This window comes from Trinickia sp. (assembly GCF_051953955.1).
GTDB lineage: Bacteria > Pseudomonadota > Gammaproteobacteria > Burkholderiales > Burkholderiaceae > Trinickia.
The window spans coordinates 1-55598 of the sequence record NZ_JBQCIF010000061.1 but is presented as its reverse complement, the minus strand read 5'-3'; the positions used below and the strand labels follow the sequence as shown (position 1 = coordinate 55598).

Genomic DNA, 55598 nt, shown 5'->3' with positions numbered 1-55598 from the left:
GACCGCGCTCATGCCGAACTCGCGCACGCCGTAGTTGATGTGGTTGCCCCACTCGATGCCATGCTCGCCCGCGCGCACGGGCTTGCTCGCCTTCCAGTTCGTGAGGTTCGAGCCCGTCAAGTCGGCCGAGCCGCCGAGCAGCTCGGGCAACGCGGCGGCGAGGCCTTCGATCGCCTGCTGCGACGCCTTGCGCGTGGCGACCGTCTCGGCCCGCTCGTTGGCGCCGGCGATGATCGCCCGCGCCTTGGCGGCCCAATCGGCCGGCAGCTTGCCGCTTGCGCGGCGCTCGAATTCGGCCGCTTCTTGCGGATATTTCGCGCGATACTGCGCAAAGCCGTCGTTCCATTGCGCTTCGCGCTGCGCACCCGCGGCCTTCGCGTCCCAAGCCGCATAGACCTCTTGCGGGATGACGAACGGCTCCCACTTCCAGCCGATCGCCTCGCGCGTGGCCGCGATTTCCTTGTCGCCGAGCGGTGCGCCGTGCGCGTCATGGCCGCCCGCCTTCGTCGGGGCGCCCTTGCCGATCACGGTCTTGCAGCAGATCAGCGTGGGCTTGTCGGCGCGCTTGGCGGCGGCGATCGCCGCATCCACCGCCTCCACGTCATGCCCGTCGACGTGACGGATGACGTTCCAGCCGTAAGCCTCGAAACGCTTCGGCGTATCGTCGGCGAACCAGTACTCGACGTGGCCGTCGATCGAGATGCCGTTGTCGTCGTACAGCGCGATCAGCTTGTTCAGCTTGAGCGTGCCCGCGAGCGAGCAGGCCTCGTGCGAAATGCCTTCCATCAGGCAGCCGTCGCCGAGAAACACGTAGGTGTGGTGATCGACGATCTTGGCGTCGGCCTTGTTGAACTCGGCCGCGAGCAGCGATTCGGCGAGCGCCATGCCCACCGCATTGGCGAGACCTTGGCCGAGCGGGCCGGTGGTCGTTTCCACGCCCGGCGTGATGCCGTATTCGGGGTGGCCCGGCGTTTTCGAGTGCAGTTGACGGAAGTTCTTGAGCTCGGCGAGCGGCAGGTCATAGCCGGTCAGGTGCAACAGCGAATAGAGCAGCATCGAGCCATGGCCGTTCGACAGCACGAAACGGTCGCGGTCGGCCCAATGCGGATCGGCCGGGTTGTGCTTGAGATGGCGCGACCACAGCGCGACGGCGATTTCGGCCATGCCCATCGGCATGCCCGGATGGCCTGAGTTCGCTTGTTGCACGGCATCCATCGCGAGCGCGCGAATCGCATTCGCCATGAGAGCGGTGGGAGCGGGAGACGAGGTCGTCATGTCGAGTCCGGAGAACGAGTCGAGAAAGCGTGGCGCGCGGCGGCCCGCTGCTCGTATTCGACCGCCGCCCGAGCGGGCGGGGCACCCGCCGCGGCGCAAGGCGGGAGGAGCAAGCGGACAGGCTGCAAAGCATGACATTCTAGCAGATGGCGCCCCGCGCCTCGCCGGCGCGCGCCGGACAAGGCGGTTCGGCGGACACCGCGGAAGTCCTATAATGAGCGGATAGCGACCTGCTTCGCGTCCGCCCGCCACGCTCAAGTGTTCTCACGCGTCGACCCCGCGCTGCTGTTTCATCCGTCGCCCGGCGCCGCTTACGGCTTTCCCGGTGCGCGCCGGGTCGCGCATGCCGATTCGCCGCATCAACGCATCGAGGTATGGGACACGCCGCAGCTAGGCCGCCTATTTACGCTCGATGGCCGGCCGATGACGTCGGAAGGCGACGAGTTCATCTATCACGAATGCATGGTGCACCCGGCCGCGCTCGCCCATCCGTCGCCACGCAAGGCGCTCGTGCTCGGCGGCGGCGACGGCGGCGCGGCCCGGCAACTGCTCGCTCATCCGAGCATCGAGCGGATCGTCGTCGCGGAGCTCGATGCCGCCGTCGTCAGCATGGCGCGCGATCATTTGTCCGCCGTTCACCAAGGCGCGCTCGACGACGCGCGCGTCCAGATCGTCATCGGCGACGCAGCAGCATTCGTCGCCACGACGGCCGAACGGTTCGATCTCGTCATCTTCGATCTGACCCCACCCGACTCCCCCGCCGCCGAACTCTATTCCGCGGCCTTCCATGCGCGCCTGAAGACGGTCCTCGCACCGCGCGCCATGCTGTCGATGCATCTCGGCTCCGCGCAGTTCCACCTCGAACGAGCAGCGGCGCTCGCGCGCGGGCTGCGCGCAAGCTTTGCGATGGTCGACGTCATGTCCGCGTTCGTCCCGCTGTACGGATCGCTTTGGCTGATGGCGCTCGCCAGCGACACGCTCGACGCCGCTTCGCTGTTCAAGCACGACATCGAAGAGCGGCTTGCGGCGCGCGGCATCGACGCGTTGCGCTACTATGACGCCGCGCTGCATCCGGCGCTGTTCGCGCTGCCGCGCAACGTCCGCGCGCAATTGCGTTAGCCGGCCGGCGCCGCCGCGCGCGGTGAACCGGGCGGCTCCGAACGCCACCGCAGCATCGCGCTTACCGCCCAACGTTTCTCGAACGCCGCTCTTATGCCTCGCTTTTTCGTCGACTCGCCCCTCGAGCCCGGCGCCGTCGTCGCCCTACCGGACGAAGTCGCTCGCCACGTCCAAGTGCTTCGCCTCGCCGCCGGCGACGCGCTGACGCTGTTCAACGGCCGCGGCGGACAGCACGGCGCGCGGCTCGTCGACATCGGGCGCCGCAGCGCGCTGGTCGAGATCGGCGCGTTCGCGCCCGTAGATGTGGAGCCGCCGTATCGGATCACGCTCGCGCAAGGCATCGCGGGCGGCGACAAAATGGATTGGCTCATCGAAAAAGCCGTCGAACTCGGCGTGGCACGCATCGCTCCGCTCGTCACGGCCCGCGGCGTCGTGCGCCTTTCGGGGGAGCGTGCCGGCCGCCGCCAGGCTCACTGGCAGGGGATCGTGCGCGCGGCCTGCGAGCAGTGCGGACGCAACCGGCTGGCCGCCGTGGAGCCCGCATGCGACCTGTCGAAATGGCTCGAAGCTTTACCCGCCGCTGGCGATGCAGGCGCACCGAGGCTCATGCTCTCGCCACGCGCGGGCATCGGATTCGCATCGCTACCGGAATCGCCGCCGAGCGGCGAGGTGACGCTGCTGATCGGACCGGAAGGCGGGCTCTCGCCCGAGGAGGAAGACGCCGCGGTGGCCCATGGGTTCACGGCGCTCTCGCTGGGGCCGCGGGTCTTGCGCACGGAGACGGCCGGCATCGCCGTGCTGGCCGCGCTCGCCGCGCGCTGGGGAGGATGGTGAATCAGGCGAACGAATAGAAGACGCGGAATGCCACTTTGCGCTCGGCCCAGAATTCGGCAGCCTCGCGGAAGACGTCGAGCAGCGTCTCGCGCCCTTCCTTGTCGAACTTCTGCGCAATCGGCAGCCCTTCGAGCACGATGACGAAGCCAGGCTGAGCGCCGGCCTTATGCACGAGATCGGTGAGGCAATCGTACAGTGCGTCGTAGTTCTTGCCGAAATGCTTCGGGAACAAGAACGACGTGGCGATCGTTTCCAGCACTTCCTGCTTCGACGCAGCCTGACCGCAATATGCGTAGAGAAAGTGCTGCTCGAGCCGCTGGGCTTCGTCGGCGAGGTCCTGCACGCGAAACGCCCGTATCGATTGGACGATGTTCGGTCGCACGGTCGCGAAAAGGCTCATAGGCTCCTCGCTCGGTGAATGCCGGGATGGTGCCGCGTCGCCCTCGGCGCTCTGACCGCGCTCGGCCATGCGCATTTGCATGACGCGCTGAAAAAGATTGCCGTCGCCGGCCGCGAACATATCCGTCGCGACTGCGGTGTCGTGCGCGTAGACGTTGTCGCTCATGCCGTTCATCCCAATGTCATTCAACAATGCGTTTAAAACTGTTGTAGTGGTCGTCTGAATAGAAACAGTTGTCGATCCGCCTTGGCGGGCCGCCGCAAACGATGCGGCGCGCGCCGCGGTTTCTCGCTCGCGGCGTGGGGACCGTGTACTCATGGTAGTAGCCGCGCCGGTGCGGCGGCAGCAGCCGCTCGAAATTGCCGAATACGACGCCGTCCTTCGCATACGGATAGGGGCCGCCGGCTGCTATCGAGTTCAAGGTCGCCACCGCCTCGGGCGGCAACTGCGCCCGCCCGATCGCGCCCGAAACGCCGGCCGACGGGGGCGACGCTTCTCGCGCCACGGCCACCGAAGCTGCCATAGGGCCGCCCTGCCAGCCGATGCCGGTCCATCCGGCCGCGGCCACGAAGGCGGCGAGCGCACCGTGGCGAAGCCACTTACCCGCTCGTTCGCGTGTTCCCGCGCGTGTCATCGGCCAGGTTTCCTGCTGCTAGATCGAAAGTGAACGACCACGAAAAGTGTAAGGGTATCGCTAACGGCCTTCAGACGCAATCTTTGTCTGGAAAATGAAAGGTTTAGCGTCGTTTTGGGGACCTTCAGCGGACCTCCGGCGGACCTTCCGATGGTCCTATTTATCGCGTATAAGCGAAAAATTTAGCGCAAGGAAGATAATATCTGCCTCGACGGTGCCCGATGCGGCGAGTCTTTGCCTCCTCGCCGTTGCTTCGAGCAGTCGGAAATCGTCGTTTCACGCACTTGGGGCGGCAGCCTCTCTCTTCGCCCCCGGCGTGCCCGCAACGGGCACGCCGTTTTTTTTTGGCTGCGTCAGGGCCCCGCGTGCGTAGCCGTATCAGCGCATATCAGCGCGAGGCCGCGCTGACGTCGGCCACGAGCAGGGCCGCCATGTTGACGATGCGGCGCACCGTGGCCGATTCGGTCAGCACGTGCACAGGCTTGGCGGCGCCGAGCAGGATCGGGCCGATCGCGATGTTGTTGCCGGCCGCCGTCTTCAGCAGGTTGTACGCGATGTTTGCCGCATCGATGTTCGGCAGCACGAGCAGGTTCGCTTCGCCTTCGAGCGTCGATTCCGGCAGCACCTCGCGGCGCAGCGCCGGATCGAGCGCGACGTCGCCGTGCATTTCGCCGTCGACTTGCAGTTCGGGCGCACGCTGCTTGATGAGTTCGAGCGTGTCGCGCATCTTTTGCGCGGACGGCGCATTGCTCGTGCCGAAATTCGAGTGCGAGACGAGCGCGACTTTGGGCTCGATGCCGAAGCGGCGCACTTCCTCGGCGGCCATGATCGTGATCTCGGCCAACTCCGCCGGTGTCGGATCGACGTTCACGTGCGTATCGACGAGAAAGATTTGGCGGCCCGGCAAGACGAGGCCGTTCATGGCGCCGAACACCGTGCAGCCTTCACGCTTGCCGATCACCTGATTGATGAAGTGCAGATGGCGATGCGGCGTCGAAATCGTGCCGCAGATCATGCCGTCGGCTTCGCCCTTGTTCACGAGCATCGAACCGATCAGCGTCGTGCGCCGGCGCATTTCCACCTTCGCCAGTTGCTGGCTGATGCCCTTGCGCGCCATCAGGTGGTAATACTCCTGCCAGAACTCGCGATAGCGCTCGTCGTGCTCGGTGTTGACGATCGTGAAATCGACGCCAGGAGTCAGCCGCAGCCCGTAGCGCTCGATGCGGTGTTCGATCACGGCCGGGCGGCCGATCAGGATAGGCGTGGCGAGCTTTTCGTCGACGACGATCTGCACCGCACGCAGCACGCGCTCCTCCTCGCCTTCGGCGAAGACGATGCGCTTCTTGCCGGCCTCGACGCTGCGCGCCTGCTGGAAGATCGGCTTCATCGTCGTGCCGCTGTGATAGACGAACTGCTGCAGGTGCTGCTTATAGGCTTCCATGTCCTCGATCGGACGTGTCGCCACGCCCGAATCCATCGCGGCTTGCGCGACGGCCGGCGCGATCTTGACGATCAGACGCGGATCGAACGGCTTGGGAATCAGGTACTCGGGCCCGAACGACAAATCCTGAATGCCGTAAGCCGTCGCGACGATGTCGCTCTGCTCCTGCCGTGCGAGCTCGGCGATCGCATTGACGGCCGCGATTTCCATCTCGCGCGTGACCGTGGTTGCCCCGGCGTCGAGCGCGCCGCGGAAAATGAACGGGAAGCACAGGACGTTGTTGACCTGGTTCGGATAATCGGTGCGGCCCGTCGCGAGCACGGCGTCCGGCCGCACTTCGAGCGCGGCTTCCGGCAGGATCTCGGGCGTCGGGTTCGCGAGCGCGAGGATGAGCGGCTTGTCGGCCATCGTCTTGACCATCTCGGGCTTGAGCACGCCACCCGCCGACAGGCCGAGGAAAATATCGGCCCCTTCGATGACCTCGGCCAGCGTGCGTGCCGACGTTTCGCGTGCGAAGCGCTCCTTGTCCGGGTCCATCAGCTCGGTGCGGCCCTTGTAGACGACGCCCGCCAAGTCGGTCACGAGGATGTTCTCGAGCGTCAGGCCGAGATCGACGAGCAAGTCCAGGCATGCGAGCGCGGCCGCGCCGGCGCCCGAAGCGACGAGCTTGACCTTCGCGATGTCCTTGCCGACGACCTTCAGGCCGTTCGTCACGGCGGCGGCGACGACGATGGCGGTGCCGTGCTGGTCGTCGTGAAAGACGGGAATCTTCATGCGCTTGCGGCACTCGCGCTCGACGATGAAGCAGTCCGGCGCCTTGATGTCTTCGAGGTTGATCCCGCCGAACGTGGGCTCGAGCGCGGCGATGACGTCGACGAGCTTATGCGGATCGGACTCGTTCAGTTCGATGTCGAAGACATCGATGCCGGCGAATTTCTTGAACAGCACGGCCTTGCCTTCCATCACGGGCTTCGACGCGAGCGGGCCGATGTTGCCGAGGCCGAGCACCGCCGTGCCGTTCGTGACGACGCCGACCAAATTGCTGCGCGCGGTGAAGCGCGCCGCATTGAGCGGATTCTCGACGATTTCCTCACAGGCGAAGGCGACGCCGGGCGAATACGCCAGCGCGAGATCGCGCTGGTTGATCATCTGCTTCGTCGGCGCGATGGCGATCTTGCCGGGCGAGGGAAATTCGTGATAATCGAGCGCGGCTTCGCGCAGCTTCGCCTTGGCGGCAGCGGGATTCGTAGACATGAGATGGGTGAGTCCAGTCTGTTTGCTTGTTACGCGGATTAGAATAAGAGTTCGACGCATTGTAGCGCCATTCGCCGCCCGTCCCGACTGCCTGGTCCGTCCGGGCCGGGCGCGCCCGACGCTCGAACGCCGCTGTAACCTACACGTTGACCCGCATCTTTATGTCCCTTTCCGAGTTCGCGCTGATCGAGCGCATCTTCGCGCAGCGCGCACGCCGGGGCCCGCGCAAGGCCGCGCTCGGCATCGGCGACGACTGCGCGCTGATCGCACCGGAGCCCGGCGAACTGTTGGCCGTTTCGACGGACATGCTCGTCGAAGGCCGCCATTTTCTGCCCACCGTCGATCCGCACGCGCTCGGCCACAAAACGCTGGCCGTCAATTTGTCGGACCTCGCCGCGATGGGCGCGAAGCCGCGCGCCTTCACGCTTTCGCTCGCGCTCGAATCCCCGAACGAAGCCTGGCTCGATGCGTTCGCCGAGGGCCTGTTCGCGCTCGCGGAGCGCTTCGATTGCGAGTTGATCGGCGGCGACACGACGCGCGGGCCACTGAACCTTTGCGTCACGATCTTCGGCGACGTGCCGGCGAACGCCGCGCTGCGCCGCGACGGCGCGCGAGACGGCGACGATGTCTGGGTGTCGGGCACACTCGGCGACGCGCGCGCGGGGCTCGGCCTCTTGCGCGGCGAATGGCCGCCGAATCTGTTCGACGAGCGCGAGCTCGTCTCGCTGAAGGGCGCGCTCGAACGGCCCGAGCCGCGCATCGCGCTCGGGCTCGCGCTGCGCGCGATCGCGCATTCGGCGCTGGACGTCTCGGACGGCTTGGCGGGCGACTTGCGGCACATCCTCGAACGCTCGCGCGTGCACGCCGCGATCGACGTCGACGCCGTCCCGCGCTCGAGCGCCGTGCGCAAGCTGCCGCTCGAAGCCCAGCGGCAGTGCACGCTTGCCGGCGGCGACGACTACGAGCTGATCTTCACTGCGCCCGCGCGCGCGCGCGAAGCGATCGCGGACGCGGGCGCCCGCGCGAACGTCGCCGTCACGCGGATCGGTACAATAAAGCCTCTGCGGCATGCGACCGACGAGCCGGCAATTGCCTGGCACGACGCTTCGCAGGCACCGCTCTTACTGACGCCGCACGGCTTCGACCATTTCGATGCAAACTGATCCGACGCTTCCCGGCGGCCCGCCGCCTTCCCCGCCCCCCACGGCGCATGCGCGGCCGTCGAAGAAGCGCCGCGCCAGCGCGCGCTTCATGCTCTCGAATCCGATCCATTGGCTTTCGCTGGGCTTCGGCAGCGGGCTCTCGCCGATCATGCCGGGCACGGTGGGCACGCTGTTCGCATGGGCCTCGTTCGCGGCGCTCGACGGCCGCCTGACCGTCGCCGCGTGGGCGGTGCTGATCGTCGTCGGCTTTTTCGCCGGCATCTATCTGACCGGCTTCACCGCGCGCAAGATGGGCACGGACGATCCCTCCCCCGTCGTCTGGGACGAAATCGTCGCGTTCTGGCTCGTGCTGCTGTTCGTCACCCCGGTGACGTTCACGGGCCAGCTCTGGGCATTCCTGGTGTTCCGCTTCTTCGACATGGTCAAGCCGCCGCCGATCCGCTACTTCGATCGCCGCGTCAAAGGCGGCTTCGGCATCATGCTCGACGATCTCGTCGCGGCGTTTTTCACGCTGCTCGTGATCGCCCTCTGGCATATGACCATCTGACCATCTGACCATCTGACCATCTGACTATCGACCTCCCGACCTTCCGAACCGCGACGCCGCGCCTCATCGTTCACCGAGATCATCGCAATGGCCACTGATTCCGTCGTTCATCAACTCGCCGTGCGCGCGGGCAACAAGCTGCGCGAGATGCACCTCTTTCTCGCCACCGCCGAGTCGTGCACGGGCGGCATGGTCGCCAGCGCGGTCACGGACATTTCGGGCAGCAGCGGATGGTTCGAGCGCGGCTTCGTCACCTATTCGAATCAGGCGAAGACGGAAATGATCGGCGTGCCGGCCGATCTCATCGACAAGCATGGCGCCGTCAGCGAACAGGTCGCGCGGGCAATGGCGGAAGGGGCTTTGCGCAACAGCCGCGCGCAGGTATCGCTTGCGATCACGGGCGTCGCCGGCCCCGGCGGCGGGACCGAAACGAAGCCCGTGGGCATGGTCTGCTTCGCCTGGAGCAATCGCCTGGCGACGTCGGCCGAAACGCACGTGTTCAAGGGCGATCGCGAACAGATTCGCGTTCAAGCGGCCGCGCATGCGCTGCGCGGGCTGCTCGAGCACATCGAGAAAAGCGAGCACTGAAGCCGCGCGCGCCCGAGCGCCGGCCCGGGCTCGGGCTCGGCTTGCGGGAAACCGTCAAAGGTAGGCGTTGATCTTGTCGCGCGTGTCCTGCGCCGCGCGCGCAGCAGCCTGGGCGAAGTCCTCGCCCTTCCCCGCGTAGAGGATCGCACGCGACGAGTTGATCATCATCCCCGCCCCCGCGCGCGTGCGTCCGGCGCGCACCGTTGCCTCGACGTCGCCGCCTTGAGCGCCGATCCCGGGAATCAGAAGCGGCATGTCGCCGACGATGCCGCGCACGAGTTCGATCTCTTTCGGGAACGTCGCGCCGACCACCAAGCCGAGTTGCCCGCTCGCGTTCCACTTCTCGGCGGCCAGCGAGGCGACGACTTGGTACAGCGGACGGCCGCCCGTTTCGAGAAACTGCAAGTCGGAGCCGCCGGGGTTGGAGGTGCGGCACAGCACGATCACGCCCTTGCCTTCATGCGCGAGGTACGGCTCGATCGAATCGAAACCCATGTACGGATTGACGGTCACGGCATCGGCGCGATAGCGCTCGAACGCTTCGCGCGCATACTGCTCGGCGGTGCTGCCGATGTCGCCGCGCTTGGCGTCGAGAACGACGGGCAGCCCCGGATGCTTGTCGTGGATGTGCCCGATCAGCGCTTCGAGTTGGTCCTCGGCGCGGTGCGCGGCGAAGTAGGCGATCTGCGGCTTGAACGCGCTCGCGAACGGAGCCGTCGCATCGACGATGTCGCGGCAGAAATCGAAAATCTTGTCGGGGCGGTTCGCAAACGCGCCCGGGAAACGCGACGGCTCGGGATCGAGGCCGACGGTGAGCAAAGAGCCCGTGCGTTGCCAGGCTTCGCTCAGCGAGCGGACGAACGAATAGGAAGTGGACATGGCTGGATCGAAATGCGCGCCGGTGGCGGGAAGGGCCGTATTCTACCTGGCCTGCCTGGCGGCTCTCCGCCCACGGCCGATGCGGACACCGCCGTGCCCCCTAACGGCCGACCGGCAGGACCGTGAAGCGGAACTCGCGCGCGAGCGACTCGTCCGGCGCCAGCACCGTCATACCGTGCTCGCACGCGCCGCCCGGCAGATTCACCGCGTTGATCGGATGATCGACGGGCTCGAAGCAAAAGAAATCCTCGCCCGGCGGCGTATAGAGCACGTAGTAGTCGGTATCGGCCTCGATCGTCAGCGACAAGCGCTTGCGCGGCCATACGACCGATGCCCGGCCGCTCCATTGCGTGAACGCATGATTGACGAGCGCCGCGGGCAGCGGATAAGCCACGCCGAAGGTCCAGGCCGGCGGCACCGGTACGTGGCGCCGCGGAAGCCAATCGGGCCCGGACAGCCATAGCCCGCTCGCCGCGGCCGACAGCCGCGTGTCCTCGTCGCGCATGAGGAACGGATGCAAGCCGAGCCCGAACGGCATCGGCTCGCGCCCCGCATTTTCGACCGACAACGTCACCGAAAGCGTCGCCTGCTCGAGCGCATATCGAAGCGTTGCGCGATAGGCGTAGGGCTTGGCCCGCTCGCGCTCGAGCGCGAGCGTCGCATGCGTGTCGCCGCGCTCGACGACGTGCCAGCCGCGCAGCCAGCCGTCGCCGTGGATCGGCAGCGGCTCGCCGCGCCGATTACGCGGCACGGCGAACTCGCGCCCCTCGAATTGGAAGCGTGCACCGCCGATTCGATTGGAAAACGGCACGAGCGGATAGCATGCCAACGCGTTGGGATCCGTATCGAGCCGCGCGCCCGCGCAGGCGCGGAAAATCGGCGTCGGCGCACCGCCGTCGCCATGCCACTCGAAGCGCGTCATGGCGCCGCCGAGCGCCGGCGCGAGATCGATACGCAATAGGTCGTTGGCGAGCGCCAACTCGGTGCTTTGACTCGCACCGCCCGCCCCGCGGGCGATCGCGGACGTGCCAGGACCCGGCCGAACCGGCTGCACGATCGCTGCCAGTTTCGCCGTGCGCGCTCGCGCGCGCGTGCCGGGGGCCTCGGACGCGCGCGCGCCCCTCGTGGCGATGACATCGGTATTCGCTGCGCTCATGATCCGCTCCATCGAGAGGCGCCGGGCCGGACATGGCCGGCGCGGCAGTATGCGAAGGGGTCTATCGCCGCCTTTGACCATCGATGACGGCTTCGGTTTAACCGATTTGCCCCGGGCTTATCGCCACTGTCCGCCGAACACCGGCTCCGGCAGCCCGCGTCGAGCGCTCGGCGCCACGAAGATCGCGCCCGCACCCGCTTGCGCGGCGAGCGACGCGGGATCGAGCTCGGCCCGCGCCGTCGTCACATAAAGCGTGCCGAGATGCGGCCCGCCGAGCGCAACGCAACTGGGCTGGCTCGTCGGCACGCCCACGCGCTCGGTTTCGACGCCGTCCGGCCCGTAGCGCACGACCCGGCCGCCGCCCCACTGCGCGTTCCAAAGGCCGCCCTCGGCATCGACCGTCGAGCCGTCCGGCACGCCATCGGCATCTCGCAGCCGCGCAAACACGCGAACGTTGCCGATCGCGCCATCGGCGCCATAGTCGCAAGCGAGGATCTCGCGCTTGGGCGAATCGCAGAAATACATCGTCGCGCCGTCGGGGCTGAAGCCGATGCTGTTCGAAATCGCGGGCGCCGGCAACGGCAGCTTCTCGAGCGACAGATCCCGATTGAGCCGATAAAAGCCGCCGATCGCACGCAGATCGGCCCCTTCGTGCTTGGTGCCGAACACGAATCGCCCCTGCCGGTCGCAGCGACCGTCGTTCAGGCGCGTGTCGAGCTCCGGCTCGACTTCCACGATCCGGCGCATCTCGTGCGTCGTCAAATCGAAAAACGCCAGATGCGTGGCGAGGCCGAGCAGCAGATGGTGCGGGTCGGCGCATAACGCAAACGTGGCGAGCCGCTCGGGCATGGACCAATTCACGTGCTCGCCCGTGCTTGGATCGTAGCGGTGCAAGCGCGCGCCTTCGATGTCCGTCCAATAAAAGCGCCGCGTGCGCGCACACCAAGTCGCGCCCTCGCCGAGCGTGCAGCTCGCGTGCACGGCGAGCGACGCCCGAAAGCCGCCAGAGCTCATGCCCAGCCTCCGTCCACGATGAATTCTTGCGCCGTCACCATGCGGCTGTCGTCGGCCGCCAAAAACAGTGCCATCCGCGCCAGATCCTCGGGCATCAGTTCGCCGTCGAGGCACTGCCCTTCCTTCAGCGCGCGCTTGCCGGCTTCGTCGAGCCATAGCCGCCGCTGCTTCTCGGTCAAGACCCAACCGGGCACGAGCGTATTGACGCGAATGCCGAACGGGCCGAGATCGCGGGCCAGCGCATGCGTGAGGCCTTGGATCGCCGCTTTCGACGTCAGATAGACCGGCATGCCGCCTTGCTTGAGCATCCAGCTGATCGAGCCCAGATTGATGATCGAGCCGCCGCCCGCGCGCTTCATGTCTTCGACGACGGCCTGCGCCGCAAAGAACTGGTGCCGCAAATTGACGGCGATGCCGGCATCGAACGAAGCGGGCGTCACGTCGGCGAGCGCATGACGCACGTCGTTCGCGGCGTTGTTGACGAGCACGGTGATGGGGCCGAGCGCGCTTTGGGCATCGGCGATCGCGCCGCGCAGCGCGTCGACGTCGGTGACGTCGCAGGCGAGAAATAGCGGCTTGTGGCGTGCATCGCCCAGCGCGTCGGCCAGCGCTTGGCCCGAGCTCGCATCGATGTCGCAAAACGCGACGCGCGCGCCTTGCCGCACGAAGTGCTCGACGAACGAAGCGCCGATGCCCGTCGCGCCGCCCGTGATGAGCACGGTGCGGTCGGCAAGGCTAGGGTAGCGCGCGTAAGGCCCCAGTTGCGGGTGGTCGGGAAGCGCCATCGAAAAGTTCTCCGTTAGGCCCGGGGCTCTCGGCTCGCGACTCGAGCGCGGCCCCGGCAATCCATGATCGTTGATCGTTCAATCGCGCGAGCCGCGGTTCTTGAGCTGATCGAGCAACACGGCCGCAAGCAGGATCGCGCCGCGCACGAGGTATTGGTAGAAGGCGTCGATGTTCATGAGATTCATGACGTTCTCGACCGTGCCCATGATGAGCACGCCGATGACGACGCCTGAAATCGTCGCGCGGCCGCCGAGCAGCGACACGCCGCCGAGCACGCACGCCGAGATCACGTTCAGCTCGAAGCCCTCCGCCGCGTTCGGCTGCCCCGACGTGATGCGCGAGGCCAGGATGACACCGGCCAGGGCGGTCACCGCCCCCTGAATCAGGAAGATCATGACGCGCGTGCGCTCGACGTTGATCCCCGCCAGGCGTGAGGCCTCGGGGTTGCCGCCGATCGCGAGCGTATTGCGGCCGTAGACGGTTTGATTGAGCAGCACGCCGAAACCGATGAAGCAAACGAGCGTGACCCAGATCGGCAGCGATACGCCGAGCAACGTCAAACCGCCCAGCGCGATGAACGTGTCCGACGACACGCCCACGGCTTGCCCATGCGAGACGATGAAGCCCAGGCCGCGCACGATCTCCATGGTCGCGAGCGTCGTGATCAGCGCGTTGATGCGCAGATAGGCGATGACGGCGCCGTTGACCCAGCCGATCGCCGCACCGGCCGCGACCGCGGCGACGATCGCGATGAACGTATTGCCCGTTGCATTGAGCACCATCGCGCAGAGCACGCCCGCGAAGGCGACCGTCGAGCCCACCGACAAGTCGAAGTCGCGCGAGGCCAGGCAGAACATCATCGTGCAAGCGACCATGCCGATCTGCGAAACCGACAGCGCCAAGCCGAGCATGTTGTCGATCGAGAAGAAGTGATCGACCGTCAGCGACGTCGTCACGAACATGACGGCGAAGATCAGAATGAGGCTGTATTCGGTGACTTGCTGCCACCACTTTTGCCGATCGTTCGGCTGGGGGATCAACGCCTCGGCCGCGCGCTTGGCGCCCGCCTCGACGAGGTTTTCTCTTGCTTGCATGTCGTGACTCCTTCACCGTCGTTCGCGACGGATTTTCGTTGCATCCGTTCCGTTTTGCGCACGGCGTGCCGGCCGTGCGGTGTGCCTCATGCCGCCTTACGCCGCCTCGCGCGCCGCCCGCCCGCCTTGCGGCAGCGCCAATTCGAGCAACGCCGGCTCGCTCGCTTCGCTGCGTGCGAGCTCGCCCGAGATTCGCCCCTCGCGCATGACGACGATTCGATCGGAGACGCCGAGCACCTCGGGCAACTCCGACGACACCATCACCACCGCGCAGCCGCGCTCGGCCAATTCGTAGATGACGTTGTAGATTTCGTGCTTCGCACCGACGTCGATGCCGCGCGTCGGCTCGTCAAGAATGACGATTCTCAGATCGGGTTCGGCGAGCCAGCGCGACAAGATCGCTTTTTGCTGATTGCCGCCCGAGAGCAGACGAATCTTCTGCCGCCTGCTCGGCGTCTTGATCTTGAGCAGCTTGATGAAGCGATCGGCCGTCTCGGCCTCTTTCTTGCGATTGATGAACAATCCCGCGCGCAGATCGTGCCGGCGGCAGCTGATGTTGATGTTCTCGGACACGGACGCCATCGCGACGATGCCCTCTTCCTTGCGGTCTTCGGGGCACAGCACGATGCCCTGGCGGATCGCATGCGTCGGGCTTTTCACGTCGGCCGGCACGCCGTCGAGCGTGAGGCGCCCGCCGCTGCGCTTCTCGGCGCCATACACGAGCCGCATCAATTCGCTGCGCCCCGCGCCGACGAGCCCGAAGAACCCGACGATCTCGCCGGCCCGCACGCTGAAGCTCGCGGGCGCGGCCAGGCCATGGCCTTCGACGGCATCGACGGCCAGCCGCACGTCGCCTTGCCGGCGCGGCCGATAGCCGTAGATATCCGAGATTTCGCGGCCCACCATCTCTTTCACGATCGTTTCGCGCTTGACCTCGGCGAGCGACGGATGCGAAGCCACCTTGCGTCCGTCGCGGAAGATCGTACATGCGGTGCACAGCTCGTAGATCTCGTCCATCCGGTGCGAGATGTAGATGAGCGCGCGGCCGTCGGCCTGCAGCTCGCGCACGAGCTTGAACAGCACCTCGGTCTCGCGATGCGAAAGCGAGCTCGTCGGCTCGTCGAGCGCGATGACGCGCGCGTTGCGCAGCAGCGCCTTGCAGATTTCGACCATCTGCCGCTGCGCGATCGAGAGCCGCCCGAGCTTCGCGTTGGGATCGAGATCGACGCCCATTTGCGCCAGCCGCTCGCGCACGAAGCGCTTGGCGCCGCGTTTGTCCACCCAGCCGAGCGCATTCGGCAGTCGGCCGAGCAGCAGATTCTCCGTCACGGTCAGGTCCGGAACGTACTGCAGTTCCTGGTGAATCACCGCGACGCCGGCCGCGATCGAAGCCGCCGCGCTCGAAAAGCGCACCTCCTGCCCGTCCATCATGATGTGGCCCGAATCGGGCTGGTACTCGCCGCCGAGAATTTTGAGCAGCGTCGACTTCCCCGCGCCGTTTTCGCCCATGAGCCCATGCACCTGGCCGGACTCCACCTCGAACGACACGCCGTCGAGCGCCCTCACGCCCGGAAACACCTTGCCGATATTGTCAAATCGCAACGTTGCTGACATCTCACCTGTCCTCGCACTGAAGGTCGTCCAGGCCGACACGCACGCCGCGCTCGAAAGCTCGGCGTGCGCCCGGCCCGGGAAGCCGCGCCGATTACTTCGCGGCGAGCCCCATCTCTTCACGCACCTTGGCGACGTTGTCGCGCGTGGCGAGCATCCCCGTCGTCAGCGTCAGCAGCGGCGGCTGCGTGCCCGTCGTGATCCACTTGTACATATCTTCCGACGTCTCTTCGCCGTGGCGCTTCGGGCTGATGATGACCGTGCCGAAGAAGCCCGTTGCCGCCGGCTTCTTGAATTCATTCAGTGCAGAATCCGAGCCGCCGATACCGATGCCGATCATGTTGTCGGCCTTGAAGCCACGGCTTTCTGCTGCGCGCACCGCGCCCAGCACGGCTTCGTCGTTCAGGCCGTACGCCACCCAGTGCTTGAACTTGGGGTTCTTCGTGATGGCGATGTTGGCCGCGTTGAACGCGTTTTCCGTGTCGGTCTTCGCTTGCGGCGCGGCGATCACGTTCGCCTTCGGGAAGCCCATCGCCTCGAGCACGTCGGTCGCACCCTTCGTACGATCATGCGCCGTCGGCAGCTCCTCGTAGGTCACGTCGATCGCGCCGACGTCTTTCATATCCCAGCCGCGCTTCTTGATCTCGTCCATGATGCCTTTGCCCACTTGCTGGCCGATGTTATAGGCCGAGATGCCCATGTGCGGCACGCTCGTGATCGGCTTGCCGGTGCCGTCCACGAGGCGGTCGTCGACCGTCATCATCTTCAGGCCGTCGGCCTTCGCCTTCGCGACGATGCCCGGCCCGAGCTTCACGTCGGGCGTGCAGATGATGAAACCTTGCGCCTGTTGCGCGTGCAGGTTGTCGATTGCACTCATCACCTTTTCGCCGGAGGTCGCACCGATTTTCACGAGCGTGAAGCCGTCCTTCTTCGCGGCCGCTTCGGCGAACTTCCATTCGTCCTGGAACCAGGGCTCCTCGGGTTGCTTCACGAGGAAGCCGATCTTGACTTGATCGGCAGCCTGCGCGGCCGGTACGTTCGCAACGATCGACGTCACCGCGGCTGCGGCCAGCGTGAGGAAAAGTTTGCGCTTCATGAGGTGTGTCTCCTGTCTGATTGAGCGTTCGGCCGCGTTATCTATGTCGGATGACTCACGCGGCCAGTGCGCCATCCGGTTTGCACATCGCCATGCGGGGACGCCGCGTGGCAAGGGAATCCATCAATCGTTCATGCCGACGAGGTCAATCGTGGTACAGCGCCGTGCGCCCCCCGTCGATCGTGATGCAAGTGGCATTGATGAACGGCGCCTCGTCCGATGCGAGAAACACCGCGGTCATCGCCACTTCCCGCGGCTGCGCGATCCGCTTCATGGGCTGCAAGGCCAGCGTCGCCTGGCGGGCCGCCTCGGGATCGGGCTGCGCGTTCCACCAATCGTGCGTGAGCTGCGTCTCCACGTAGCCCGGCGCGATCGCATTGACGCGGATCTGCTTCGGCGCGTACTCGATTCCGAGCGCGCGCGTGAGGCCCAGCACGCCGTGCTTCGCGACCGGGTACGGGAAGCACCCGGGAATGATCTGGAAGGCATGCGTCGATGCGATGTTGACGATGCTGCCGCCGCCACGTTCGACCATGCTCGGCAACACGGCCTTGCAACCGTTCCAGACACCGTCGAGATCGACGGCGAAGCAGCGCCGCCAGTCGTCGTCGTTCATCGTGAGCGGATCGCAAAACACGTTGATACCGGCGTTGTTCACGAGCACGTCGACGGGACCGAACGCGTGCTCGGCCGCATCGCGCGCATCGCACAGCGAAGCGGACCGGGTCACGTCCGTCCGCACCGCGAGCACGCGCGCGCCGGGCGTCGTCGCCTCGATCCGCTCGCGCACGCGCTCGGCGGCAGCGAGATCGAGCTCCGCGAGCACGGTAGCCGCCCCTTCGCGCGCGAATGCCTGCGCGATGGCTTCGCCGATTCCGCGGCCGGCGCCCGTGACGAGCGCGACCTTGCCGGCGAGGCGGCTCACTGCGAGCCCTCCTTCTTGACGTTGGTCCACGCGCGGATGAACGCGTGGGCATGCTCGCGCGTCGTGGCAACGTCCTGCCCGGCGCGGTACAACGCCGAACCGAGGCCGAAGCCGTTGGCCCCGGCGGCAACGAACGTATGCATGTTCTCGGGTGTCACGCCGCCCACGGGCACGAGCGGCACGCGCTTCGCAATCACGGCGCGCCATGCCTTGACGACCGGCGTGCCCAATTGCTCCGCGGGAAACATCTTCAGCACGTCGGCGCCGCTCGCGAGCGCGGCAAACGCTTCCGTCGGCGTCGCCACGCCGGGCGCGCATGCCAGCCCCTGCGCCTTCGCGGCGCTGATGATGCCGGTATCGCCGTGCGGCATGACGATCAACTCGCCGCCCGCGCGGGCGACGTCGTCGACGAACTCGGTTCGCAGCACGGTGCCCGCCCCGACGATGACCTCAGCGGGAAGCGCCTTGCGCAGCGCCGCGATGCTCGCGAGCGGATCGGGCGAATTGAGCGGCACCTCGACGATGCGAAATCCCGCTTCATGAAGCGCTTGTCCATGCCCCACGACCTCGCCCGGCGTCACGCCGCGCAGGATCGCGATCAGCGGACAGGCTTCGAACGCGGCCATGAAGCGCACGTGGGGTTGGTAGGGCTTTGGAAGATCGAATTCGGTTTGCATGGCATACGGCCCAATTCATTGAGAATCGCCGACGATCGGTCGGCCAACTAACGCGCTTGCGGGCGTGTCAACGCGCAGGCGCGGGCGTCGCCACGCGGCGCTCCAAGAGCCCGGCTTGCGTGGCAATGCGCCAAAGTCCATTTTCGGCGGCGGCCTCGACAACGTTCGCCCGCACGCAGCCGAACTCGGCCAACGCGAGCCGATAGCGCTCGCACAACGCGGCGCTGCCGATCAGACGCGGCGCTTCGGTCGCCAACTGCGCGCCGCGCGCTTCGAGCAGTGCGGCGAGTCCAGCGAGCTCGTGCCCGATCAGCAAGCCCGATAAATAGTCGGCCTGCTGATCGGCCGGCAGCGAGCCGGTCAGGCCCAGCGTCCGCGTGCTGAAAATCGTCGCAAGCAGCCCGGCCCGATGCGCGTGCTTAGCCACCGTCACGCCGCGCAGGAACGCCTGCGTGTCCGGCGCGGCCGGCTCGGTCATCGTTCGCCCGAGGATGGTGTGATCGCGCAGCGCGGCATAAAGCTCGCCGGTCATGAACGTATGAAACGATTCGATGCGCTCGCCCTGCACCACGGCCCACTTCGCGTGCGTGCCGGGCAAGCCGACCAGTGTCCGGGCGCTGCCGGCAATCGCATCGCTCGCCAAGGCGCCGACGATTTGCGTCTCCTCGCCGCGCATGACGTTCGGCAGCTCGCTGCGCTCGATGACGCCCGGCACGATATGCATGCAAACGCCGCGGGCCGTCGTGACGCGCACGATTCCCGCCACCAGCGCACCCGCATCGGCGGGCGTCTCGACATACGGCGCTTCGCGCCAGCCTTGCGCGCTGCCGACCATGCCGGCGGCGATCACGGGCAAGTCCGGCGCCAATGCCAGCCAATCGCCGCATGCCGCCTCGAACGCAGCGTCGAAGCCGCCGGCCTGCGGCAAGCGCATGATCCCGTCGCTCGAAGCGCGCGAGTCGACGACTTGGCCATTCGCATCGAATAGATACGCGCGCATGGCCGTGGTACCCCAGTCGAGCCCGATCAACACCGGTCGGACGGTCATAGCTTGAACTGCGCTCATCGTTTGATTCGTCGCGCACCAGGCGCGACCCAGCCAAGTTCTTCGGAGATCGCGCGCGCTTCGCGCTGCACGATCGGCACCAGTTCATCCATGCGTTCGAGCGACATATAGGGAATCGTGCTCGCCACGGAGACCGCGGCGATGATCGTGCCCGACGCGTCGCGAATCGGCGCGGCCACGCAGCGGATCGACGGCTCGTTTTCCTCGAGATCGAACGCGTACCCGCCCGCCGCGTAGCGGACCATTTTCTGCAGAAACATGGGCTTGTCGGGCCGAGCGTCGTGATCGAAACGCACGCTTTCGAGCGCGCGCCGCGCCGAGTCGAACAGCACGCCCCACGTTTGCGGCGACAAGTCGAGCATCAAGGCCTTGCCGATGCCCGTCGACGCGAGCGGCATGCGATGGCCGATCCGCGAGCGCATCTCGAGCCCGCGCGTGCCGGCTAGTTTGTCGATGTAAAGGGCGTCGTCGCCGTCGCGCACGGCAAGGTGGATCGTATCGAGCGTGGCTTCCGACAGGCGCTCGAGATGCGGACGCGCCACCGCCGTCAGCGGCATCTGCTCGAGCGAGATCGTGCCGAGCTCGATGAGCTTCGGCCCAAGCTGATAGCCGTTCTGGCCATGGCGCAGATAACGCGCCTGCACGAGGCTGCTCACGAGGCGATGCGTCGTGCTGCGTGTCGTGCCGAGCGCAGCGGCGAATGCACGCATGTCGCGCGCGCCGTTCGCGCACGCCTCGATGATGGCGAGCCCGCGCAACAGCGTTTGCGTGCCGGCCTGCGATTCGGCGATGTCGAGCGGAGACCCCGTGAGCTGCACGGGTTCCGGCGAGCCGGCACTCCGGCTACCGAGCGCCGGCTCGGATGCATCGCCTATCGTGGCGGGATGGATCTGGTTGTCGTCTTGGGCAGTCATCGGGCGCGCCTCCATGCGGGTGAGATGCTTTGCTCTCGAATCGCTTCGTCTCTCGCTTTTTTTGATCCCGCGGCCGTCTCGACCGCTCGCGACGCATTGTAGGCACGCCCGGAGCAATGCTCCAACATTTGGATGACCTGCTCATATATTGAGATTTGACAAATTCGGCAGGGGTTCAGCGCGACCCCGACCGACACCATGGCAAGATGCGCCGTGAGCTTGGGCATACACCGGAACCGGAAAGGAGCGATCAATGAAACCCATCATCAATCTGGCCGACGTCGAACTGTCCCCACTACCGGCGGGCGTCGCGCCGCCCGAATCGATGGCGGACCGCTACGCGCCGCGAATGGGCGCGGTCGGGGCCCGCATCGGCGCGCAGAAGCTCGGTTACAACGTGACTGCGATTGCACCGGGCAAGCGCGCGTTTCCGTTTCATAACCATCGGGTCAACGAAGAGATGTTTTTCGTGCTGGAGGGCGAGGGAGAGGTACGCATCGGCGAGGCCGTCTATCCGATCCGCGCGGGCGACGTCATCGCGTGCCCGGCCGGCGGGCCCGAAGCGGCCCATCAAATCGCGAATACGGGCGAGGCCGAGCTGAAATATCTGGCCGTGAGCACGAAAATGCTGCCGGAAATCGCGGAGTACCCCGACTCCGGGAAGTTCGGCATTCTCGCGGAATTCCCTGGCGAGCCCGGCGAACGGCCAAGGGGCTTCAGGTTCGTTTCGCGCGAAAGCGAGAGCACGTCGTATTGGGAGGACAATTGACGGGCGCGACGGGAAGGCCGCCGCCGTCCGAAATGCGTTCCGCGCTCAATGCGGCAATTCAGCCGCCCCCATGCGGCGGGCAATGACCCCGGCGCGCTGCGAAAGGTATGCGGACGAGCGGTGTTGATCGAAGTACCGCGGATTGGGCAACATGACGGCGAGCCGGGCGGATTGCCACGCCGTCAATTGCGAGGCGGCGCACCGGTAGTAGTACCGGGCGGCGGCCTGCGCCCCATAGACGCCGTTGCCCCACTCGACCGAATTCAGATAGATCTCGAAGATGCGTTCCTTATCGAGCAGCGTTTCGAGCATCCAAGTGATGATGAGCTCTTGACCCTTGCGCAAGTAGCTCTTCTGGCGCGAAAGAAAGAGATTGCGTGCAAGTTGCTGCGAAATCGTCGAGCCGCCTGCAACGATCTTTCCTCGCTTCTTGTTCTTCTCCCATGCCTGGAGGATCGCGTCCGTCTCGTAGCCGTTGTTGTTGACGAAGTTCGCATCCTCCGACGCGATGATCGCGCGCTTCAGATTGCGCGAGATGCGATCGTACGGCACCCATTGATGCTGGATCCCGAGGTCGGGACGATCTTGCGCGAGCCGCCACGCGTCAGCGCGCATGAACGCCGTGGAGCTCGGGTCGACGACCGCCCAGACGGCGATTTGCGCGAAATAATAGGCTTGCGTCGCGACCCAAGCGAACGCGCAGACAGCCACGGCATACGCTATCCAACCGCCGATGCCGGCCCCCGTTTTCTTTGCCGTTCTAGCCATCGATGTGCCTCAACGGGCCTCGACCATGGGCACGCACGCCGTCCGCGATGCAGGCAACGCCGACGCCAACCAGAACCACGAGCCAGAGTGCGCCATGTCCACCCTTCTCACCCTTTCCGCCTAGGCCGATGCGCTCATCTTCGACCGCAGCTCGCCGAGCACCGCAGCGCTCGCCGGCCGCACGCCACGCCAAACCCAAAACGATTCGGCGGCTTGCTCGACGAGCATCCCGAGCCCGTCGGACACCCTCGCCCCGAATGCCTGCGCATGCCGCATGAATACGGTCGGCTGCGCGCCGTACATCATGTCGTAGGCGAGCGTGCCCGGGCCGAACGCGCTCGCATCGCATTCCGGCACCTCCGCCGTCAGCGAGCCGGCCGTCGCGTTGACGATCACGTCGTACGGCATCGGCTCGATCGCGGCGGGCGAGCCACCCGATAGCGTGCAGCCGGCCTCGCTCGCCGCTTGCGCAAATTGCGCGATGAGCGCTTGCGCTCTTTCGGCGGTCCGATTGACGATCGTAAGCCGGCTCGGGCCGCGTTCGAGCATCGGCAGAACCACGCCGCGCGCAGCCCCGCCCGCGCCGAGCAGCAAGACCCGCGCACCGTTCAGCGCCACCTGCAAGTTCGTTTCGATGTCGCTGACGAGCCCCACGCCGTCGGTGTTGTCGCCGTAGATGCCGTCGGCATCGAATCGCAGCGTGTTGACGGCACCGGCCGCGGCCGCACGCGGCGAGAGCCGATCGGCCAGCGCATGAGCCTCGAGCTTGAACGGCACCGTGACGTTGAGCCCTAGCCCGCCCTGTGCGACGAAGGCCCGCACCGTATCGGCGAAGCCGTCGATCGGCGCGAGCAAGCGCCGATATTCCAGGCGCTCTCCCGTCTGCACCGCGAAACGCGCATGGATGATCGGCGACTTGCTGTGCGCGATCGGATTGCCGATGACCGCATAGAGATCCATGCCGGCCTGCGGCGGCGCGATCGATGGAACGCCTGGCGCGCCGTGCTCTGCGCCGGCGCTCATTCGGCCACCTGCGCGGGGCGCGTCGTGCTGCCCTTGGCATCGAGCCGAGGGCCGCCTTCGTCGGTGGCGCCGGCCGCATCGCCGGCATCCGCCGCATCCGCCGATGTGTCCGGCTCGGAGCCTGGTGCCTCGCCGCCGGCTTCTCCCTCCGCTTCGGCCCGCGCCTCTTCCTCGGTTTGCGCCGACGGATCGGCCGCGTCGATCACTTCGGCCTCCTCCTCTTCGTCCTCGGCAGCCACCGCCGCGCCCGGCGCATCGAGCACGCGAATCGGTCGCACGGACGCTTCGATGGTCAATTCGTCGACCGACATCACTTCGAGCAAGATCCGCGTGCCGCGCGCATGCACGCCGAGCCCTGGCACGTGCAGCAGCAGCGGCACTTCCTCGAGCCGCACGAGATCGCCCTTCACGACCGACGCCACGACTTCCTTCTTCTGCTCCTGCGTGAGCCAGCGCAAGCACCAGAAGTACTCCATGCGGCGCTGATGGTCGGCATAGGCCGTGTAGGTGTCGTCGAAGCCTTGCACGACGGCGAACAGATCGGCGTCCTTGGGCTTGAACGGCGCGACGAGCTTCGCCGCCACGCCGTGCTGCACGCAGGCGAGCAACTGCCATTGATTGACGAGGTCGGTGTAGCGGCGCAGCGGCGAAGTGCTCCAAGCGTATTGCGCGACGCCGAGTCCCTCGTGCGGCGCGGCCGTGGTCTGCATGCGCGTGCGCTTCGGCCCGGCCGCGGCGAACGTGCGCTGCGTGCGATAGATGCCAGGCACACCGTGATCGTGGAGTAGCGCGCCCCATGTCGAGTTCGCGAGGATCGCGAGCTCGGCGACGATCAGATCGAGCGGCGAGCCCCGCCGGCGCGGCGTGATCGTCACGTGCTCGCCGTCGACGTAGAAGTTGTAATCCGTGTTCCCCGGCACCTCTCGCCGCAGGCCGTAGCCGGCCCGCGCGGCCTGGCGCTTTTCGAACAACGCCTGAGCCAGCGGCCACAAGACGGCAATCTCTTCCTTGTGCGGATAGTCGCCGCTACCGGCGGCGAGCGCCTCTTCAGTCACACAGGCATCGAGCGTGTTGTGACGCAGGTTGCTCTTCACGTAGACGAGCTCGGCGCGCGTTTCCGTGGCGACGATCTCCTGCGTGGCGCGGTCGACGATGATGTAGAGCGACAACGCGGGACGAAGGCCGCCTTCCGCGAGCGTGAAGACTTGAACGACCTCGTCGGGCAGCATGGTGATCTTGTCGCCGGGCATGTAGACCGTCGACAGGCGCGCGCGCGCAATCGCGTCGACGGCATCGCCGCGTGCGATGCCGAGCGCCGGCGCGGCGATGTGCACGCCCACGCGGACGCGATCCTCGGCCAGCAACTCGACGGAGAACGCATCGTCGATTTCGGTCGTCGTGATGTCGTCGATCGAAAACGCTTGCGCATGCGCCGTCGGCAGATCGTCGGGCACGGGCCCCGGCGTCACGGGCGGAAAGCCGGTGCCGTGCGGGAAATGTTCCGACAAAAACCGCGCCTCATGCAGCGCGCGCGCCGACGCGATCCCGCCGCACTCGAGCATGAGCCGGGCTGGGGAAATGCCGCGGGCCGCGGCCGCGCCTTCGAGCGCCTTGTACTCGATCGCGTTCTTGTCGGGCTTCGTGAGCAGCGTGAGCGCCTTGCCGCGGAACGCTTCGGGCAGCCGGCCGGCTTTCAGCTCCTCTTCGTATTGCGCTTGCACGAGCGCTTGCTGACGCTTGCGCTCGAGCGCGGCCAGCGCCATTTTCAACTGATCCTCGGGCGCACGCTGATACTGCCCGCGGCCCTTGCGGCGAAAATAGACCGGCGCGCCCTGCATGCGCAGCACGAGCGCCGCGCGTTCGACGGGGCCCGATTGCGCGCCGAAGTATTCGCCGGCGAGCGCAGCGAACGCGAACTCCTCGGCGGGCGCGCATTCCCACAAAAAATCGAGGTCGATCTGCTGCGCGGCCGCGTCGGCCTCTTGCAGCAGCTCGGCTGCGCTCGGCTTATCGAACTCGATCAGCACGTCCTTGGCGCGCACCTTCGCGCGCCGGCCGCCCGGCAATTCGACCTGCAGTGCATCGCCTTGGCGGGACAGCACGCTACCCGCCTTCAAACCGCCCGATTCCTCAAAAAAAACGTTCACTCGACACTCTCGTTACGAATTGGCCCTCGCAGCAAGCCTCGCGCGCAAACCGCGCACCCGCTGCGGATCGATTGTTGTTCAGTTCGGTCGCGCGGCGTGCGCTACGCGAGCTCGGCCGGGGCGATACCGCAAAATGCGAGCACGTCGTCGACGTAGTCGACGAACTCGCTGATCGCATGGTCGCTGCCGACGATCAGTCTCGTCTCGACGCCAGCGTAATGCATGACCATCTCGCGGTAGTCAAGCACCTCGTCGCCCGTGGCGGCGATCAAATAATAGCGTTCCGGCCGCGTGATCGAATCGACGCCGAGCGCGCGCAGTTCATCGAGATGATGCGGCTCGACGACGATGCTGCCGCCGCCATGCCAAAGCGGCTGCTCGCCCAAATAGGCCGACAGATCGCGTTGCGGCAGAACCGCCGGATTGAGCAGCACCGCGCGCCAGCCGTGCTTCTCGGCAAGATGCGTGGCGAAATAGCCGCCGAGCGAGCTGCCGATCACGGTCACTCGATCCGCCGCGCAACCCGCCACTTGCGCCTCGGCCACGGCAACCGCCTCGTGCGGCGAAACCGGCAGCATCGGGCAACGCCAATCGCTCGCGCGCCCGAGTTCTGCCATGCGTGCCGCGAGCAGGCGGGCCTTGAACGATTTCGGCGACGACCGAAAGCCGTGCAGATAGAGAATCACACGGCGCCTCTCGCGCTCGAGCCGAGCGCTGCGAGCAATTTCTGATGGACGCCGCCGAATCCCCCGTTGCTCATGACGAGCACGTGGTCGCCCGGCCGTGCCGCCCGCACGACCGCGGCGACGAGCGCCTCGAGATCGTCGAAGGCTCGAGCCTTCTCGCCGAGCGGCGCGAGCGTCTCGTTCAGGTCCCAGCCGAGCGCATCGCGCCCCGTCGGCGCGCCGTAGCCGAAGACGAGATCGGCCCCGGCAAGGCTCGCCGGCAGCTGGGCCTTCATGACGCCGAGCTTCATCGTGTTCGAGCGAGGCTCGAGCACGGCCAAGATGCGCGTGCGCTCGCTGCCGACGCGCGCGCGCAAACCCGCGATGGTCGTCTCGATCGCCGTCGGGTGATGGGCGAAATCGTCGTAGACGGTGACCCCATCGACGCTACCGCGCACTTCCATGCGCCGCTTGACGTTGCGAAACCCGCCGAGCGAGCGCACGGCCTGGGCCGGCGGCACGCCGACGTGGCGCGCCGCGGCGATCGCCGCCAACGCGTTGAGCCGATTGTGCTCGCCCTGTACCTGCCAGTTCACGACGCCGGCTCGCTCGCCGCGCCAATAGACGGCGTAACGCTCGTCGATCGGCTCGCCGTCGGCCGCGGGCAGCGCGCTCCACCCGCCCTCGACGCCGAAGCGTTCCACCTCGCTCCAGACGCCGCGTGCGAGCACCCGTTCGAGCGCCGCCTCGCGCCCATTGACGATGAGACGCCCAACGCCGGGCACCGTGCGCACAAGATGATGAAATTGCGTTTCGATGGCGGCGAGATCGGGGAAGATATCGGCGTGATCGAACTCCAAATTGTTCAAGATCGCGGTGCGCGGCCGATAGTGGACGAATTTCGAGCGCTTATCGAAGAACGCGGTGTCGTATTCGTCGGCCTCGATGACGAAAAAGCTCGAATCGGTGAGCCGCGCCGAGACGCCGAAGTTCAACGGCACGCCGCCGATCAGGAACCCGGGATCGAGCCCGGCGTCCTCGAGCAGCCAGGCGAGCATCGAACTCGTCGTCGTCTTGCCGTGCGTGCCGGCCACCGCCAGCACCCATTTGCCCGCGAGCACGTGCTCGCCGAGCCACTGTGGCCCCGAGACATACGGCAGCCCCCGGTCGAGAATGGCTTCCATCAGCGGATTGCCGCGCGAAACGACGTTACCGACGACGAATAGATCCGGCTTCAGATCGAGCTGCTCGGCGCCATAGCCTTCGATGAGCGTGATGCCTTGGGCCTCGAGCTGCGTGCTCATCGGCGGATAGACGCCGGCGTCGCAGCCCGTCACGGTATGTCCCGCGCCGCGCGCGAGAACCGCGAGACCGCCCATGAATGTGCCGCAGATGCCGAGGATGTGGATATGCATAAAAACTGTCTGCTCGTGCCGCGCTTGCCGCGAGTGCATGGTGGGACGCGAACGCCGGGCGGGCGAGCCGCGTGAGGCTCGCTATTGTACCCGACGCGCCCTCGCCGCCCGGGCGCTCGGGGCAAGACTGAGCGATCTAGTATGATTGCCGGATGGTGCGCAAATCTATTGTCGATCCGCAGCGAGTGCGGGAAGAAATCGCGATTGCGGCGGCCCGCCTCATCGCCGAGGAGGGGCTCGACTACGCGAACGCCAAGCGCAAGGCCGCGCGGCAGGTGGTCGGGCAAACGCGCGTCGCCGGCGAATGGCTTCCCGACAACGATCAGATCGAGGAAGAAATCCGCGAGTATCAGTTGCTGTTCCAATCCGATACGCAACCGGCGGTGCTGCGCCGGCTGCGAGAAATCGCACTGGACTGGATGAGGCGCCTCGCGCCGTTCAACCCTTATTTGACGGGGGCGGTGCTGAACGGGACGGCCGGCGAGCATTCCGACATCCATCTGCAACTGTTTTGCGACAACCCGAAGGAAGTCGCCATTTATCTGCTCAATGCGAACGTCCAGTACGAGGTGTCCGAGACTCGCCACTTCGGCGGGCGCGGCGAGGTGGAAACGCTGAGCTTCCTTTGGCGCGCGTCGCGCGACGAGGAACTGGTCGGCATTCACATTGCGTTGTACGACACCGACGACCTGCGTGGCGCGGTGCGGGCCGATGCGCGCGGCCGCGCGGCAAGGGCAAACGCCGAGGGCGTCCGGGCACTGCTGGCCGCGGACGACGCGGCGCCGTTCGCGAACTGAGCGCATGTGTTGTGTGTCCCTACTATCTATCCCGAGCTAGATGAACACGAAAGTTACTCTCGCCTTTGCCGCCGTCGCGCTCGTCGCGGCTGCCGTCGGTGTCGGTGCCCGCCAGTGGCTGTTCGGGGATGCGAGCAGCGCAGGCACCTCGCCACAGCAGCCGCAGGCTCAATCGCAGGCGCTCGCGGCTGCCGCGCCCGCGAGCGGCGCCGTCGCGCAACTGCTCTCGGCGCCGTTGCAAGACGTGGCAGGCAAGCACCAAACGCTGGCGCCTTACAAGGGCCGCGTTCTCGTCGTCAACTTCTGGGCGTCGTGGTGCGGACCCTGCGTGGCCGAGATGCCCGAACTCGTTCGGCTCCACGATCAATATGCCAAGAAGGGGATCGAATTCATCGGCATCGGGGTCGACTCGTCGCAGAACGTGCAGAACTTCTTGAAGAAGATCCCCGTCGATTACCCCATTTTGGTCAGCGGATTCGGCGGCGCCGATTTGGCGCGCAGCCTCGGCAATACCGCCGGCGCCCTACCCTTCACGGTGGTAATTGACGCTAACGGCGCCGTACGGTCGACAAAATTAGGACAAGTCACGCCAGCCGAACTGAGCAAGACGCTGGATGCCCTCTGAGGCCAAAAAACCGGTTCGCCGCAGATGCATGCGGTTCATAGTTAGATCGGCCATGATTGCCGGCAGTTATGAGCAGCAGCACCGTGCAATCGGCAAAAAATACCTTCCGACGAACTGACATTTTCATCCGCTGCTAGACAAGTTTCGATAAACGGCGCTAAAGTGCGCGCAATTTAGCGGAAACAGAAGCGAACCATGAGACGATTGCTGGTACTGCACGGCCCCAACCTCAACCTGCTAGGTACGCGGGAACCCGAGGTCTACGGCCGCGTCACGCTCGGCGAAATCGATCAAGCCCTCGTGGCCCGCGCGCAAGAAGCGGGCTTCGAGTTGGCAACGTTCCAAAGCAACCACGAAGGCCAACTCGTCGACCGCGTGCAGGCAGCCCGTACGGAAGCGGTCGAGTTCGTCGTGATCAATCCCGCGGCCTATACGCACACGAGCGTGGCCTTGCGCGACGCGCTGGCGGGCGTCGGCATCCCATTCGTCGAGATTCACCTGTCGAACGTGCATCGCCGGGAGCCGTTCAGGCATCACTCGTACTTTTCCGATCTGGCCGAAGGTGTCATCTGCGGGCTCGGTTGGAAGGGGTATCTGTACGCACTCGAGTTCGCGCTCGAGCGGCTCGCGCAGCCAGGCGCACGCAGCTGATTTCAGAACACCAAATCGGCGCCGGCACGAGCCGGTGCCTCACGCATTGAACAAGGGGATTCCCTATGGATCTACGTAAGCTGAAAACTTTGATCGACCTCGTTTCCGAATCGGGCATCTCCGAGCTCGAAGTGACCGAAGGCGAAGGCAAAGTCCGCATCGTCAAGAATGCGCCGCCGGTTTACGTACAGCCGTCCGCTTCCTATGCGCCGTCGTTCGCCGCCCCCGCGCCGGCCGCCGGTGCGGCAGCGCTCGATACGGCGCCCTCTGCCGTCGCCAGCGCACCGGCCAGCGCCCCACAAGGGCATGCGGTCACGTCGCCGATGGTCGGCACCTTCTACCGCGCGCCGTCCCCGGGCGCCGACCCGTTCGTCCAAGTGGGCGATACGGTCAAGGAAGGCCAAACGCTGTGCATCATCGAAGCGATGAAGCTGCTCAACGAAATCGAGTCCGACAAGGAAGGTGTCGTGAAGGAGATCCTCGCAGAGAACGGTCAAGCCGTCGAATACGGCCAGCCGCTATTCGTCATCGGCTGATCGCAAAGCGGGCCCGGGCCAGTGCGTGCCCGGGTGTACGCCGTTTCGCTCGAATGCCGTGCGCCGCCACCGTTCGCGGCACCACGACGCACGAGCCCCTTTATGCGTCGGACCCAAGCCATGTTTGAAAAAATTCTCATTGCCAATCGCGGCGAAATTGCGTTGCGCATCCAGCGCGCATGCCGCGAACTCGGCGTCAAGACGGTCGTCGCCTACTCGACTGCCGATAAAGACGCCAAGTACGTGAAGCTCGCCGACGAGGCCGTCTGCATCGGACCGGCGCCGTCGCCGCAGAGCTACCTGAACATGCCCGCGCTGATCAGCGCGGCGGAAGTGACCGATGCCGAAGCGATTCACCCCGGCTACGGCTTTCTGTCGGAGAACGCCGATTTCGCCGAGCGCGTCGAGCAGTCGGGATTCGCCTTCATCGGCCCGCGCCCCGAGACGATCCGTCTGATGGGCGACAAGGTGTCGGCCAAGCAAACGATGATCAAGACCGGCGTGCCGTGCGTGCCGGGCTCGGAAGGCGCCCTGCCGGAAGATCCGAAGGAGATCATCAAGATCGCGCGCGCGATCGGCTACCCCGTCATCATCAAGGCCGCGGGCGGCGGCGGCGGCCGCGGCATGCGCGTCGTCCATACCGAGGCGGCGCTCGTGAACGCCGTCAACATGACGCGCGAGGAAGCTGGGCGCGCATTCGGCAACCCGCAGGTCTACATGGAGAAGTTCCTCGAAAACCCGCGCCACATCGAAATTCAGGTGCTCGCGGATTCGTTCAAGAACGCACTGTGGCTCGGCGAGCGCGACTGCTCGATGCAGCGCCGCCATCAAAAGGTGATCGAGGAAGCGCCCGCGCCCGGCATCGCGCGCCGTCTGATCGAGCGCATCGGCGACCGCTGCGCCGATGCCTGCAAGAAGATGGGCTATCTCGGCGCCGGCACGTTCGAGTTCCTCTATGAGAACGGCGAGTTCTACTTCATCGAAATGAACACGCGCGTGCAGGTCGAGCACCCGGTCACGGAGCTGATCACGGGCGTCGACATCGTGCAAGAGCAAATCCGCATCGCCGCCGGCGAAAAGCTCATGCTGCGCCAGCGCGACATCGTGTTCCGCGGTCACGCGATCGAGTGCCGGATCAACGCCGAGGACCCGTTCCGCTTCACGCCGTCGCCGGGACGCATCACGTCGTGGCACACGCCGGGCGGCCCGGGCATCCGCGTCGATTCGCACGCGTACAACGGCTACTTCGTTCCGCCGAACTACGATTCGATGATCGGCAAGCTGATCGCCTACGGCGCGACGCGCGAGCAAGCGATCCGCCGCATGCGCATTGCATTGTCGGAAATGGTCGTGGAAGGCATTCTGACGAACATCCCGCTGCATCGTGAGCTGATGCTCGACGGCGGATTCGTCGAAGGCGGCACGAGCATTCACTACCTCGAACACCGGCTCGCGGAAAAGCAGCAAGCCGCACCGGAAGAAGCGTGATGAGCCTGTCGCCACGCTCCCTTGGCTCGCTCGCTGCTAGGATGAGTCCACGATGAGCTACCGCGAATTGATCGTCGAGCTCGACCGGACGCGCGCGGAAGCGTTGTCCGACGCGCTGCTCGACCTCGGCGCGCTATCGGTATCGGTGGAAGACGCCGATGCCGATACGCCCGACGAGCAACCGCTATTCGGCGAGCCCGGCCTCACGCCCGACCGGACGGCGTGGCAGCATTCGCGCGTCGTCGCGTTGCTCACGCCCGAGCAAGACCCGGCCGTGCTCGCGGCCGCCGCGGCCAATGCGATCGGTCTGACGGACACGCCGCCCTTCACCGTGCGCGAAGTGCCAGAGCAGGACTGGGTGCGCCTCACGCAATCCCAGTTCGAACCGATCGCGATCGGCAAACGCATTTGGGTCGTGCCGTCTTGGCACGATGCGCCCGACCCGCAGGCGCTGATTCTCGAACTCGATCCGGGCCTCGCTTTCGGCACGGGCAGCCACCCCACCACCCGGCTGTGCATGGAGTGGCTCGAGGAATCGGTGACTCCCGGGCAATCGGTGCTCGACTACGGCTGCGGCTCGGGCATCCTGGCGATTCTCGCCAATAAGTGCGGCGCGGCGCCTGTCGTCGGTGTCGACATCGACCCTCAAGCCGTCGAATCGGCCCGGCTGAATAGTGAGCGCAATCGAGCCATCGTTGCCTACTCGCTGCCCGACGATTGCCCCGCTGGACAATTCGACATCGTCGTTGCGAATATTTTGTCGAACCCGCTCAAATTGATGGCATCGATGCTGAGCGCGAAGGTGAAAACCGGCGGACGCATCGCGCTGTCGGGCGTGCTTGCGCGGCAAGCCGAAGAAGTTGCGGCCGCTTATCAGCCGTGGATCGACATCGGTGTATGGCGCGAGCACGAAGGCTGGGTCTGCCTAACCGGCGTGAAGCGCACCGCCGCCCCCGATGGCCATTGAGGCGCGGCCGAACTCGCGGCGGGAAACCGATAGAATAGCGCCTATCGATCGACGCACCGGCTCGCCCCGGTTCTCCCGCCCACCATGGTTCTAGCCACTCGCTGTCCTCACTGCGAAACGGTTTTCCGCGTGCAGGAAGCCCTGCTCGCGGTGTCCGGCGGGTTCGCCCGCTGCGGACACTGCCACGAAGTTTTCAATGCACGGAGCAATCAGCTCGACCCGCATGCGGGCGCGCAGCCCACTGCGCCGGAACCCGAATCGGCACCGCTCCCCCCGGTAACCGAGCACGAGAGCAGACGCGATGACGAACACGCGTCCGCGCGTGACGCCGAGGCCGAAGCGCAAGCCGAGCGCGAAGCCCGAGAGCGCGCCGAAGCCGAAGCCGAAGCCGAAGCCGAAGCCGAAGCTCAAGCTCGCGCTGAAGCCGAAGCTCAAGCTCGTGCGGAAGCCGAAGCTCAAGCTCGTGCGGAAGCCGAAGCTCAAGCTCGCGCGGAAGCCGAAGCCCAAGCTCGCGCGGAAGCCGAAGCCCAAGCTCGCGCGGAAGCCGAAGCTCAAGCTCGCGCGGAAGCCGAAGCTCAGGCTCGTGCGGAAGCCGAAGCTCGGGCTCGTGCGGAAGCCGAGGCTCAAGCTCGTGCGGAAGCCGAAGCTCAAGCTCGCGCGGAAGCCGAAGCTCAGGCTCGTGCGGAAGCCGAAGCTCGGGCCGAGCAGGAAGCCCAGGAACGGGCCGACGCGCTCGCTCCTCGCTCCGAAGCCGTACCTGAAACCGAGCACGAAGTTCGAGAGCACGGCGAAAACGGGGCGCACGCATCCCATTTCGTCGAAGAAGCTCCGCCCCCCGCCCCGGACGTACTCCACGACGAGCCGAAGCCATCGGAGCCGATCGAACCCGCCCCAGACGAACAGGCAGAGCCGCCTGCCCATCCGGCTTGGGCTCGGTCGAGCGAACCGCTGTGGCACGACGACGAGCCTCATTTCAACGGCCGTGCCCCGGCCGAAACGGAAGCGGAAACGGAAGTCGAGGCGGCAGGCGAAGTCAACGCCGATGCCGACGGCGAGCCGCACATCGAGCCGCAACTTCGCGCCAGCCTAGGCGCCCAAGCTCAAGCAGAGGAACAAGCCGCAGCCGAACCTCGCTTCGGCCAAGCGCAGGCCAGCGCCCACGCCGGGGCGGTTCCGCCGCTCTTCGCGGAGCCGCCCGAGTCCGATGATGCCGAACGCCACTTCGCGATGACACGCGAGGCGCGCGCCAAATCGCCCGGCCGGGCGATCGGGTACCTGCTGGGCGGCATCGTCGCCCTCGTGCTGATCGCCGCGCTGATCGCGCAACTTGCGTGGTGGCAGCGCGAAGCGGTCATGGTCTACTGGCCCGATTCGCAACCGCTGTTCGCGCGCGTCTGCGAGCAGTTCGGTTGCCGGCTCTCACCGCCGCGCGACATCGACGGGCTGCAGGTCGAAGCGTCCGATCTGCGTCAAGTCGACGGCCCGCACCGCCTCGAGTTGCGCGTGCCGCTGCGCAATCGCTACGGCATCGCGCTTGCCTATCCGGCGATCGAGCTGACGCTGTTCGACGACAAGAACAACGTCGCGATCCGTCGCATCCTGTGGCCGCAAGATTACGTGCCGCCCGGCACGGCGATCGCGGCCGGCCTGCCCGCGCATGCGACGCAAACGATGATCGTCCGCCTGGACAGCGGCAATGCGATCGCGACGAACTTCCGCGTCCAGATCTTTTACCCGTAGCGCAATCCGGGCGCGGCGGCACGCGCGCCCACCATTTCGCACTTGCGACAACCTCAAACGAACATCCGGAGCTAACATGAGTCAAGTCACGCTGGGCGGCAACCCGATCGAAGTCGGTGGCGCGTTTCCGTCCGTCGGCCAAAAGGCCCCCGAGTTCTCGCTCGTCGGCAAGGATCTGAAGCCGGTCACGCTCGCCGATTTCGCCGGCAAGCGCAAAGTGCTGAACATCGTCCCGAGCCTCGACACGCCCACGTGCGCCACGTCGACGCGTAAGTTCAACGAAGCCGCGGCCAAACTGCAGAACACGGCCGTCATCGTCGTCTCCGGCGATCTGCCGTTCGCCGCGACGCGCTTTTGCACGACCGAAGGCATCGAGAACGTCGTCACGGCCTCGACGTTCCGCGGTCACGAGTTCGCGCAAGCGTACGGCGTCGATGTCCTGTCGGGCCCGCTCACGGGCCTCACGGCGCGGGCCGTGGTCGTCGTCGACGAAAACGACAAGGTCGTGCACGCCGAGCTCGTGGGCGAGATCAAGAACGAGCCGAACTACGACGCGGCACTGAGCGCGCTCAAGTAAGCCGCATCGCCCGCTACCGCTAGACGAAGCACGCCGCGCTGAAGATCCTCAGCGCGGCGTTTTCGTATGGCCCCCCATTGAACCACGCATAGGAATTCTTGCCTTGGCTACGCTGATTTGCGGCTCGCTCGCCTACGACAACATCATGACCTTCCAGGGGCGCTTTCGCGAGCACATCCTGCCCGAGCAGGTCCATATCCTGAACGTGAGCTTCCTCGTGCCGACGATGCGCCGCGAGTTCGGCGGCTGCGCCGGCAACATCGCCTACTCGCTGAATCTGCTCGGCGGCGACGCTCGCATCATGGGTACGATCGGCGAAGTCGACGGCCAGCTCTATCTCGATCGCATCAAGAGCCTCGGCCTTCGCACCGACCACGTGCGCGTCGTACCGGACACGTACACGGCCCAAGCGATGATCACGACCGATCTCGACAACAATCAGATCGCCGCGTTCCACCCGGGCGCGATGATGCAATCGCATCTGAACCACGCCGATCAAGCTCAGGACATCACGCTCGCGATCGTCGCGCCGGACGGCTACGACGGCATGGTCCAACACACGGAAAAGCTCGCCGCCGCCGGCGTGCCGTTCGTCTTCGATCCGGGCCAAGGCCTGCCGCTGTTCTCGGGCGACGCGCTCAAACGCGCGATTGAACTCGCCACCTACGTAGCAGTCAACGACTACGAGGCAAGTCTCGTCAGCAACAAGACGGGCTGGTCGCTCGATGAAATCGCTCAGCGCGTGAAAGCGCTGATCGTGACGCGCGGAGAGCACGGCGCGCGGATCCATCACGGCGGCAAGTCCGAAGACATTCCTGCGGTGCCTGCCTCGACGGTCGTCGACCCCACCGGTTGCGGCGATGCGTTTCGCGGAGGATTGCTTTACGGCATCGAACGCGGTTTGGATTGGGCCACGACGGGCCGTTTAGCGAGCCTGATGGGCTCGCTGAAGATCGAGCATGCCGGGCCGCAAACCTACACGCCCAGCGCCGGTGAAATCGACGAACGATTCAAGCAGGCCTTCGGCTATAGCTTGCGGTAATACCCGTAATACCCTTGTGGAGCAACAGACAATGAAAACATCGACTCGAGTGATGCTCATCACGCTGATGGTCGGTACCGTGACCATGACGGGGTGCGCCTACAACAGCAGTTCGCCCGACGTTTATACGGCGGGCCAGGCGCAGCGCGAGGAATCCGTTCGGTTCGGTACCGTCGAAAGCGTCCGCGCCGTGACGATCTCGTCGAACGACGGGCAGCCGAGCGGGCTCGGCGCAATCGGCGGCGGCGCGCTGGGCGCCGTCGCGGGCAGCGCGTTCGGCGGCGGCCGAGGCTCGATCGCAACGGCCATCATCGGCGGCATCGCCGGCGCCGTCGCAGGCAATGCCGTCGAAAACGGCGTCGCGAAGCGCAACGGTCTCGAAATCACCGTGCGGCTCGACAACGGCGATCTGCGCGCCATCACGCAAGCGGCCACCGGCGAGGTGTTCCAAGCGGGGGATCGCGTGCGTCTGCTCTCGAGCGCCGGCGTCACACGCGTCACGCACTGAGCCTTCGAGCCCTCGGACTCTCGCGCCCTTTCCCGCCGCCCTCCACGCTCGCAATGTTCGCGTGGCCGACTAGTCCGCGGGGCATAACGAACGCATGACGACCTAGACGTGAGCATAAAAAGACCCCGCCGCCGGCGAACCGGTGACGGGGTCTTTTCATCGCTACCGGTGTGCGGCGATTGCGGCCGCGATGCGCCGCGCTCGCCGCACCGTCCTATTACGGACGGCTGCCGGTCGGGAACGGCCAAGCAGCGGCCGGGTTCAACGCGGTCTTCACCGTCGATGCAGGCGCCGTCGATGCGGCAGCAGGCGCAGCAGGGGCAGCGGGTGCGGCAGCAGCTTTCTTCGCCGCAGCCTTCTTCGCAGGGGCAGCCTTCTTCGCAGGAGCGGCCTTCTTAGCAGGCGCAGCCTTCTTGGCGGCAGCCTTCTTCGCAGGCGCAGCCTTCTTAGCGGCAGCCTTCTTAGCAGGCGCAGCCTTCTTGGCGGCAGCCTTCTTCGCAGGCGCGGCCTTCTTGGCTGCAACCTTCTTCACGGCCGCTTTCTTGGCCGGTGCTGCCTTTTTCGCCGCAACCTTCTTCACTGCGGCCTTCTTGGCCGGTGCCGCCTTCTTCGCCGCAACCTTCTTCACTGCGACTTTCTTGGCTGCAACCTTCTTAGCCGGTGCCGCCTTCTTCGCAGCGACCTTCTTCACTGCGACCTTCTTCGCCGGAGCTGCCTTCTTGGCCGGAGCGGCTTTCTTAGCGGCGGGTTTTTTCTTGGCTGTTGCCATTGTTTTCTCCTTCAGGTTTGAGAATGAGTCAGTTCGAACTACACCCTTCTTCAAACCCGCTTCCCGCTGCGCGCCGGCGTTGGCGGCGCGCGCTGCGAAGCGGGCTATTCATCGGCGTACGCAAAAACCTAGTGCTTACGCTAATGAATGCGGTAAGGCGTGCCGTACCCAAAGGCACAGCACGCCAGATCGAGTTGGCCGGCGAGCGCCATGCGCTCGCCCAGCCCGATATTCGCTCGTGACAAGCCGGTGGCCAGGCCACCGGCTTTTTTAGGGGGTAGTTCGCCCATCCCACCGAAGGGTTCGCAAAGTGCCTGTCGTGTTTGTGGGCGGTTGCACCGCCGGGCACGCTTTGCATTAGGCGTTCTTGCTCCTTACCTTGTCCGCCGCGGCGGTTGTCGCGGCGGCGCCCCATCATCATTCATTGCATCAGTCAGCACGCGTCATTCCCAAGACAGCGCACCGCCGGTTTGATATTCAATGACTCGCGTCTCGAAGAAGTTGCGTTCCTTCTTCAGGTCGATCATCTCGCTCATCCACGGGAACGGGTTCTCCTCGTTCGGGTAAAGCGGATCGAGGCCGATCTGCTGGCAACGGCGGTTGCAGATGAAGCGCAGATAGCTCTTGAACATCGACGCGTTGAGTCCCAGCACGCCGCGCGGCATCGTGTCCTCGGCGTAGCGGTATTCGAGCTCGACCGCATGCTTGAACAGCTCGCGAATCTCCTCGCGGAATTCGCGCGTCCACAGGTGCGGGTTCTCGAGCTTGATCTGGTTGATCAGGTCGATGCCGAAATTGCAGTGCATCGACTCGTCGCGCAGGATGTATTGGTACTGCTCCGCCGCGCCCGTCATCTTGTTCTGCCGGCCGAGCGCGAGAATTTGCGTAAACCCGACGTAGAAGAACAACCCTTCCATGACGCAGGCAAAGACGATCAGCGACTTCAGCAGTTTCTGGTCGGCTTCGAGCGTGCCCGTCTTGAACGCCGGGTCGGTCAGCGTGTGGATGAACGGGATCAGGAACTCGTCCTTGTCGCGGATCGAGGTGACCTCGTGGTAGGCATTGAAGATCTCGCCTTCGTCCAAGCCCAGCGATTCGACGATGTACTGATAGGCGTGCGTGTGGATCGCCTCTTCGAACGCCTGGCGCAGCAAGAACTGCCGGCACTCGGGCGCCGTGATGTGGCGGTAGGTGCCCAGCACGATGTTGTTCGCGGCGAGCGAATCGGCCGTCACGAAGAAGCCGAGGTTGCGCTTGACGATGCGGCGCTCGTCTTCGGTCAGCCCGTTCGGGTCCTTCCAAAGCGCGATGTCGCGCGACATGTTGATTTCCTGCGGCATCCAGTGGTTCGCGCAGCCGGCGAGGTACTTCTCCCACGCCCACTTGTACTTGAACGGCACGAGTTGGTTGACGTCGGTGCGGCCGTTGATGATCCGCTTGTCGGCGACGTTCACGCGCGCCTCGGATGCAGCGGCGGGTTGTTCGGCAACGGGTGCCGCCGCGTACGGAGCGACGGCAACGTCGTTTGCGAAGATGGTTTGCGCGGGCAGCGCTTGCGTCGCTGTGCGCGCCGCCGCTTGCGTTTCGACAGCCTGACCCGCGGGGTTGCGCAACGCATTCAGTTGCGAACCGCTCGAGGGAGTTACGGCAGTCGTCTCGTCATCCCAGTTGAGCATAAATTCTCACCATCAATTTAGATCGGTTTGTACCATCTTTTCACGAGCGATAAAAGGGTTCGCTCGCGAAAAACCTTGTTTTTCGATTCGCCCTGCGACCTCGATACAACACTTTGTTCGTTGCGTCGCATACGCGAGATCGTCGATGACGCGTGAAGCGTCGTCTCGATGCGTTGCGAAGTGCATCCCACATCGATCGCGAAGCGCGCGTCTCGTTCTCTTTGTCGTTCGCGCGCCCCGCTCCGTTCATGCCGGCGCTCAGCTGATGCGCCGGCTCGCGACAGATGCCGCTGCAGTTACTGGCAAGCCTCGCATTCGTCGAAACCCGGATCGCCGGGGCGCAGCATGCAGACGGGGCCATCGGGCTGCGGCTCTTGCGCCGCCGCGACGGACGCCGCGCTCATGCCGCTCATCGACGAGCCCGCGCCACCGATCGACGACGCGCCACCCGATGCACCGAAGCCGCCTGCCGCTCCGCCGCCGCTCGCACCGCCGTCCGCCGAGGGCACCGCGTTGAGCGCGCCGTGCGCGACCGTCGACTTCTCGACGTGCGTGGCCGCCATCGTGCGCAGATAGTAGGTCGTCTTCAGGCCGCGCAGCCATGCGAGCTTGTAGACCTCGTCGAGCTTCTTGCCCGATGCGCCCGCCATATAGATGTTCAGCGACTGCGCCTGGTCGATCCACTTCTGACGGCGCGACGCCGCTTCCACGAGCCACTTCGGATCGACTTCGAACGCGGTGGCGTAGATGGCGCGCAGATCGGCCGGCACGCGGTCGATGCGCGAAAGCGTGCCGTCGAAGTACTTCAGATCGGCCACCATCACCTCGTCCCACAGCCCGCGCGCCTTCAGGTCACGCACGAGGTAGTCGTTCACCACCGTGAATTCGCCCGACAGGTTCGACTTCACGTACAGATTTTGGAACGTCGGCTCGATGCAGGCCGATACGCCGATGATGTTCGAGATCGTCGCCGTGGGCGCGATCGCGACGCAGTTCGAGTTGCGCATGCCGTAGGTCGCGATGCGCGAGCGCAGCGTGGCCCAGTCCATCGTCTCGGACGTATCGACCTCGACGTAGCCGCCGCGGGCGTCGGAGAGCAGCTTCAACGTGTCCTGCGGAAGGATGCCGCGATCCCACAGCGAGCCGCGATAGCTCGAATACCGGCCGCGCTCCTCGGCCAGCTCCGTGGAGGCGTAATAGGCGTAGTAGCAGACCGCTTCCATCGAACGGTCGGCGAATTCGACCGCTTCGTCGGACGCATACGGCGTGCGCAGCACGTGCAGGCAATCCTGGAAGCCCATGATGCCCATGCCGACCGGGCGGTGCTTCAGGTTCGAGTTGCGCGCCTTCGACACCGCGTAATAGTTGATGTCGATGACGTTGTCGAGCATGCGCATCGCCACGCTGACCGTGCGCTTGAGCTTGTCGTGATCGAGCGCGTAGCGGCCGTCGGCCTGCTTCACGAGGTGCGCGACGAGGTTCACGGAGCCCAGGTTGCAGACGGCGATTTCGCTGTCGCTCGTGTTCAGCGTGATTTCGGTGCACAGGTTCGACGAATGGACGACGCCGACGTGCTGCTGCGGCGAACGGACGTTGCAAGGATCCTTGAACGTGATCCAGGGGTGGCCCGTCTCGAACAGCATACCGAGCATCTTGCGCCAGAGCTGGGCGGCCGGAATCTTCTTGAACAGCTTGATCTCGCCGCGCGCCACCTTCTCTTCATATGCCGCGTAAGCCTTCTCGAAGTCCGCGCCGAACTTGTCGTGCAGATCCGGGCAGGTGGACGGCGAGAACAGCGTCCAGTTGCCGCCTTCCATCACACGCTTCATGAACAGGTCGGGAATCCAGTTGGCCGTGTTCATGTCATGGGTACGGCGGCGATCGTCGCCCGTGTTCTTGCGCAGCTCGAGGAACTCCTCGATGTCGAGGTGCCACGATTCGAGATACGCGCAGACGGCGCCCTTGCGCTTGCCGCCCTGATTCACGGCCACCGCCGTGTCGTTGACGACCTTCAGGAACGGCACGACGCCTTGTGACTTGCCGTTCGTGCCCTTGATGTGCGAGCCGAGCGCGCGCACGCGCGTCCAGTCGTTGCCGAGACCGCCGGCGAACTTCGACAGCAGCGCGTTTTCCTTCAGCGCTTCATAGATGCCGTCCAGATCGTCCGCGACCGTCGTGAGGTAGCACGAGGACAGCTGCGAGCGGCGCGTGCCCGAATTGAACAGCGTCGGGGTGGAGCTCATGAAATCGAACGTCGAAAGCACGTTGTAGAACTCGATGGCCCGCGCCTCGCGATCGATCTCGTTCAGCGACAGGCCCATGGCTACGCGCATAAAGAATGCCTGCGGCATTTCGATGCGTGTACCGTCGACGTGCAGGAAGTAGCGGTCGTACAGCGTTTGCAGGCCGAGGTAGCCGAATTGCAGATCGCGGCTCGCGTCGAGTGCCGCGCCCAGGCGCTTCAGGTCGAACTGCAGCAGCTTTTCGTCGAGCAATTCCGCTTCGATGCCGTGCTTGATGAACTGCGGGAAATACTCGACGTAGCGCTCGCCCATTTCGCTTTGCGTCACTTCCTCGCCGAGGATTTCGCGGCGGATCGTGTGCAGCAGGAGGCGAGCGGTCGCTTGGCTGTAGGCCGGATCCTTCTCGATCATCGTGCGCGCCGCCAGGATGGCCGAGTCGTAGACCTGGCTCATCGGCACGCCGTCATAGAGGTTCTTGACCGTCTCGGCGACGATCGGCTCGGCGCTCACGGCATCGCCGAGCTGCTCGCAAGCCGATTCGATCAGGGCGCGCAGTGCCGGCAGATCGAGAGGGCGCGTGACGCCGTTGTCGACGACGTTGAGGCCGGCGGACGGCGCGGCGGCTTCCTGGCCGTGGCCGCGCTCCTGATTGCGCTTCTCGCGATACAGCACGTAGGCCCGGGCCACGTTGTGCTCGCCGCCGCGCATCAGCGCGAGTTCGACTTGATCTTGGATGTCTTCGATATGGAACGTGCCGCCGTTCGGGCGGCTGCGCACGAGCGCGCGCACGACGTTTTGCGTCAGCTGCTCGACGAGCTCGCGCACGCGCGCGGACGCGGCGCCTTGCCCGCCGTTGACGGCCAGGAACGCCTTCGTCACGGCGATCGCGATCTTGGACGGCTCGAACGACACGACGCTGCCATTACGGCGGATCACTTTGTAGTCCGCGAAGGTCGCCTGCGGCGCGAGCGGCTGCGCGTAAGCGGCCTGGCCGCCGAGCGCGTGCCCGGCTTGCGCACCTTCGTGCTGGCTCGTCATGTTGTCGGTCGTTTGCATGTGCAAAGCTCCTGATCTTGGATGTGCGGTCAAACCGCGGATTGGAACAACCGCCGCGCCACCCCGAGCGCGAACGATGAGGGGCGGGAAAAGAAACGGAACGATCGGGCTGCCTGGCAGCGCGACTCGAGAAAGACGACGGCCTTCGTCATGTTCTAGCGGCTCCTGCGCGTCCCGTTCTTCCCCCGAAGGTAGAACGCCGAGCATCGCCCGGCGTTCTACCCGCATGATTTGCACGCCGCTTTCTGCGGTCTCGGCGCCTCGCTCGATGCTCGGACACCCCGGCGTGTCGACACAATATCTAGTGCACTTGCGTCGTGCTGATACAAAGTATAGTGGACGCATCGGCCAATTCAAAAAGGTTTATTTGAGGCCGAACGCTTGACTTTTCATTAACCGAGCCGGGACAAGGACTTACCGCAAACGCAAGCTGCATGCGCTTTTGCGCGAGTCGCGGCAGCGTGCGAACCGGCGGCGGCTAGGCGCGCAAATAGGGGAAATACCGATCCGCGAGTGCCGTGTCGCGCCGCACGCGTGGCCAATCGAAGTGAGGACCCGGGTCCGTTTTGCGGCCAGGCGCGATGTCCGAATGGCCGGCCAGCGCCTCGACGGGATAGCGCGCGCAAAGCGCGGCGACGAGCGGCGCGAGCGTCTCGTACTGCGCCGCTTCGAACGCACTCGCGTCGTCTCCCTCGAGTTCGATGCCGATGGAGAAATCGTTGCAACGTTCGCGCCCGAAGAAATTCGAGACGCCCGCGTGCCACGCGCGCTGCGCGCACGAGACGAACTGCTCGAGCACACCGTCGCGTCGAATCAGGAAATGCGACGAGACGCGCAGGCCGCGCAAATGCGCGTCGTAATAGGGATGGGCGTCGCAGTCGAGGCGATTGAGAAACAGATCGGCGATCGCCGTGCCGCCGAACTGGCCGGGCGGCAAGCTGATGTTGTGGATGACGATGAGCGTGGGCACGGCGCCGGGGGGACGCGCCTCGAAATTCGGCGAAGGCCGCACGCGCGCGCCGCACGCCCAGCCGTCGTCGCCGACGGCGAAGGGCACCGCGTTCATCGGCCCTCGCGGCCGCCCGCGCGCGCGGCATGGCGCTGCGCATGCTCGACGCTGCAAAAGTAGTGCGCACCGGCGCGAACCGAATCGCTCTGCGGGGCGTGCACGCCGCACACGGCGCAGCGCACCATCGGCTCGGCGAGTTGGCGCGGCGCACGCCGAGCAGCGCCTGCCGCGCCACGCGGCGCGCCGGGGCGTGCCCCGCCTCGTCCGGCGGCTTCGGTTTGAGCGGCGCGCATCGTTTTCACGAGCCAACGCGCAGCGAGCACGAACACGACGATGAGAAAAATCTGGCGCATGACGATCAGACGACGGGACGGTGCAACAGCACCTCGAAAACGAAACGGCTGCCGACGTAGGCGAGCAGCAAGGCCACGAACGACGCCAGCACCCAGCGCAGGGCGGCGCGCCCGCGCCAGCCCGAAATGTGGCGCCCGGCGAGCAGCGCCGCGAACATGAGCCAGGACAGGATCGCGAACACGGTCTTGTGATCGAACATCAAGGGCCGGCCCAGCCATTGCTCGCTGAAGAGTACGCCGGAAATCAGCGTGAGCGTCAGCAAAACGAACCCCGCGCCGATCAGGCGAAACAGCAGCTTCTCGAGCGTCAGCAGCGGCGGCAGCGTATCGAGCCAGCTCGCGATCCAGCCGCCGTGGCCATCGAGCACGCTACGCAGCGTGTGTAGCCGGCGCTCGGCGAACAGCATCAGGACCGCATGCAGGGCGGCGATCGCGAACAGGCCGTAAGCCATGTTGGCGATGATGAAATGCGTCTTGAACAGCGGCGCGGCGGCGAAGGACAGAACGTGCACGCCGCCGAACGCGAGCGGCATCAGCGCAGCGAGGCCCGCGAGCGGCAGCACGAGCAGGCCGAGCCCCTCGAGCGGGAAGAAGAAGCTTTCTATCCAATAGATGCAGGCGCCGAGCCAGAACATGGCCGACAGGGCGAACGCGAACCCGAACACCATCGCGTCGTGCGGGAAGATCGTGATATGCAGCAGCACCCCGTGCGCGACGAGCGCGGCAAGCAGCAGCACCCGTCCCGCGCGGGGCGAGCCCGATGCGCGCGCGCGCGGCGGCGCCGGCACGGGCGGCACGCTCGAGAGCATCGACGGCGCGCCCTCGGTGCGATGCGCGCGCCAGCCGGCGACGGCAAGGCCGCCATAAAGGAGCGCGGTGAGGGCATACAGTACAATATCCATGTTCCAAGTTTACACTAGGCCGCCGCACCCGCCCCGCCCCAACGCGATGGGCGCGCAGCGGCCGCTGTGCTTCCTACGGCTCCCCATGCTCGACACACTTACCCAACGGATGGCGCGCGTCGTCAAGACGCTGCGCGGCGAAGCCCGCCTCACCGAATCGAATACGCAGGAGATGCTGCGTGAAGTCCGGCTCGCCCTGCTCGAGGCCGACGTGGCGTTGCCCGTCGTCCGCGATTTCGTCGCCAAGGTCAAGGAAAAGGCGCTCGGCGAAGAAGTGCTGTCGAGCCTGTCGCCGGGCCAAGCGCTCGTCTCGGTCGTGCAGCGCGAGCTCACGGCCGTCATCGGCGGCGACTACGAAGGCAAGGCGGCCGAGCTCGATCTCGCCGTCACGCCGCCGGCGGTCATTCTCATGGCGGGCCTGCAGGGTGCCGGTAAAACGACGACTTCGGGCAAGCTCGCCAAGCTCTTGCGCGAAAAGTACAAGAAGAAGGTGCTGACCGTCTCGTGCGACGTCTATCGTCCAGCCGCCATCGCGCAGCTCAAGACGGTGACGGAGCAAGTCGGGGCGGATTTCTTCCCGTCCGAACCGAATCAAAAGCCCGTCGACATCGCGCACGCCGCGCTCGACTGGGCCAAGCGCCACTACCATGACGTGCTCATCGTCGATACGGCCGGTCGTCTAGGCATCGACGAGGCGATGATGCAGGAGATCGCCGCGCTGCACGCTGCCGTGAAGCCGGTCGAAACCCTGTTCGTCGTCGATGCGATGCTGGGGCAAGATGCCGTCAACACGGCCAAGGCGTTCAACGATGCGCTGCCGCTCACGGGCGTCGTTCTCACGAAGCTCGACGGCGACTCGCGCGGCGGTGCCGCGCTCTCGGTGCGCCACGTCACGGGCAAGCCGATCAAGTTCGTCGGTGTGGCCGAGAAGCTCGACGGGCTGGAGGTGTTCTACCCCGAGCGGATGGCGAACCGCATTCTCGGGATGGGCGACATTCTTGCTCTGGTCGAGGAGGCACAGCGCAACGTCGACGTCAAAGCCGCGCAAAAGCTGGCGGACAAGGTCAAGAAGGGCGGCGATTTCGACCTCAATGATTTTCGCGCGCAGCTCTCGCAGATGAAGAACATGGGCGGCTTGTCGACGTTGATGGATAAGCTCCCCGCGCAGTTTCAGCAAGCCGCGGCCGGCGCCGACATGGGGCAGGCCGAAAAGCAGATGCGCCGGATGGAGGGCATCATCAATTCGATGACCCCGGCCGAGCGCGCGAAACCCGAGCTCATCAAGGCGACGCGCAAGCGCCGCATCGCGGCGGGCGCGGGCGTGCAAGTGCAGGAGGTGAACCGGATGCTCAATCAGTACGAGCAAATGCGAACGATGATGAAGAAGCTCAAGGGCGGCAACCTGCAGAAGATGATGCGCGGCATGAAGGGTATGCTGCCGGGCATGCGCTGAGCGTAGCATTGCGAACCGCAGGGGTTTATGCCGTGGCGCGCATCGCCGCGCCGCTTCACACTATGTATACAGTCATCGCACGCCGAACGCCATGAATCGCGAAGAAGCTCTCCACATTTTTCAGCACTCCGAGGAAATCGTCTCCGCCTCGGAAGTGAATGCCTCGATCGAAAGAATGGCGAAAGCCATCCGCGCGCAGATCGGTGAAGACTTTCCGCTGCTGCTGTCGGTGATGGGCGGGGCCGCCGTGTTCACTGGCATGCTGCTGCCGCATCTCGATTTTCCGCTCGAGTTCGACTACATCCATTTGACGCGCTACCGCAATACGACCCAGGGTAGCGCCGACATGCAATGGCGCGTGGCGCCGGCCGAGTCGGTCAAGGATCGCGTCGTGCTCGTGCTCGACGACATCCTCGACGAAGGCGAAACCATGGCGGCGATCCGGGACCGCATTCTCGCGATGGGTGCTAAGCGGTTCTTGAGCGCCGTGCTCTGCGAGAAGCAGCTCACGAAAGCCAAGCCGCTGCGCCCCGATTTCTGCGGCTTCGAAGTGCCCGATCGCTACGTATTCGGTTGCGGCATGGACGCCAAGGGGTATTGGCGCAACTTGCCGACGATCCGCGCACTGACCGAAGGCGCTTGACGCCGGCCATCGTGCGCGGCAATTCGCGCCAAACCAATCGTTAAGGCATCGCAGGGGCCCCGCGATCGGGGCTGCCGTGATTCCGAGGCTACTCGAAGTTCACCGTGCGACGTCTGGCCGCCGCCGCGAAGGCAGCGGCCCGAAGTACCGTCAATCCGTCCGCCGTCAAACCGCGAGTGCCGCGCGGATCTTCTGAGCCGCGAAACCGGCAGCCTGCTCGATCGGCAGCAGCGTCGGCTCCGTGTCGCGGCGGCCCTGATACTCGACCTTCCCCTCCTTGAGCCCACGCTCGCCGATGACGAGGCGATGCGGCACGCCGATCAGCTCCCAATCGGCGAACATCACGCCGGGGCGCTCGCCGCGATCGTCGAGGATCACGTCGATACCGGCTTCCGACAACTGCGCGTAGAGCTTGTCCGTCTCGGCGCGAACGCTTTCGCTGCGGTCATAGCCCATCGGGCACAGCACGACTTCGAAAGGCGCGATCGCCTCGGGCCAAATGATGCCGCGATCGTCGAAGTTCTGCTCGATGGCCGCGCCGAGAATCCGCGTGATGCCGATGCCGTAGCAGCCCATGATCATCGGCTGCGGCTTGCCGTTTTCGTCGAGGAACGTCGCGCCCATCGCTTCCGAATACTTCGTGCCGAGCTGGAAGACGTGGCCGACCTCGATCCCGCGGCAAATTTCGATGACACCTTTGCCGTCCGGCGAAGGATCGCCGGGGCGGACGTTGCGAATGTCGGCCACGACGGGCTCGGGCAGATCGCGCCCCCAGTTCACGCCCGTCGTATGGAAATCGACTTCGTTCGAACCGACGACGAAATCGCTCATGTTCGCCACCGTGCGATCGGCCACCACCTTGATGGGCTTTTTCGTGCCGATCGGCCCGAGGTAGCCCGGCGGCGTGCCGAACCATTCGACGATCTCGGATTCGGTCGCAAAACGGAAGCCCGACAGCCCCGGCAGCTTGCCGACCTTCACTTCGTTCAATGCATGATCGCCGCGCAACATCAACAGCCAAATCGTGGGCTCGGCACCTTCGTTCTCGGTTGCAAGGATGATCGACTTGATCGTGCGCGTGAGCGGGATGTTCAGAAACTCGGCAACGGACTCGCACTTCGCTTTACCGGGCGTGGCCGTCTTTTGCATCGCCTCGCGCGGAGCCGCGCGCTCGGCATAAAGCGGCAGCGCCTCGGCAGCCTCGACGTTGGCGGCGAAATCCGAATCGGGGCAGTAGGCGATGTCGTCCTCGCCCGTTGCCGCGATCACGTGAAATTCCTGCGAGCGATTGCCGCCGATCGAACCGCTGTCGGCGTTGACCGCGCGAAACTCGAGCCCGATGCGCGTGAAGATGCGCACGTAAGCCTCGAACATCTTGCGATACGACTCGTCCAGGCCGGCTTGGTCCTTGTCGAACGAGTAGGCGTCTTTCATGGTGAACTCGCGGCCGCGCATCACGCCGAAGCGCGGGCGGATTTCATCGCGGAACTTCGTCTGGATCTGATAGAAGTTCACCGGCATCTGGCGGTAGCTCTTGATCTGATTGCGCGCGATGTCGGTCACGACTTCCTCGTGCGTCGGCCCGATCACGAAATCGGTTTGCTTGCGATCCTTGAAGCGCAGCAGCTCCGGCCCGTATTGCTCCCAGCGCCCCGATTCCTGCCAGAGCTCGGCCGGCTGCACGGCCGGCATCAGCAATTCCAGCGCGCCCGCGCGGTTCATCTCCTCGCGCACGATCGCCTCGACCTTGCGAATCGAGCGCAGCCCGATCGGCAAGTAGCTGTAGATACCGCCTGCGGCGCGCCGGATCATGCCCGCGCGGAGCATCAACTTGTGGCTGACGACTTCAGCGTCGGCCGGGGCTTCCTTCAGAGTGCCGATAAAGAAACGGGAGGCTTTCATTCAACGATTTTCCAAAAGCGACAGCCCGCAGCGAGCCGCCGAAAGAAGGGAACGAGTGATTTCGAGACGTCAGCGACGACCGCTGCGCGCATGACCGATAGGCTACGCGAAGCGGCGGTATTCGTCAGACAAGCCGCCGGATACACCGAGGGCGCGATTGTTGCAGCGCGAGGAACCCCGATGGTGCATGCCGATGCCAAAGGCTCGTTATCTGTTTATAATCAAAGCAATTTTAAAGGATTCGAAGGTGGTTGTATGCTTGATCGCGAAGGCTTTCGCCCGAACGTCGGCATCATCCTCTTGAACGCGCATAACGAGGTGTTTTGGGGTAAGCGGCTGCGTGAACATTCCTGGCAGTTTCCGCAAGGGGGCATCAAGTACGGCGAGACCCCTTTGCAAGCGATGTATCGGGAGTTACACGAAGAAACCGGCCTGCTCCCGGAGCACGTCAAGATCGTCGGTCGCACGCGCGACTGGCTGCGTTACGAGGTGCCCGACAAGTTCATCAAGCGCGAAGTACGCGGCCACTACCGCGGCCAGAAACAGATCTGGTTCTTGCTTCGGATGGTCGGCCGCGACTGCGATATCTGCCTGCGCGCCACCGATCACCCGGAATTCGACGCTTGGCGCTGGAACGAATATTGGGTGCCGCTCGACGCCGTGATCGAGTTCAAGCGGGATGTGTATCAGTTGGCGCTGACCGAGCTGTCGCGCTTCCTGCGGCGTGCCGCGCCGCGCACGGATAAGCCGCGCGCCCCCCATCACGGCCAGCGGTATCCGCGCGTGTTGAATTCGACGCAGGGGCCGGGGTCCGGCGGCCCAGCGCTGCAGGCGCCCAGCGGTTGCGAGGATACGCCTTCCTTCCCGGCGCCGATCCTCATCATGCCTGATTGACGGGCGCTGCCTGCGCATTGCTCGCTCGATTCCATCGGCGGGCGCTATCATTCGATCTTTCGAATCTTCGCGCCCGTTCATCGAGGTACCCATATTGAAAGCGATCGTTCTCGCGCTGGCCTGTGCGGCCGGCAGTGCCGTGCTGGCCGGCTGCTCGCACATGCCCCCCAATCCCAAAGACGACACTAAGTTCCAATACCTGCTCGACCGCCATCCCGAATGGACCGAAAACAAGGTCGATACGCTGCCCGCGCTGCCTAGCCAGCAGGATTTGATCCCGTTCGAGGTTTCGCAAAACACGCCGCTTCACTTTGCGATCGACGGCAAGTCGCTCAGCGTCGGCTCCGACAACGTCATCCGTTACACGGTCGTCATCACGAGCCCGAGCGGCGCGCGCAACGTCAACTACGAGGGCATCCGCTGCGACACCTACGAATGGAAGCTGTACGCCGGCCTCAATGCCGATCACGACGGCTGGGACCGCACGGTGGCGAACGATTGGACGCGCATCGAGAACGGCAATCTCAATGCCTATCAGGCAGCGCTCTATCAGGACTACTTCTGCGAGAGCAAGGTGCCGACCGGGAAAGCCAACGTGATCGTCGAGCACATGCGCCAGCATCGAACGGCTCGATCGCAGATGTAGCCGTGCCGTCCAGCAAGCCGAACGCCTAAAAACAAGGCCCGCATCGGATGATGCGGGCCTTGTTCATGGAGCCGCCCGCCCGGCTCACCGCTCATTAGGGCACCGGCAGCCGGCAGGACGCTCGACGTTCAGACGATGACCAGATTGTCTCGATGAATCAGTTCAGGCTCGAGCATGTAGCCGAGGATCGATTCGATGTCGGAACTTGCATGGCGGTGTATCAGCTTCGTTTCCGCGCTGCTGTAATTCGTCAGCCCCCGCGCTACCTCGCGCCCCGCCCTGTTCACGCACGCGATCACTTCGCCGCGCGCAAACGCGCCTTGCACGTCGACGACACCAATGGGCAGCAAGCTCTTGCCGCCGGCCGTCAGCTTTTCCACCGCGCCATCGTCGATGACGACGTGTCCGCGCACCTGCAGGTGGTCCGCCATCCACTGCTTGCGCGCCGCTAGCCGCGCCGTGCGCGCGATCAGTTGCGTGCCGATCGCCTCGCCCGCGGCCAGTCGCGTCAGGACGTCCGGTTCGCGGCCGCTCGCGACCACCGTGTTCGCCCCGCTCCCGGCGGCGCGCTTGGCTGCAAGCATTTTCGTCAGCATGCCGCCGCGCCCTATCGCGGAGCCCGCGCCGCCGGCCATCGCTTCGAGCTCGGGGGCGCCTGCATCGGCTTCGCGCACCAGTTCGGCCGAGGGATTCTTGCGGGGATCGGCCGTGAACAAGCCTTGCTGATCGGTGAGGATAATGAGCGCATCGCCCTCGATGAGGTTCGCGACGAGCGCGCCCAACGTGTCGTTGTCGCCGAACTTGATTTCGTCGGTGACGACCGTGTCGTTCTCGTTGATGATCGGCACGACGCCCAGCCGCAGCAACGTGAGCAGCGTGGAACGCGCGTTCAGGTATCGCTCGCGATCGGCCAAGTCGGCATGCGTGAGAAGAATTTGGGCCGTACGGATGCCGTACTCGGTGAACCGGCTCTCATATACTTGCGCGAGGCCCATCTGCCCCACGGCCGCGGCCGCCTGCAATTCGTCGATTTCGCGCGGGCGCTTCGTCCAGCCGAGGCGCTGCATGCCCTCGGCGATCGCGCCCGAACTGACCAGCACGACCTCCTTGCCGCGCTCGCGCAACTGGGCGATCTGCGCCGCCCAGCGGCCGATCGCCGCTTGATCGAGTCCGCGCCCCTCGTTCGTCACGAGGCTGGACCCCACCTTGACAACCAAGCGCTTCGAATCCGCGATGACAGAGCGCATCGTGCGAAAGTCTCCATGAATGATCGGTCGGCCCACCGTCAGCGGTCAGCGGCGGAGGGTGGCGCCCACCCATGCGGGCGCCCGGTGCGCTGCAGTCAGGACTGCGGCACGGCTGCATCGCCGCCCGGCGGGACGTCGCGGAAGCGTACGTCGGCAGCCAGGTCTTCGGCTTGCTCGGCACGATGCGCGTCCGAATGCTCGGACAGGTAATCGTAGACGGCGTAGCACAGATTCTCGCAGCCGAGCCCCGTGAGCGCCGAAATCTGAAACACCGGCCCCTTCCATTCGAACCGCTCGAGGAAGTCGGCCACGCGGGCGTCGCGCTCGTCCTCCGCGATCATGTCGAGCTTGTTGAGCACGAGCCAGCGCGGCTTTTGGAAGAGCGCCTCGTCGTACTTGCGCAGCTCGGCGACGATCGCCTTAGCTTCGGCGACGGGATCGACGCTCTCGTCGAACGGTGCCAAGTCGACGAGGTGCAGCAGTAGCCCGGTACGCTGCAGGTGACGCAGGAATTGGTGTCCGAGCCCCGCGCCTTCGGCCGCGCCTTCGATGAGGCCCGGAATATCGGCGATGACGAAGCTCTTGCTCGGCCCCACGCGCACGACGCCGAGATTCGGCGCGAGCGTCGTGAACGGATAGTCGGCGATTTTCGGCTTGGCGTTCGACACCGACGAGATGAATGTCGACTTGCCCGCGTTCGGCATGCCGAGCAAGCCGACATCGGCCAGCACCTTCAGCTCGAGACGCAGCATCCGGCGCTCGCCGGGCTTGCCGTCCGTCTTCTGCCGCGGTGCGCGGTTCGTGCTCGATTTGAAATGGAGATTGCCGAGGCCGCCGGCCCCGCCTTGTGCGATCAACACCGTTTGCTCGTGTTCGGTCAGATCGGCGATGAGCTCGCCCGTGTCGAGATCGTTGATGACGGTACCCACGGGCATGCGCAGGACGATGTCCTCGCCGCCCTTGCCGTAGCAGTCGGACCCGCGGCCGTTTTCGCCGTTGCGCGCCTGGTGCTTCTTCGCGTACCGGTAATCGATGAGGGTGTTGATGTTGCGGTCGGACACCGCGTAGACGCTGCCGCCTCGGCCGCCATCGCCGCCGTCGGGGCCGCCGAACGGAACGAACTTTTCGCGGCGCATCGACGCGCTGCCGTCGCCGCCGTCGCCGGCGATCACTTCGATCCGCGCTTCGTCAATGAACTTCATCTTTCGCTCCGTCCCGTGTTTCCCGCTATTTTGCCGCTTGCGGCGCACCGACACCATGCGGGTGCGCCAATCCGGACACAGAAGCAAAAAGGCCCCGCCAACTACGCGGGGCCTTCGTTACTGTGTCGCTCCCGTGTCTGATGAACTCAGACCGCGGCCGGGACGACGGTAACCGTATGCTTCTTGTCGGCGCCTTTCGTCGTGAACTTGACGTGGCCGTCGGTCAACGCGAACAACGTGTGATCCTTGCCCATGCCGACGTTGTCGCCTGCATGCATGCGCGTGCCGCGTTGGCGCACGATGATGCCGCCTGCATTGATCGCTTGGCCGCCGTACACCTTGACGCCAAGGCGCTTCGACTCGGAGTCGCGACCGTTGCGGGAAGACCCGCCTGCCTTTTTGTGTGCCATTTGATTGCTCCTTAACCGGTGCGCTTACGCGTTGATCGCGTCGATGCGCAGTTCGGTGTAGTTCTGGCGGTGACCTTGATGCTTCTGGTAGTGCTTCCGGCGACGCATCTTGAAGATCGTCACTTTGGCGTGCCGCCCATGCGATACGACGGTAGCCTTGACGGAAGCCCCACTCACCAGCGGCGTACCGAACTGAATCGATTCGCCTTCGCCTACCGCGAGAACCTGGTCGAGCGTGATTTCAGCGTCAATGTCTGCCGGTATCTGTTCTACTTTCAATTTTTCGCCGACAGCAACTTTGTACTGCTTGCCGCCGGTTTTTATGACCGCGTACATTGAGAACCTCACTCTGTGTGCGCCACGCTACGTGCGTGCGCGCTTGCTTATTGCTTATCCGAACCTGCCTACTGCTGCTTGCTTCTACCTACCTCTTTCTTCCACGTACCGGCTGCCCGGACGTGAAAACGCGTGATTATACATGGAGTTAGCGGCGCGGTCAAAACCCGCTTGCGTCCGCCGCCTCGGCTCGGCGAGCGCGCAGGCGCGCCGGCGCACGCCGGGCGCCCCTCGGGAAGCCGCATACCCTTTATAATCCGCGGCACCACACCATTTTTTGATCATGTCGTCGACCGCCACCTCATCCCCCAGCGCCGCCAACTTGCTCGCCCCCATCTCGGAGGACATGGAGCAAGTCAATCGCGTCATTCGGCAACGTTTGGCCTCCGAGGTGATGCTCATCAACCAGATCTCGGAATACATCATCGGCGCCGGCGGCAAGCGGCTGCGTCCGGCGCTTTTGCTGCTCGTGGCGGGCGCGCTCGGCGACACGACCGGCCATCGGCATGAGCTCGCGGCGATCGTCGAATTCATTCACACGGCCACGCTGCTGCATGACGACGTCGTCGACGAATCCGATTTGCGACGCGGCCGTCAGACGGCGAATGCGCTGTTCGGCAACGCCGCGAGCGTGCTCGTCGGCGATTTCCTTTATTCGCGCTCGTTCCAGATGATGGTCGGCATCGGCAAGATGCGCATCATGGAAATCCTTGCCGAGGCGACGAACATCATCTCCGAAGGCGAGGTGCTGCAGCTCCTGAACATGCACGATGCGGACGTCGACGAAGGCCGCTACATGCAGGTGATCCGCTACAAGACGGCCAAGCTGTTCGAAGCTGCTGCGCAGCTCGGCGCCGTGATCTCGGGCGCCGACGCGCGCACGGAAGCGGCGGCCGCCGAATTCGGGCGGCGCATCGGCACGGCGTTCCAGATCATGGACGATTGGCTCGACTACACAGGAACGGCCGAATCGATGGGCAAGAACGCCGGCGACGATCTGCGCGAAGGCAAGCCCACGTTGCCGCTCATCTACTTGATCGAACGCGGCACGCCCGAACAGTCGGCCCTCGCTCGCGAAGCGATCGAGCACGGCGGCACGGACCGCTTCGACACGATCTTCGACGCGATCTCCCATTCGGGTGCGCTCGATCACACCCTCGAGTGCGCGAAGCGCGAAGCGCAAGCCGCAGCGCAAGCAATTTCTTCGTTTCCCGATTCCATTTACAAAGAAAGCCTGCTAGAATTATGTTCTTACTCGACGGCCCGCCAGTCTTGAACGAGACTGATCAGCCGGAAGAGTCCAGCAGTCAATTCGGGGTGTAGCTTAGCCTGGTAGAGCGCTACGTTCGGGACGTAGAGGCCGGAGGTTCGAATCCTCTCACCCCGACCAGAATTTAAGGCTCGTAAGTAACTGATTGAATTGGGAAACCAAGCCAGTCAATGACTTACGGGCCTTTGTCTTTTCCGGCATCGTCAATCTACCTTGTCAATTCGCGTGTCAAAATATGCGGATGGACGACATGCCGACACTGCCCCCAGGACTGGAACCGCATCCCCAAAGCGGTATCTATCAACTCCGTATCGGCATCCCCAAGCACCTTCGGCACCTGTTTCCTCGCACGCGTAGCGGCAAGCTGGCGACCGATGCTTATAGAGCCAGCCTCAAGACCCGCAACCGCGCTGAAGCGATCACCATCGCACACCGGCTGATAGCCGAACACCGAGTCCGATTTCAGGCGCTGGAGGACAGTACGCGCCCCGCGCCATTCGTCCCGCTGTCAGAAGAGCTAGAGGCTTACATCGCCCAGGCCGTACAAAACCTGGTCTTGGCGCTGGACGAACAAACCCGTGTCACTCCGCTATTGGTTGGCGCCTACAGAGGCCAACGCTCCAATACCGCTGTGGCGACATGGGATCAAACGGGGGATTTCCTGACCCAAGAGCAGGCTGTAGCAGCGCAACGGTTTGACCAGGAACAGGCCCGGGCTTGGAAGGCAGCATTAGCTCGGGGAGACTTCTCGGCCACCCGTGAGTACGTAGACTTCGTTTGTGATCCCCTGTCTATTCGCGTGGAATGGGACACGCCCGAGGGTCGGCTGGCACTTCAGCGCATCACGCGAACTCTGGTTAGGGCCATGGATGCAGTGGCACAAAGAAGCCATGGTGAACCCGTAGATACGCCGCCTGCCCCCGTCATCCCCAAGGGACTCACTCCCGACGACGAACCCGCAAAGAAGACTCGGGAAGCACCCAAAACCGTTCGGGACATGGTGCCATCCTGGCAGCAGTGGAACGGGTATGTCGAGACAGACAACCCTGTAAAGCGCACCCGGAAGGCGCTAGAGTTATTCGAGGAAGCGTGCGGCACAGTCCCCTTGAGCGATCTGACGCGAGCGACCGCAGCAGCCTTTGTCAAGTTCCTGTTGGACAGCAAGGCGCGGGGCTTCGGAGCCAAGACCGCTCACAATCACTACACGTCCGTAAATGCTCTAGTGAACACGGCGGTAAAGGATGGCATCCTCGACTGTTAGCGCCGGTGTAAAAGCGACGTTAAACGACGGCGCAAGGTTGAGCGAATCACTCAAGAACAAAGGGGCCGCGAAGGCCCCTTTGTCATCCGTGACATCGATCAGAACGGCGGATCGCGCTCGTTGAGCGGCAGCTCG

The 55598-nt window shown here is 65.1% G+C and carries 54 protein-coding genes, 1 tRNA gene and 1 pseudogene (1 of these 56 running past the window's edge); 24 read left to right on the top strand and 32 right to left on the bottom strand.

Annotation, left to right across the window (positions count from 1 at the left end; translation table 11 throughout):
- Positions 1 to 1275, bottom strand: partial view of a transketolase gene (gene tkt, locus ACTHNZ_RS11735; protein ID WP_440542658.1) — the 5' portion only. Its footprint begins 747 nt before the window's first position; the window shows 1275 of its 2022 coding nt (coding positions 1–1275); it begins with the start codon at positions 1273 to 1275; the stop codon falls past the left edge of the window.
- A gap of 258 nt (positions 1276 to 1533) precedes the next feature.
- Here tkt and speE point away from each other — a divergent pair, with 258 nt between their 5' ends.
- Together speE and ACTHNZ_RS11725 are read left to right on the top strand one after the other, a co-directional pair.
- A complete protein-coding gene (gene speE, locus ACTHNZ_RS11730; RefSeq protein ID WP_440542657.1) occupies positions 1534 to 2394 on the top strand; it encodes a polyamine aminopropyltransferase in 861 nt (286 codons plus the stop codon).
- A gap of 93 nt (positions 2395 to 2487) precedes the next feature.
- A complete protein-coding gene (locus tag ACTHNZ_RS11725; protein WP_440542656.1) occupies positions 2488 to 3228 on the top strand; it encodes a 16S rRNA (uracil(1498)-N(3))-methyltransferase in 741 nt (246 codons plus the stop codon).
- Between the two features lies 1 nt (position 3229).
- Here ACTHNZ_RS11725 and ACTHNZ_RS11720 read toward each other — a convergent pair whose 3' ends face one another.
- The 3 genes from ACTHNZ_RS11720 to ACTHNZ_RS11710 all read right to left on the bottom strand — a co-directional run bounded on the left by ACTHNZ_RS11720 (position 3230) and on the right by ACTHNZ_RS11710 (position 6957).
- Complete coding sequence (locus ACTHNZ_RS11720; RefSeq protein ID WP_440542655.1) at positions 3230 to 3793, bottom strand: barstar family protein; 564 nt, start codon at positions 3791 to 3793, stop codon at positions 3230 to 3232.
- A 16-nt stretch (positions 3794 to 3809) separates the two neighbouring features.
- Positions 3810 to 4262 carry a ribonuclease gene (locus ACTHNZ_RS11715; RefSeq protein WP_440542654.1) on the bottom strand — a complete coding sequence of 151 codons (453 nt, stop codon included), beginning with the start codon at positions 4260 to 4262 and terminating at the stop codon, positions 3810 to 3812.
- A gap of 388 nt (positions 4263 to 4650) precedes the next feature.
- Positions 4651 to 6957 carry an NADP-dependent malic enzyme gene (locus ACTHNZ_RS11710; RefSeq protein ID WP_440542653.1) on the bottom strand — a complete coding sequence of 769 codons (2307 nt, stop codon included), beginning with the start codon at positions 6955 to 6957 and terminating at the stop codon, positions 4651 to 4653.
- 161 nt (positions 6958 to 7118) lie between these two features.
- Between ACTHNZ_RS11710 and thiL the strand changes: the two genes are divergently transcribed.
- From thiL to ACTHNZ_RS11695, 3 genes are all read left to right on the top strand, one after another.
- Positions 7119 to 8120 (top strand): thiamine-phosphate kinase, encoded by a 1002-nt coding sequence (gene thiL / locus ACTHNZ_RS11705; RefSeq protein WP_440542652.1) that lies wholly within the window; start codon positions 7119 to 7121, stop codon positions 8118 to 8120.
- Positions 8110 to 8667 carry a phosphatidylglycerophosphatase A family protein gene (locus tag ACTHNZ_RS11700; RefSeq protein WP_440542651.1) on the top strand — a complete coding sequence of 186 codons (558 nt, stop codon included), beginning with the start codon at positions 8110 to 8112 and terminating at the stop codon, positions 8665 to 8667. Before thiL ends, ACTHNZ_RS11700 begins: the two co-directional genes overlap by 11 nt.
- Before the next feature lie 87 nt (positions 8668 to 8754).
- Positions 8755 to 9255: a CinA family protein gene (locus tag ACTHNZ_RS11695; protein ID WP_440542650.1), complete on the top strand. Its 501-nt coding sequence runs from the start codon at positions 8755 to 8757 to the stop codon at positions 9253 to 9255.
- 54 nt (positions 9256 to 9309) lie between these two features.
- On the opposite strand, the gene pyrF is transcribed toward ACTHNZ_RS11695, so the two are convergent.
- The 11 genes from pyrF to ACTHNZ_RS11640 form a co-directional block, all read right to left on the bottom strand.
- A complete protein-coding gene (gene pyrF / locus ACTHNZ_RS11690; RefSeq protein WP_440542649.1) occupies positions 9310 to 10134 on the bottom strand; it encodes an orotidine-5'-phosphate decarboxylase in 825 nt (274 codons plus the stop codon).
- A 100-nt stretch (positions 10135 to 10234) separates the two neighbouring features.
- A complete protein-coding gene (locus ACTHNZ_RS11685; protein WP_440542648.1) occupies positions 10235 to 11290 on the bottom strand; it encodes an aldose 1-epimerase in 1056 nt (351 codons plus the stop codon).
- A 117-nt stretch (positions 11291 to 11407) separates the two neighbouring features.
- Positions 11408 to 12304, bottom strand: a complete 897-nt coding sequence (locus ACTHNZ_RS11680; protein WP_440542647.1) for an SMP-30/gluconolactonase/LRE family protein — start codon at positions 12302 to 12304, stop codon at positions 11408 to 11410.
- A complete protein-coding gene (locus tag ACTHNZ_RS11675; RefSeq protein ID WP_440542646.1) occupies positions 12301 to 13089 on the bottom strand; it encodes an SDR family NAD(P)-dependent oxidoreductase in 789 nt (262 codons plus the stop codon). The genes ACTHNZ_RS11680 and ACTHNZ_RS11675 overlap by 4 nt, the downstream gene beginning before the upstream one ends.
- 78 nt (positions 13090 to 13167) lie before the next feature.
- Positions 13168 to 14184 carry an L-arabinose ABC transporter permease AraH gene (araH, locus tag ACTHNZ_RS11670; protein WP_440542645.1) on the bottom strand — a complete coding sequence of 339 codons (1017 nt, stop codon included), beginning with the start codon at positions 14182 to 14184 and terminating at the stop codon, positions 13168 to 13170.
- 96 nt (positions 14185 to 14280) lie between these two features.
- On the bottom strand, positions 14281 to 15798 hold the full coding sequence (gene araG / locus ACTHNZ_RS11665) for an L-arabinose ABC transporter ATP-binding protein AraG (RefSeq protein ID WP_440542644.1): 1518 nt from the start codon (positions 15796 to 15798) through the stop codon (positions 14281 to 14283).
- 91 nt (positions 15799 to 15889) lie between these two features.
- A complete protein-coding gene (locus ACTHNZ_RS11660; protein WP_440542643.1) occupies positions 15890 to 16891 on the bottom strand; it encodes an arabinose ABC transporter substrate-binding protein in 1002 nt (333 codons plus the stop codon).
- A 145-nt stretch (positions 16892 to 17036) separates the two neighbouring features.
- Positions 17037 to 17816 (bottom strand): SDR family oxidoreductase, encoded by a 780-nt coding sequence (locus ACTHNZ_RS11655; protein ID WP_440542642.1) that lies wholly within the window; start codon positions 17814 to 17816, stop codon positions 17037 to 17039.
- Positions 17813 to 18493 carry a 2-dehydro-3-deoxy-6-phosphogalactonate aldolase gene (locus ACTHNZ_RS11650; RefSeq protein ID WP_440542641.1) on the bottom strand — a complete coding sequence of 227 codons (681 nt, stop codon included), beginning with the start codon at positions 18491 to 18493 and terminating at the stop codon, positions 17813 to 17815. The genes ACTHNZ_RS11655 and ACTHNZ_RS11650 overlap by 4 nt, the downstream gene beginning before the upstream one ends.
- Before the next feature lie 67 nt (positions 18494 to 18560).
- The gene (locus tag ACTHNZ_RS11645; RefSeq protein ID WP_440542640.1) at positions 18561 to 19559 is read right to left on the bottom strand and encodes a 2-dehydro-3-deoxygalactonokinase; all 999 of its coding nucleotides are present in this window, start codon (positions 19557 to 19559) and stop codon (positions 18561 to 18563) included.
- On the bottom strand, positions 19556 to 20473 hold the full coding sequence (locus tag ACTHNZ_RS11640) for an IclR family transcriptional regulator (protein WP_440542639.1): 918 nt from the start codon (positions 20471 to 20473) through the stop codon (positions 19556 to 19558). The genes ACTHNZ_RS11645 and ACTHNZ_RS11640 overlap by 4 nt, the downstream gene beginning before the upstream one ends.
- A gap of 253 nt (positions 20474 to 20726) precedes the next feature.
- On the opposite strand from ACTHNZ_RS11640, the gene ACTHNZ_RS11635 reads away from it, so the two are divergent.
- A complete protein-coding gene (locus tag ACTHNZ_RS11635) occupies positions 20727 to 21242 on the top strand; it encodes a cupin domain-containing protein (protein ID WP_440542638.1) in 516 nt (171 codons plus the stop codon).
- Positions 21243 to 21287: 45 nt separating this feature from the next.
- Here ACTHNZ_RS11635 and mtgA read toward each other — a convergent pair whose 3' ends face one another.
- The 5 genes from mtgA to mpl all read right to left on the bottom strand — a co-directional run bounded on the left by mtgA (position 21288) and on the right by mpl (position 27260).
- Positions 21288 to 22010, bottom strand: coding sequence for a monofunctional biosynthetic peptidoglycan transglycosylase (gene mtgA, locus ACTHNZ_RS11630; protein WP_440542637.1), 723 nt, complete (start codon positions 22008 to 22010; stop codon positions 21288 to 21290).
- A gap of 120 nt (positions 22011 to 22130) precedes the next feature.
- The gene (aroE, locus tag ACTHNZ_RS11625; RefSeq protein ID WP_440542744.1) at positions 22131 to 22970 is read right to left on the bottom strand and encodes a shikimate dehydrogenase; all 840 of its coding nucleotides are present in this window, start codon (positions 22968 to 22970) and stop codon (positions 22131 to 22133) included.
- A 59-nt stretch (positions 22971 to 23029) separates the two neighbouring features.
- Entirely contained in the window at positions 23030 to 25180 is a 2151-nt protein-coding gene (locus ACTHNZ_RS11620) for a ribonuclease catalytic domain-containing protein (protein WP_440542636.1), read from the bottom strand.
- Between the two features lie 101 nt (positions 25181 to 25281).
- Positions 25282 to 25866 (bottom strand): YqiA/YcfP family alpha/beta fold hydrolase, encoded by a 585-nt coding sequence (locus tag ACTHNZ_RS11615; RefSeq protein WP_440542635.1) that lies wholly within the window; start codon positions 25864 to 25866, stop codon positions 25282 to 25284.
- Entirely contained in the window at positions 25863 to 27260 is a 1398-nt protein-coding gene (gene mpl, locus ACTHNZ_RS11610; protein ID WP_440542634.1) for a UDP-N-acetylmuramate:L-alanyl-gamma-D-glutamyl-meso-diaminopimelate ligase, read from the bottom strand. The genes ACTHNZ_RS11615 and mpl overlap by 4 nt, the downstream gene beginning before the upstream one ends.
- Before the next feature lie 152 nt (positions 27261 to 27412).
- Between mpl and ACTHNZ_RS11605 the strand changes: the two genes are divergently transcribed.
- From ACTHNZ_RS11605 to ACTHNZ_RS11555, 11 genes and pseudogenes are all read left to right on the top strand, one after another.
- Positions 27413 to 28057 (top strand): UDP-N-acetylmuramate--alanine ligase, encoded by a 645-nt coding sequence (locus tag ACTHNZ_RS11605; RefSeq protein WP_440542633.1) that lies wholly within the window; start codon positions 27413 to 27415, stop codon positions 28055 to 28057.
- Between the two features lie 40 nt (positions 28058 to 28097).
- A complete protein-coding gene (locus ACTHNZ_RS11600) occupies positions 28098 to 28682 on the top strand; it encodes a TlpA family protein disulfide reductase (protein WP_440542632.1) in 585 nt (194 codons plus the stop codon).
- Between the two features lie 195 nt (positions 28683 to 28877).
- Positions 28878 to 29333, top strand: a complete 456-nt coding sequence (gene aroQ, locus ACTHNZ_RS11595; RefSeq protein ID WP_440542631.1) for a type II 3-dehydroquinate dehydratase — start codon at positions 28878 to 28880, stop codon at positions 29331 to 29333.
- 65 nt (positions 29334 to 29398) lie between these two features.
- Positions 29399 to 29869 (top strand): acetyl-CoA carboxylase biotin carboxyl carrier protein, encoded by a 471-nt coding sequence (accB, locus tag ACTHNZ_RS11590; protein WP_440542630.1) that lies wholly within the window; start codon positions 29399 to 29401, stop codon positions 29867 to 29869.
- Positions 29870 to 29989: 120 nt separating this feature from the next.
- Positions 29990 to 31357 carry an acetyl-CoA carboxylase biotin carboxylase subunit gene (accC, locus tag ACTHNZ_RS11585; RefSeq protein WP_440542629.1) on the top strand — a complete coding sequence of 456 codons (1368 nt, stop codon included), beginning with the start codon at positions 29990 to 29992 and terminating at the stop codon, positions 31355 to 31357.
- Between the two features lie 52 nt (positions 31358 to 31409).
- Positions 31410 to 32324, top strand: coding sequence for a 50S ribosomal protein L11 methyltransferase (prmA, locus tag ACTHNZ_RS11580; RefSeq protein WP_440542628.1), 915 nt, complete (start codon positions 31410 to 31412; stop codon positions 32322 to 32324).
- Positions 32325 to 32408: 84 nt separating this feature from the next.
- A pseudogene (locus tag ACTHNZ_RS11575) lies at positions 32409 to 32477 on the top strand (MJ0042-type zinc finger domain-containing protein); the annotation flags it as partial.
- Between the two features lie 1074 nt (positions 32478 to 33551).
- Positions 33552 to 34064, top strand: a complete 513-nt coding sequence (locus tag ACTHNZ_RS11570; RefSeq protein ID WP_440542743.1) for a DUF3426 domain-containing protein — start codon at positions 33552 to 33554, stop codon at positions 34062 to 34064.
- A 76-nt stretch (positions 34065 to 34140) separates the two neighbouring features.
- Positions 34141 to 34641 (top strand): thiol peroxidase, encoded by a 501-nt coding sequence (gene tpx / locus ACTHNZ_RS11565; protein WP_440542627.1) that lies wholly within the window; start codon positions 34141 to 34143, stop codon positions 34639 to 34641.
- A 103-nt stretch (positions 34642 to 34744) separates the two neighbouring features.
- Complete coding sequence (locus ACTHNZ_RS11560; protein WP_440542626.1) at positions 34745 to 35683, top strand: carbohydrate kinase family protein; 939 nt, start codon at positions 34745 to 34747, stop codon at positions 35681 to 35683.
- Positions 35684 to 35714: 31 nt separating this feature from the next.
- Positions 35715 to 36191: a glycine zipper 2TM domain-containing protein gene (locus ACTHNZ_RS11555; RefSeq protein WP_440542625.1), complete on the top strand. Its 477-nt coding sequence runs from the start codon at positions 35715 to 35717 to the stop codon at positions 36189 to 36191.
- Positions 36192 to 36408: 217 nt separating this feature from the next.
- On the opposite strand, the gene ACTHNZ_RS11550 is transcribed toward ACTHNZ_RS11555, so the two are convergent.
- From ACTHNZ_RS11550 to ACTHNZ_RS11520, 7 genes are all read right to left on the bottom strand, one after another.
- On the bottom strand, positions 36409 to 36960 hold the full coding sequence (locus ACTHNZ_RS11550; protein WP_440542742.1) for a histone H1-like DNA-binding protein: 552 nt from the start codon (positions 36958 to 36960) through the stop codon (positions 36409 to 36411).
- A gap of 28 nt (positions 36961 to 36988) precedes the next feature.
- Entirely contained in the window at positions 36989 to 37318 is a 330-nt protein-coding gene (locus ACTHNZ_RS11545; protein WP_440542741.1) for a hypothetical protein, read from the bottom strand.
- An 85-nt stretch (positions 37319 to 37403) separates the two neighbouring features.
- Positions 37404 to 38636, bottom strand: a complete 1233-nt coding sequence (locus ACTHNZ_RS11540) for a ribonucleotide-diphosphate reductase subunit beta (RefSeq protein WP_440542624.1) — start codon at positions 38634 to 38636, stop codon at positions 37404 to 37406.
- Positions 38637 to 38932: 296 nt separating this feature from the next.
- Positions 38933 to 41935, bottom strand: coding sequence for a ribonucleoside-diphosphate reductase subunit alpha (locus ACTHNZ_RS11535; protein ID WP_440542623.1), 3003 nt, complete (start codon positions 41933 to 41935; stop codon positions 38933 to 38935).
- Positions 41936 to 42413: 478 nt separating this feature from the next.
- A complete protein-coding gene (gene ampD, locus ACTHNZ_RS11530; protein WP_440542622.1) occupies positions 42414 to 43001 on the bottom strand; it encodes a 1,6-anhydro-N-acetylmuramyl-L-alanine amidase AmpD in 588 nt (195 codons plus the stop codon).
- Positions 42998 to 43297, bottom strand: coding sequence for a PP0621 family protein (locus ACTHNZ_RS11525; protein ID WP_440542621.1), 300 nt, complete (start codon positions 43295 to 43297; stop codon positions 42998 to 43000). Before ACTHNZ_RS11525 ends, ampD begins: the two co-directional genes overlap by 4 nt.
- A 5-nt stretch (positions 43298 to 43302) precedes the next feature.
- Positions 43303 to 44199, bottom strand: a complete 897-nt coding sequence (locus ACTHNZ_RS11520; RefSeq protein ID WP_440542620.1) for a cytochrome C assembly family protein — start codon at positions 44197 to 44199, stop codon at positions 43303 to 43305.
- 85 nt (positions 44200 to 44284) lie between these two features.
- Between ACTHNZ_RS11520 and ffh the strand changes: the two genes are divergently transcribed.
- Entirely contained in the window at positions 44285 to 45652 is a 1368-nt protein-coding gene (ffh, locus tag ACTHNZ_RS11515; RefSeq protein ID WP_440542619.1) for a signal recognition particle protein, read from the top strand.
- A 91-nt stretch (positions 45653 to 45743) separates the two neighbouring features.
- On the top strand, positions 45744 to 46295 hold the full coding sequence (locus ACTHNZ_RS11510) for a hypoxanthine-guanine phosphoribosyltransferase (RefSeq protein WP_440542618.1): 552 nt from the start codon (positions 45744 to 45746) through the stop codon (positions 46293 to 46295).
- A gap of 165 nt (positions 46296 to 46460) precedes the next feature.
- Here ACTHNZ_RS11510 and ACTHNZ_RS11505 read toward each other — a convergent pair whose 3' ends face one another.
- Positions 46461 to 48197: a proline--tRNA ligase gene (locus ACTHNZ_RS11505; RefSeq protein WP_440542617.1), complete on the bottom strand. Its 1737-nt coding sequence runs from the start codon at positions 48195 to 48197 to the stop codon at positions 46461 to 46463.
- Positions 48198 to 48452: 255 nt separating this feature from the next.
- On the opposite strand from ACTHNZ_RS11505, the gene ACTHNZ_RS11500 reads away from it, so the two are divergent.
- A complete protein-coding gene (locus ACTHNZ_RS11500) occupies positions 48453 to 49091 on the top strand; it encodes an RNA pyrophosphohydrolase (RefSeq protein WP_440542740.1) in 639 nt (212 codons plus the stop codon).
- Positions 49092 to 49185: 94 nt separating this feature from the next.
- A complete protein-coding gene (locus ACTHNZ_RS11495; protein WP_440542616.1) occupies positions 49186 to 49737 on the top strand; it encodes a CNP1-like family protein in 552 nt (183 codons plus the stop codon).
- Between the two features lie 128 nt (positions 49738 to 49865).
- Here ACTHNZ_RS11495 and proB read toward each other — a convergent pair whose 3' ends face one another.
- From proB to rplU, 4 genes are all read right to left on the bottom strand, one after another.
- Positions 49866 to 50984 carry a glutamate 5-kinase gene (gene proB, locus ACTHNZ_RS11490; RefSeq protein ID WP_440542615.1) on the bottom strand — a complete coding sequence of 373 codons (1119 nt, stop codon included), beginning with the start codon at positions 50982 to 50984 and terminating at the stop codon, positions 49866 to 49868.
- Positions 50985 to 51079: 95 nt separating this feature from the next.
- Complete coding sequence (gene cgtA, locus ACTHNZ_RS11485; RefSeq protein WP_440542614.1) at positions 51080 to 52186, bottom strand: Obg family GTPase CgtA; 1107 nt, start codon at positions 52184 to 52186, stop codon at positions 51080 to 51082.
- Positions 52187 to 52332: 146 nt separating this feature from the next.
- Entirely contained in the window at positions 52333 to 52596 is a 264-nt protein-coding gene (gene rpmA, locus ACTHNZ_RS11480) for a 50S ribosomal protein L27 (RefSeq protein ID WP_102609563.1), read from the bottom strand.
- A gap of 24 nt (positions 52597 to 52620) precedes the next feature.
- Positions 52621 to 52932, bottom strand: coding sequence for a 50S ribosomal protein L21 (gene rplU, locus ACTHNZ_RS11475; RefSeq protein WP_102643954.1), 312 nt, complete (start codon positions 52930 to 52932; stop codon positions 52621 to 52623).
- 283 nt (positions 52933 to 53215) lie between these two features.
- On the opposite strand from rplU, the gene ACTHNZ_RS11470 reads away from it, so the two are divergent.
- The 3 genes from ACTHNZ_RS11470 to ACTHNZ_RS11460 all read left to right on the top strand — a co-directional run bounded on the left by ACTHNZ_RS11470 (position 53216) and on the right by ACTHNZ_RS11460 (position 55463).
- Positions 53216 to 54208 (top strand): polyprenyl synthetase family protein, encoded by a 993-nt coding sequence (locus ACTHNZ_RS11470; RefSeq protein WP_440542613.1) that lies wholly within the window; start codon positions 53216 to 53218, stop codon positions 54206 to 54208.
- Between the two features lie 37 nt (positions 54209 to 54245).
- Positions 54246 to 54322, top strand: a tRNA-Pro gene (locus tag ACTHNZ_RS11465).
- A 25-nt stretch (positions 54323 to 54347) separates the two neighbouring features.
- Positions 54348 to 55463 carry a DUF6538 domain-containing protein gene (locus ACTHNZ_RS11460; RefSeq protein ID WP_440542612.1) on the top strand — a complete coding sequence of 372 codons (1116 nt, stop codon included), beginning with the start codon at positions 54348 to 54350 and terminating at the stop codon, positions 55461 to 55463.
- The last annotated feature ends 135 nt before the right edge of the window (positions 55464 to 55598 follow it).

What these genes read in the sequence shown, in the direction of transcription:
- ACTHNZ_RS11660 (WP_440542643.1), bottom strand. Translation starts at nt 16,891, where the DNA reads ATGAAGCGCAAACTTTTCCTCACGCTGGCCGCAGCCGCGGTGACGTCG.
- ACTHNZ_RS11510 (WP_440542618.1), top strand. Translation starts at nt 45,744, where the DNA reads ATGAATCGCGAAGAAGCTCTCCACATTTTTCAGCACTCCGAGGAAATC.
- rplU (WP_102643954.1), bottom strand. Translation starts at nt 52,932, where the DNA reads ATGTACGCGGTCATAAAAACCGGCGGCAAGCAGTACAAAGTTGCTGTC.
- ACTHNZ_RS11685 (WP_440542648.1), bottom strand. Translation starts at nt 11,290, where the DNA reads ATGAGCGCAGCGAATACCGATGTCATCGCCACGAGGGGCGCGCGCGCG.
- ACTHNZ_RS11605 (WP_440542633.1), top strand. Translation starts at nt 27,413, where the DNA reads ATGGTGCGCAAATCTATTGTCGATCCGCAGCGAGTGCGGGAAGAAATC.
- ACTHNZ_RS11720 (WP_440542655.1), bottom strand. Translation starts at nt 3,793, where the DNA reads ATGAGCGACAACGTCTACGCGCACGACACCGCAGTCGCGACGGATATG.
- accC (WP_440542629.1), top strand. Translation starts at nt 29,990, where the DNA reads ATGTTTGAAAAAATTCTCATTGCCAATCGCGGCGAAATTGCGTTGCGC.
- tpx (WP_440542627.1), top strand. Translation starts at nt 34,141, where the DNA reads ATGAGTCAAGTCACGCTGGGCGGCAACCCGATCGAAGTCGGTGGCGCG.
- mpl (WP_440542634.1), bottom strand. Translation starts at nt 27,260, where the DNA reads ATGCATATCCACATCCTCGGCATCTGCGGCACATTCATGGGCGGTCTC.
- proB (WP_440542615.1), bottom strand. Translation starts at nt 50,984, where the DNA reads ATGCGCTCTGTCATCGCGGATTCGAAGCGCTTGGTTGTCAAGGTGGGG.
- ACTHNZ_RS11645 (WP_440542640.1), bottom strand. Translation starts at nt 19,559, where the DNA reads ATGAGCGCAGTTCAAGCTATGACCGTCCGACCGGTGTTGATCGGGCTC.
- ACTHNZ_RS11675 (WP_440542646.1), bottom strand. Translation starts at nt 13,089, where the DNA reads ATGGCGCTTCCCGACCACCCGCAACTGGGGCCTTACGCGCGCTACCCT.
- ACTHNZ_RS11525 (WP_440542621.1), bottom strand. Translation starts at nt 43,297, where the DNA reads ATGCGCCAGATTTTTCTCATCGTCGTGTTCGTGCTCGCTGCGCGTTGG.
- ACTHNZ_RS11535 (WP_440542623.1), bottom strand. Translation starts at nt 41,935, where the DNA reads ATGCAAACGACCGACAACATGACGAGCCAGCACGAAGGTGCGCAAGCC.
- ACTHNZ_RS11640 (WP_440542639.1), bottom strand. Translation starts at nt 20,473, where the DNA reads ATGACTGCCCAAGACGACAACCAGATCCATCCCGCCACGATAGGCGAT.
- ACTHNZ_RS11695 (WP_440542650.1), top strand. Translation starts at nt 8,755, where the DNA reads ATGGCCACTGATTCCGTCGTTCATCAACTCGCCGTGCGCGCGGGCAAC.
- ACTHNZ_RS11600 (WP_440542632.1), top strand. Translation starts at nt 28,098, where the DNA reads ATGAACACGAAAGTTACTCTCGCCTTTGCCGCCGTCGCGCTCGTCGCG.
- ACTHNZ_RS11540 (WP_440542624.1), bottom strand. Translation starts at nt 38,636, where the DNA reads ATGCTCAACTGGGATGACGAGACGACTGCCGTAACTCCCTCGAGCGGT.
- ampD (WP_440542622.1), bottom strand. Translation starts at nt 43,001, where the DNA reads ATGAACGCGGTGCCCTTCGCCGTCGGCGACGACGGCTGGGCGTGCGGC.
- ACTHNZ_RS11520 (WP_440542620.1), bottom strand. Translation starts at nt 44,199, where the DNA reads ATGGATATTGTACTGTATGCCCTCACCGCGCTCCTTTATGGCGGCCTT.
- pyrF (WP_440542649.1), bottom strand. Translation starts at nt 10,134, where the DNA reads ATGTCCACTTCCTATTCGTTCGTCCGCTCGCTGAGCGAAGCCTGGCAA.
- ACTHNZ_RS11650 (WP_440542641.1), bottom strand. Translation starts at nt 18,493, where the DNA reads ATGCAAACCGAATTCGATCTTCCAAAGCCCTACCAACCCCACGTGCGC.
- ACTHNZ_RS11505 (WP_440542617.1), bottom strand. Translation starts at nt 48,197, where the DNA reads ATGAAAGCCTCCCGTTTCTTTATCGGCACTCTGAAGGAAGCCCCGGCC.
- thiL (WP_440542652.1), top strand. Translation starts at nt 7,119, where the DNA reads ATGTCCCTTTCCGAGTTCGCGCTGATCGAGCGCATCTTCGCGCAGCGC.
- ACTHNZ_RS11555 (WP_440542625.1), top strand. Translation starts at nt 35,715, where the DNA reads ATGAAAACATCGACTCGAGTGATGCTCATCACGCTGATGGTCGGTACC.
- ACTHNZ_RS11710 (WP_440542653.1), bottom strand. Translation starts at nt 6,957, where the DNA reads ATGTCTACGAATCCCGCTGCCGCCAAGGCGAAGCTGCGCGAAGCCGCG.
- aroE (WP_440542744.1), bottom strand. Translation starts at nt 22,970, where the DNA reads ATGGATCTCTATGCGGTCATCGGCAATCCGATCGCGCACAGCAAGTCG.
- ACTHNZ_RS11470 (WP_440542613.1), top strand. Translation starts at nt 53,216, where the DNA reads ATGTCGTCGACCGCCACCTCATCCCCCAGCGCCGCCAACTTGCTCGCC.
- aroQ (WP_440542631.1), top strand. Translation starts at nt 28,878, where the DNA reads ATGAGACGATTGCTGGTACTGCACGGCCCCAACCTCAACCTGCTAGGT.
- ACTHNZ_RS11700 (WP_440542651.1), top strand. Translation starts at nt 8,110, where the DNA reads ATGCAAACTGATCCGACGCTTCCCGGCGGCCCGCCGCCTTCCCCGCCC.
- ACTHNZ_RS11570 (WP_440542743.1), top strand. Translation starts at nt 33,552, where the DNA reads ATGACACGCGAGGCGCGCGCCAAATCGCCCGGCCGGGCGATCGGGTAC.
- ACTHNZ_RS11545 (WP_440542741.1), bottom strand. Translation starts at nt 37,318, where the DNA reads ATGCAAAGCGTGCCCGGCGGTGCAACCGCCCACAAACACGACAGGCAC.
- araG (WP_440542644.1), bottom strand. Translation starts at nt 15,798, where the DNA reads ATGTCAGCAACGTTGCGATTTGACAATATCGGCAAGGTGTTTCCGGGC.
- ACTHNZ_RS11715 (WP_440542654.1), bottom strand. Translation starts at nt 4,262, where the DNA reads ATGACACGCGCGGGAACACGCGAACGAGCGGGTAAGTGGCTTCGCCAC.
- ACTHNZ_RS11500 (WP_440542740.1), top strand. Translation starts at nt 48,453, where the DNA reads ATGCTTGATCGCGAAGGCTTTCGCCCGAACGTCGGCATCATCCTCTTG.
- araH (WP_440542645.1), bottom strand. Translation starts at nt 14,184, where the DNA reads ATGCAAGCAAGAGAAAACCTCGTCGAGGCGGGCGCCAAGCGCGCGGCC.
- prmA (WP_440542628.1), top strand. Translation starts at nt 31,410, where the DNA reads ATGAGCTACCGCGAATTGATCGTCGAGCTCGACCGGACGCGCGCGGAA.
- cgtA (WP_440542614.1), bottom strand. Translation starts at nt 52,186, where the DNA reads ATGAAGTTCATTGACGAAGCGCGGATCGAAGTGATCGCCGGCGACGGC.
- rpmA (WP_102609563.1), bottom strand. Translation starts at nt 52,596, where the DNA reads ATGGCACACAAAAAGGCAGGCGGGTCTTCCCGCAACGGTCGCGACTCC.
- mtgA (WP_440542637.1), bottom strand. Translation starts at nt 22,010, where the DNA reads ATGGCTAGAACGGCAAAGAAAACGGGGGCCGGCATCGGCGGTTGGATA.
- ACTHNZ_RS11635 (WP_440542638.1), top strand. Translation starts at nt 20,727, where the DNA reads ATGAAACCCATCATCAATCTGGCCGACGTCGAACTGTCCCCACTACCG.
- ffh (WP_440542619.1), top strand. Translation starts at nt 44,285, where the DNA reads ATGCTCGACACACTTACCCAACGGATGGCGCGCGTCGTCAAGACGCTG.
- accB (WP_440542630.1), top strand. Translation starts at nt 29,399, where the DNA reads ATGGATCTACGTAAGCTGAAAACTTTGATCGACCTCGTTTCCGAATCG.
- ACTHNZ_RS11680 (WP_440542647.1), bottom strand. Translation starts at nt 12,304, where the DNA reads ATGAGCTCTGGCGGCTTTCGGGCGTCGCTCGCCGTGCACGCGAGCTGC.
- ACTHNZ_RS11550 (WP_440542742.1), bottom strand. Translation starts at nt 36,960, where the DNA reads ATGGCAACAGCCAAGAAAAAACCCGCCGCTAAGAAAGCCGCTCCGGCC.
- ACTHNZ_RS11725 (WP_440542656.1), top strand. Translation starts at nt 2,488, where the DNA reads ATGCCTCGCTTTTTCGTCGACTCGCCCCTCGAGCCCGGCGCCGTCGTC.